49 protein-coding genes and 1 pseudogene (2 of these 50 only partly in view) are annotated in these 57,671 nt (G+C 46.2%); 25 read left to right on the forward strand and 25 right to left on the reverse strand.

Annotated elements, in window-relative coordinates; genetic code table 11:
• On the forward strand, window positions 1-936 hold the 3' portion of the coding sequence (locus tag VP504_RS03095) for an alanine/glycine:cation symporter family protein (protein ID WP_325892892.1). It extends 453 nt beyond the left edge of the window; the window shows 936 of its 1,389 coding nt (coding positions 454-1,389); its start codon lies off the left edge, out of view; the stop codon is at window positions 934-936.
• A gap of 58 nt (window positions 937-994) precedes the next feature.
• Here VP504_RS03095 and VP504_RS03100 read toward each other — a convergent pair whose 3' ends face one another.
• Both VP504_RS03100 and VP504_RS03105 read right to left on the reverse strand, forming a co-directional pair.
• Window positions 995-1,675 carry an HAD family hydrolase gene (locus tag VP504_RS03100; protein ID WP_325892893.1) on the reverse strand — a complete coding sequence of 227 codons (681 nt, stop codon included), beginning with the start codon at window positions 1,673-1,675 and terminating at the stop codon, window positions 995-997.
• Between the two features lie 270 nt (window positions 1,676-1,945).
• Window positions 1,946-2,203 (reverse strand): DUF6482 family protein, encoded by a 258-nt coding sequence (locus VP504_RS03105; protein ID WP_325892894.1) that lies wholly within the window; start codon window positions 2,201-2,203, stop codon window positions 1,946-1,948.
• Window positions 2,204-2,742: 539 nt separating this feature from the next.
• Between VP504_RS03105 and VP504_RS03110 the strand changes: the two genes are divergently transcribed.
• The 4 genes and pseudogenes from VP504_RS03110 to VP504_RS03125 all read left to right on the forward strand — a co-directional run bounded on the left by VP504_RS03110 (window position 2,743) and on the right by VP504_RS03125 (window position 6,813).
• On the forward strand, window positions 2,743-4,899 hold the full coding sequence (locus tag VP504_RS03110) for an adenosylcobalamin-dependent ribonucleoside-diphosphate reductase (protein WP_325892895.1): 2,157 nt from the start codon (window positions 2,743-2,745) through the stop codon (window positions 4,897-4,899).
• Between the two features lie 64 nt (window positions 4,900-4,963).
• Window positions 4,964-5,662, forward strand: coding sequence for a TSCPD domain-containing protein (locus tag VP504_RS03115; RefSeq protein ID WP_325892896.1), 699 nt, complete (start codon window positions 4,964-4,966; stop codon window positions 5,660-5,662).
• Between the two features lie 224 nt (window positions 5,663-5,886).
• A pseudogene (locus VP504_RS03120) lies at window positions 5,887-6,075 on the forward strand (NAD(P)H-dependent oxidoreductase); the annotation flags it as partial.
• A gap of 261 nt (window positions 6,076-6,336) precedes the next feature.
• Window positions 6,337-6,813 carry a hypothetical protein gene (locus VP504_RS03125; protein ID WP_325892897.1) on the forward strand — a complete coding sequence of 159 codons (477 nt, stop codon included), beginning with the start codon at window positions 6,337-6,339 and terminating at the stop codon, window positions 6,811-6,813.
• Window positions 6,814-6,916: 103 nt separating this feature from the next.
• On the opposite strand, the gene VP504_RS03130 is transcribed toward VP504_RS03125, so the two are convergent.
• Window positions 6,917-8,272: a MipA/OmpV family protein gene (locus VP504_RS03130; RefSeq protein ID WP_325892898.1), complete on the reverse strand. Its 1,356-nt coding sequence runs from the start codon at window positions 8,270-8,272 to the stop codon at window positions 6,917-6,919.
• 159 nt (window positions 8,273-8,431) lie between these two features.
• Window positions 8,432-9,067, reverse strand: coding sequence for a 2OG-Fe dioxygenase family protein (locus tag VP504_RS03135; RefSeq protein ID WP_062708840.1), 636 nt, complete (start codon window positions 9,065-9,067; stop codon window positions 8,432-8,434).
• Between the two features lie 337 nt (window positions 9,068-9,404).
• Here VP504_RS03135 and VP504_RS03140 point away from each other — a divergent pair, with 337 nt between their 5' ends.
• Complete coding sequence (locus tag VP504_RS03140) at window positions 9,405-10,163, forward strand: hypothetical protein (protein ID WP_325892899.1); 759 nt, start codon at window positions 9,405-9,407, stop codon at window positions 10,161-10,163.
• 30 nt (window positions 10,164-10,193) lie between these two features.
• Here VP504_RS03140 and VP504_RS03145 read toward each other — a convergent pair whose 3' ends face one another.
• The 8 genes from VP504_RS03145 to VP504_RS03180 form a co-directional block, all read right to left on the reverse strand.
• Window positions 10,194-10,964: a class II glutamine amidotransferase gene (locus VP504_RS03145; protein ID WP_062708848.1), complete on the reverse strand. Its 771-nt coding sequence runs from the start codon at window positions 10,962-10,964 to the stop codon at window positions 10,194-10,196.
• 92 nt (window positions 10,965-11,056) lie between these two features.
• Window positions 11,057-12,244, reverse strand: a complete 1,188-nt coding sequence (locus VP504_RS03150; protein WP_325893972.1) for an NnrS family protein — start codon at window positions 12,242-12,244, stop codon at window positions 11,057-11,059.
• Window positions 12,245-12,395: 151 nt separating this feature from the next.
• Window positions 12,396-13,337 carry an ABC transporter permease gene (locus VP504_RS03155; RefSeq protein ID WP_325892900.1) on the reverse strand — a complete coding sequence of 314 codons (942 nt, stop codon included), beginning with the start codon at window positions 13,335-13,337 and terminating at the stop codon, window positions 12,396-12,398.
• A gap of 2 nt (window positions 13,338-13,339) precedes the next feature.
• Entirely contained in the window at window positions 13,340-14,302 is a 963-nt protein-coding gene (locus tag VP504_RS03160; protein ID WP_325892901.1) for an ABC transporter permease, read from the reverse strand.
• Window positions 14,299-15,315: an ABC transporter ATP-binding protein gene (locus tag VP504_RS03165; protein ID WP_325892902.1), complete on the reverse strand. Its 1,017-nt coding sequence runs from the start codon at window positions 15,313-15,315 to the stop codon at window positions 14,299-14,301. The genes VP504_RS03160 and VP504_RS03165 overlap by 4 nt, the downstream gene beginning before the upstream one ends.
• A gap of 10 nt (window positions 15,316-15,325) precedes the next feature.
• Window positions 15,326-16,273, reverse strand: coding sequence for an ABC transporter ATP-binding protein (locus tag VP504_RS03170; RefSeq protein ID WP_062708857.1), 948 nt, complete (start codon window positions 16,271-16,273; stop codon window positions 15,326-15,328).
• An 8-nt stretch (window positions 16,274-16,281) separates the two neighbouring features.
• Window positions 16,282-17,940 (reverse strand): peptide ABC transporter substrate-binding protein, encoded by a 1,659-nt coding sequence (locus VP504_RS03175; RefSeq protein WP_325892903.1) that lies wholly within the window; start codon window positions 17,938-17,940, stop codon window positions 16,282-16,284.
• 795 nt (window positions 17,941-18,735) lie between these two features.
• Complete coding sequence (locus VP504_RS03180; RefSeq protein ID WP_325892905.1) at window positions 18,736-19,542, reverse strand: TauD/TfdA dioxygenase family protein; 807 nt, start codon at window positions 19,540-19,542, stop codon at window positions 18,736-18,738.
• A gap of 455 nt (window positions 19,543-19,997) precedes the next feature.
• On the opposite strand from VP504_RS03180, the gene VP504_RS03185 reads away from it, so the two are divergent.
• The 9 genes from VP504_RS03185 (at window position 19,998) to purT (ending at window position 30,052) form a co-directional block, all read left to right on the forward strand.
• Window positions 19,998-21,266 carry a GGDEF domain-containing protein gene (locus VP504_RS03185; RefSeq protein WP_325892907.1) on the forward strand — a complete coding sequence of 423 codons (1,269 nt, stop codon included), beginning with the start codon at window positions 19,998-20,000 and terminating at the stop codon, window positions 21,264-21,266.
• Between the two features lie 104 nt (window positions 21,267-21,370).
• Window positions 21,371-23,326: a sensor domain-containing phosphodiesterase gene (locus VP504_RS03190; protein WP_325892908.1), complete on the forward strand. Its 1,956-nt coding sequence runs from the start codon at window positions 21,371-21,373 to the stop codon at window positions 23,324-23,326.
• 108 nt (window positions 23,327-23,434) lie between these two features.
• Window positions 23,435-24,859, forward strand: coding sequence for an exodeoxyribonuclease I (gene sbcB / locus VP504_RS03195; RefSeq protein WP_325892909.1), 1,425 nt, complete (start codon window positions 23,435-23,437; stop codon window positions 24,857-24,859).
• Window positions 24,860-24,980: 121 nt separating this feature from the next.
• Window positions 24,981-25,490 (forward strand): hypothetical protein, encoded by a 510-nt coding sequence (locus VP504_RS03200; RefSeq protein ID WP_325892910.1) that lies wholly within the window; start codon window positions 24,981-24,983, stop codon window positions 25,488-25,490.
• Between the two features lie 136 nt (window positions 25,491-25,626).
• A complete protein-coding gene (locus VP504_RS03205) occupies window positions 25,627-25,971 on the forward strand; it encodes a CidA/LrgA family protein (RefSeq protein WP_062708875.1) in 345 nt (114 codons plus the stop codon).
• A gap of 3 nt (window positions 25,972-25,974) precedes the next feature.
• Window positions 25,975-26,664: an LrgB family protein gene (locus tag VP504_RS03210; RefSeq protein ID WP_325892911.1), complete on the forward strand. Its 690-nt coding sequence runs from the start codon at window positions 25,975-25,977 to the stop codon at window positions 26,662-26,664.
• 149 nt (window positions 26,665-26,813) lie between these two features.
• Window positions 26,814-27,701, forward strand: coding sequence for a cytidine deaminase (cdd, locus tag VP504_RS03215; RefSeq protein ID WP_325892912.1), 888 nt, complete (start codon window positions 26,814-26,816; stop codon window positions 27,699-27,701).
• A gap of 121 nt (window positions 27,702-27,822) precedes the next feature.
• Window positions 27,823-28,707: a DMT family transporter gene (locus tag VP504_RS03220; RefSeq protein ID WP_325892913.1), complete on the forward strand. Its 885-nt coding sequence runs from the start codon at window positions 27,823-27,825 to the stop codon at window positions 28,705-28,707.
• A 169-nt stretch (window positions 28,708-28,876) separates the two neighbouring features.
• Window positions 28,877-30,052, forward strand: coding sequence for a formate-dependent phosphoribosylglycinamide formyltransferase (gene purT / locus VP504_RS03225; RefSeq protein WP_325892914.1), 1,176 nt, complete (start codon window positions 28,877-28,879; stop codon window positions 30,050-30,052).
• Between the two features lie 62 nt (window positions 30,053-30,114).
• On the opposite strand, the gene VP504_RS03230 is transcribed toward purT, so the two are convergent.
• A complete protein-coding gene (locus VP504_RS03230; RefSeq protein WP_325893974.1) occupies window positions 30,115-30,756 on the reverse strand; it encodes a thiopurine S-methyltransferase in 642 nt (213 codons plus the stop codon).
• A gap of 195 nt (window positions 30,757-30,951) precedes the next feature.
• Between VP504_RS03230 and VP504_RS03235 the strand changes: the two genes are divergently transcribed.
• Together VP504_RS03235 and VP504_RS03240 are read left to right on the forward strand one after the other, a co-directional pair.
• Window positions 30,952-31,455, forward strand: a complete 504-nt coding sequence (locus VP504_RS03235) for a hypothetical protein (protein WP_325892915.1) — start codon at window positions 30,952-30,954, stop codon at window positions 31,453-31,455.
• A 472-nt stretch (window positions 31,456-31,927) separates the two neighbouring features.
• On the forward strand, window positions 31,928-33,337 hold the full coding sequence (locus tag VP504_RS03240; protein ID WP_325892917.1) for a basic amino acid/polyamine antiporter: 1,410 nt from the start codon (window positions 31,928-31,930) through the stop codon (window positions 33,335-33,337).
• A gap of 31 nt (window positions 33,338-33,368) precedes the next feature.
• Here the strand turns inward: VP504_RS03240 and VP504_RS03245 are convergent, their stop codons facing one another.
• Together VP504_RS03245 and VP504_RS03250 are read right to left on the reverse strand one after the other, a co-directional pair.
• Window positions 33,369-33,770: a hypothetical protein gene (locus tag VP504_RS03245; protein ID WP_325892918.1), complete on the reverse strand. Its 402-nt coding sequence runs from the start codon at window positions 33,768-33,770 to the stop codon at window positions 33,369-33,371.
• A gap of 355 nt (window positions 33,771-34,125) precedes the next feature.
• On the reverse strand, window positions 34,126-34,503 hold the full coding sequence (locus tag VP504_RS03250; RefSeq protein ID WP_325892919.1) for a MarR family transcriptional regulator: 378 nt from the start codon (window positions 34,501-34,503) through the stop codon (window positions 34,126-34,128).
• A gap of 392 nt (window positions 34,504-34,895) precedes the next feature.
• On the opposite strand from VP504_RS03250, the gene VP504_RS03255 reads away from it, so the two are divergent.
• On the forward strand, window positions 34,896-35,585 hold the full coding sequence (locus tag VP504_RS03255) for a DUF2982 domain-containing protein (protein WP_325892920.1): 690 nt from the start codon (window positions 34,896-34,898) through the stop codon (window positions 35,583-35,585).
• Window positions 35,586-35,603: 18 nt separating this feature from the next.
• Here VP504_RS03255 and VP504_RS03260 read toward each other — a convergent pair whose 3' ends face one another.
• On the reverse strand, window positions 35,604-36,257 hold the full coding sequence (locus tag VP504_RS03260) for an MBL fold metallo-hydrolase (protein ID WP_325892922.1): 654 nt from the start codon (window positions 36,255-36,257) through the stop codon (window positions 35,604-35,606).
• 279 nt (window positions 36,258-36,536) lie between these two features.
• On the opposite strand from VP504_RS03260, the gene VP504_RS03265 reads away from it, so the two are divergent.
• A complete protein-coding gene (locus VP504_RS03265; RefSeq protein WP_325892923.1) occupies window positions 36,537-37,361 on the forward strand; it encodes a UDP-2,3-diacylglucosamine diphosphatase in 825 nt (274 codons plus the stop codon).
• A 37-nt stretch (window positions 37,362-37,398) separates the two neighbouring features.
• Window positions 37,399-39,135, forward strand: coding sequence for a lysophospholipid acyltransferase family protein (locus tag VP504_RS03270; protein ID WP_325892924.1), 1,737 nt, complete (start codon window positions 37,399-37,401; stop codon window positions 39,133-39,135).
• Between the two features lie 69 nt (window positions 39,136-39,204).
• Here the strand turns inward: VP504_RS03270 and VP504_RS03275 are convergent, their stop codons facing one another.
• From VP504_RS03275 to VP504_RS03300, 6 genes are all read right to left on the reverse strand, one after another.
• A complete protein-coding gene (locus tag VP504_RS03275; protein ID WP_325892926.1) occupies window positions 39,205-39,759 on the reverse strand; it encodes a DUF882 domain-containing protein in 555 nt (184 codons plus the stop codon).
• 287 nt (window positions 39,760-40,046) lie between these two features.
• Complete coding sequence (locus VP504_RS03280; RefSeq protein ID WP_325892927.1) at window positions 40,047-41,684, reverse strand: L,D-transpeptidase family protein; 1,638 nt, start codon at window positions 41,682-41,684, stop codon at window positions 40,047-40,049.
• A gap of 101 nt (window positions 41,685-41,785) precedes the next feature.
• Window positions 41,786-42,874, reverse strand: a complete 1,089-nt coding sequence (locus tag VP504_RS03285; protein ID WP_325892928.1) for a DUF1513 domain-containing protein — start codon at window positions 42,872-42,874, stop codon at window positions 41,786-41,788.
• A 3-nt stretch (window positions 42,875-42,877) separates the two neighbouring features.
• Complete coding sequence (locus VP504_RS03290) at window positions 42,878-43,891, reverse strand: imelysin family protein (protein ID WP_325892929.1); 1,014 nt, start codon at window positions 43,889-43,891, stop codon at window positions 42,878-42,880.
• A gap of 11 nt (window positions 43,892-43,902) precedes the next feature.
• The gene (locus VP504_RS03295; RefSeq protein WP_325892930.1) at window positions 43,903-45,279 is read right to left on the reverse strand and encodes a di-heme oxidoreductase family protein; all 1,377 of its coding nucleotides are present in this window, start codon (window positions 45,277-45,279) and stop codon (window positions 43,903-43,905) included.
• Window positions 45,280-45,361: 82 nt separating this feature from the next.
• Window positions 45,362-46,618, reverse strand: coding sequence for an imelysin family protein (locus tag VP504_RS03300; protein ID WP_325892931.1), 1,257 nt, complete (start codon window positions 46,616-46,618; stop codon window positions 45,362-45,364).
• Window positions 46,619-47,076: 458 nt separating this feature from the next.
• On the opposite strand from VP504_RS03300, the gene VP504_RS03305 reads away from it, so the two are divergent.
• The gene (locus VP504_RS03305; RefSeq protein WP_062708925.1) at window positions 47,077-47,568 is read left to right on the forward strand and encodes a MarR family winged helix-turn-helix transcriptional regulator; all 492 of its coding nucleotides are present in this window, start codon (window positions 47,077-47,079) and stop codon (window positions 47,566-47,568) included.
• Between the two features lie 39 nt (window positions 47,569-47,607).
• Here VP504_RS03305 and VP504_RS03310 read toward each other — a convergent pair whose 3' ends face one another.
• Both VP504_RS03310 and VP504_RS03315 read right to left on the reverse strand, forming a co-directional pair.
• Window positions 47,608-47,961, reverse strand: coding sequence for a DMT family transporter (locus VP504_RS03310; protein WP_325892933.1), 354 nt, complete (start codon window positions 47,959-47,961; stop codon window positions 47,608-47,610).
• On the reverse strand, window positions 47,876-48,499 hold the full coding sequence (locus VP504_RS03315) for a DMT family transporter (protein ID WP_325892934.1): 624 nt from the start codon (window positions 48,497-48,499) through the stop codon (window positions 47,876-47,878). Before VP504_RS03315 ends, VP504_RS03310 begins: the two co-directional genes overlap by 86 nt.
• A gap of 303 nt (window positions 48,500-48,802) precedes the next feature.
• Between VP504_RS03315 and VP504_RS03320 the strand changes: the two genes are divergently transcribed.
• The 4 genes from VP504_RS03320 (at window position 48,803) to VP504_RS03335 (ending at window position 54,390) form a co-directional block, all read left to right on the forward strand.
• The gene (locus VP504_RS03320) at window positions 48,803-50,029 is read left to right on the forward strand and encodes an EAL domain-containing response regulator (protein ID WP_325892935.1); all 1,227 of its coding nucleotides are present in this window, start codon (window positions 48,803-48,805) and stop codon (window positions 50,027-50,029) included.
• A 504-nt stretch (window positions 50,030-50,533) separates the two neighbouring features.
• Window positions 50,534-51,229 (forward strand): aspartate/glutamate racemase family protein, encoded by a 696-nt coding sequence (locus VP504_RS03325; protein ID WP_325892936.1) that lies wholly within the window; start codon window positions 50,534-50,536, stop codon window positions 51,227-51,229.
• A gap of 9 nt (window positions 51,230-51,238) precedes the next feature.
• On the forward strand, window positions 51,239-51,736 hold the full coding sequence (locus VP504_RS03330) for a GNAT family N-acetyltransferase (protein ID WP_325892937.1): 498 nt from the start codon (window positions 51,239-51,241) through the stop codon (window positions 51,734-51,736).
• A 338-nt stretch (window positions 51,737-52,074) separates the two neighbouring features.
• Complete coding sequence (locus tag VP504_RS03335; protein ID WP_325892938.1) at window positions 52,075-54,390, forward strand: methyl-accepting chemotaxis protein; 2,316 nt, start codon at window positions 52,075-52,077, stop codon at window positions 54,388-54,390.
• Between the two features lie 59 nt (window positions 54,391-54,449).
• On the opposite strand, the gene mukB is transcribed toward VP504_RS03335, so the two are convergent.
• Window positions 54,450-57,671, reverse strand: partial view of a chromosome partition protein MukB gene (mukB, locus tag VP504_RS03340; RefSeq protein ID WP_325892939.1) — the 3' portion only. It continues 1,239 nt past the right edge of the window; only the last 3,222 of its 4,461 coding nucleotides appear in the window; its start codon lies beyond the right edge, outside the window; the stop codon is at window positions 54,450-54,452.

Below are 57,671 nucleotides of genomic sequence, written 5' to 3' on the forward strand. Positions count from 1 at the left end.
TTTGCCTTCTTCACTATTGGGGTGGCTTGCTTCGGTATTGGTACTTTCCCACAAGTGAATGCGATTGTGGATGCCAGCCATATCGCATTCAACGTTCCCAATGAAATCACCGCGATCGTGCTTACTCTATTGGTTGCTGCCGTGACTATTGGCGGTATCAAGTCCATTGCGGGGCTAGCTAGCAAGATCATTCCTACCATGACTGTGGTTTACGTCACCGCTTGTGTCGGCATTCTGGTCAACAATGCCGGCGCTATCCCTTCCGCGATTAGTCTGATTGTGGAGTCTGCGTTTACCGGTCAGGCTGCAACAGGTGGCTTTGTGGGCGCCTCTATCATGATTGCGATTCAGGCAGGTGTTGCCCGTGGTGTGTTTTCAAACGAATCAGGCTTGGGAAGTGCGCCAATGGCAGCCGCTTCTGCACAAACCAACTCTTGTGTCCGTCAGGGTTTGATCTCTATGGTTGGCACCTTTCTGGATACCATCGTCATCTGTTCAATGACAGGTTTGGCACTGGTGCTAACTGGTGTTTGGTCAATGGACATTGAAGGTGCAAGAATGACCACTGAGGCATTTTCGATAGGCCTGGATAAAGGTTTTGGCCCCATGGTTGTTGCTATAGGTCTGATGTTCTTCGCTTTCACTACAATTCTTGGTTGGAACTATTACGGTGAGCGTTGTGTGGTGTATTTGTTTGGCCAACGCGCGGTGCTGACTTATAAGATTGTTTTCGTGACGCTGATTTTGTCCGGTGCATTTATCAAACTGGATATGATTTGGCTGATTGCAGACATTGTTAATGGACTCATGGCTGTACCAAATCTGATCGGTTTGATCCTACTTCGCCATGTTGTCGCGGAAGAAACCAACATCTACTTTGAAGCGTTGAAAAATACTATCCGCTCGTCGGCTGACTCAAAAGTTACCAGCGCTTGAATCTGCCAGTTACTGAAAAAAACAGCGCCAATTGGCGCTGTTTTGTCTGGGTAGGTGATTATGCAGTTTTAGCACTTAGCATATCGCTTAGGCCCAGTTTGCCGAAGATCGCATCGTAATGGGCGAAATTTGGGATACGGGTATGGTGCTTAACCTTAGTGCCCACCGCGACGAACTCATAGCCCAAGGTGCTAGTTGCCATTTTGTCCCACTCTCCATCACCGAAGTAAACGCGGCGGGTAAACACTGCACCAGTGTCCTGCTTAGCACGAAACGCCGCTAATGCCATGATTTCGCTACGTGTCATCGCATCTGAGCACGAGGCAAAACTCACACCAGTCACATCAAAACCAGCTGCGCTCAGCTTCATTTTTGCGGAGTCTTCCCATCCACCAGTCGCAATCGCCAACACCACATTTGGGTGTGCTTTCATGTCATTCACAAACTCAATCGCCCCTGGAGTTGCAGTCAAATCATTTTGATTTGATGAGATATACTCACGGAGTTTCTGCAAAAAAAGTGCTTTCACTTCTCGTAGAATACGCATTCTGTCCTGGCGTAATCCTTGTTTTTCAATTAATTCTTCCAGGATGCCGACATCCGTCACGTTGGTAAACGCGCCCCAATCAGCGGTAAGTTCAATTCCCACTACTTCCTCTACTGCAGAGCGAAAACAATCGGAATCAAAATCGTAGCTGTCGATCAACGTCCCATCGACATCCAACATAAACAGGTTCATTAACACCATTCCTCAAATCTAGGATACAGACACAACCCTCAAGGCTGATTTGAAACTGTGCTTGGCGGTTAGCCCCGCGCAAACCGAATATTGTATTTACAAATGCAACGTATGAGCAACATTCTTTACTCATATTTACAGATAGTAGACCCACATCAAGATTGACGCATACGCTAGAAAAGAAATGTGACAAAGTGATGGCTACTAACATTTTGTAGCCATCACTTTCAAAGATTGTGTGATGTGTGCGACGCTGAAGTTTAGCCGGACCTATAGCGAAATAACGTGACTACTGGTTTCGCTCGCTTCTTCGCCAATCATTTCATCGTAGGGGTTGTCCATTATCAGTGTTGCTGATGTGAACCCCTGCTGTGTGAGAGCTTCTTTGGCAGTGTTAAGGCATTCGAAGAACATCAGGTCTCCATCCCTGCCCCGCTTGTACGTCACTGTTCCTTTTCCCGCGCTGGTTCCGATGAGGTATTTGCTTGTATCGCCACAGCTCACAATGATTGCTTCCGCGTTAGACATTGGTATCCCCTCTTGTTGTCGTTACAGAAAGTTACGCAAAGAAAAGCCACTGCGATCAAAAAGCGCTGTTTCAGACAGTGTGAAGAGTGAATACAGGAAGATTCTAGGGGAAGCAAATGGATGTGCGTCCCAGAGTCGAACCGAGGTCCACGGATTTGCAATCCGCTGCATAGCCACTCTGCAAACGCGCCTTTTGAGTATCAGAGAGTGTCTCTACTGACTACGGGACAGAAATATAGAACGCCGAACGTGCAACGCAACGGTTTTTCACCTTTCATCTGAGTGTTTCTCATTTGATCACTTTCGGTAAATATGCTGCTTGGCAACCTTCATCACTCTCAACATGAGAGCCTTTAGATCCATAACACACTATCCTTTATGTAGAATTGAAAATTATGCCGAAAAGAGTGTTTGTCAAGACTTGAAGATCACAGGATATAGTGGTTTGATCTGCGCCCTTGTCGATCAGGGGCACAATATAGTGTTTCTGGCCAAGCTTCGCTCAACAAGACGGCATTACTTTCGAGGTGCAATTCATAATGGCTAAAACCAAGTCAGCTTCTGATATCGAATCCACTGGCGTACTCGCTATTCCTTACCAAGATACGTCGATGGAAATTTGGGACAGCAAATACCGCCTGAAAAGCAAACACGGTGACGCAATCGACGCGACACTGGATGACACTTTCAAGCGTGTTGCCCGTGCACTTGCCGATCTCGAAGAAAAATCAGTACGCGAAAAATGGTACAACGAATTTCTGTGGGCACTTCGTCACGGTGCTATCCCAGCAGGCCGTATTACGTCTAACGCTGGCGCTTTCGAGCACAAGCCTGCTACCTCAACCATCAACTGTACAGTGAGTGGCACCATTGAAGATTCAATGGACGACATTCTGGGTAAAGTGCACGAAGCTGGCCTGACCCTGAAAGCGGGCTGTGGTATTGGCTACGACTTCTCTACCCTGCGTCCACGCGGTGCGTTTGTTTCTGGCGCCGGTGCCTACACCTCTGGCCCACTGTCGTTCATGGATATCTACGACAAGATGTGCTTCACCGTTTCTTCAGCAGGTGGTCGTCGCGGTGCGCAAATGGGCACCATGGATATCCGCCATCCAGACGTGATGGAGTTCATCCGTGCGAAGCGTGAAGATGGCCGTCTGCGTCAGTTCAACCTGTCTCTGCTGATCACCGAAGAGTTTATCGAAGCCGTTAAGAACGATGGCGAATGGCAACTGATCTTCCCGGTGACCGCCAAAGAAGCGCGTCAAGACGGCACCGATCTGCAGAATGATGAAACCATCGTATGGGCAGACTGGCCGAGCAAAGATGGACTGGTTGAAGATGATAAAGGCCGTGTGGCGTGCAAAATCTACCGCACCATGCCGGCGCGTAACCTGTGGAACGTGATCATGTCGTCGACTTACGATTACGCGGAACCAGGCTTTATCCTGATCGACAAAGTTAACCAAATGAACAACAACTGGTTCTGCGAAGACATTCGTGCAACCAACCCATGTGGTGAACAGCCGCTGCCCCCTTATGGCGCGTGTCTGCTGGGTTCAGTGAACCTGACCAAATTCGTTCGCGATCCATTCACTGAAAATGCCTACTTCGACTGGGATATGTACCGTAAGGTTGTGGCTATTTTCACCCGTATGCTGGACAACGTGGTTGAGATCAACCAACTGCCGCTTGAGAAGCAACGTGAAGAAATCGAAACCAAACGCCGTCATGGCATGGGCTTCCTTGGCTTGGGTTCTACCCTGACGATGCTTCGCCACAAATACGGCAGCGCGGCATCTATCGCTTTCACTGAACAAGTTTCTCAGGAAATGGCGATCACCGGTTGGGAACAAGCTATCGAGCTTGCTGCAGAGAAAGGCGCAGCACCCGTGATGGACAAAGAATTCGACGTTACTCCTAAAATGATGCGTCTGCGCCCTGAAATGGCGAAAGACGGCATCAAAGTGGGCGACAAAGTGAAGGGTAAAGTCCTGCACGCGAAATACAGCCGTTACATGCAGCAGATTGGCGAAGTGCGTCCAGACCTGATTGAGAAACTGGCGGCGAACGGTGGTCGTTTCACTCACCACACTTCTATTGCTCCGACCGGTACGATTTCTCTGTCACTGGCAAACAACGCAAGTAATGGTATCGAACCAAGCTTTGCTCACCACTACACCCGTAACGTGATTAAGCCAGGTAAGAAATCGAAAGAAAGCGTCGATGTGTTCAGCTTTGAGTTGTTGGCATACCGCGAACTGATCAACCAGAAAGCAATGCCATACAGCACGAAGGAAGACGAGCAACTGCCAGAGTACTTCATCACTGCGGATGACATTACACCAAGCCAGCACGTTGAAGTTCAGGCTGCTGCTCAGCGTTGGATTGACTCGTCAATCTCGAAGACAGCGAACGTACCCACTGACTTCCCGTTTGAGAGCTTTAAAGACATTTACATGGATGCGTATGACAAGGGTCTGAAAGGTTGTACCACCTTCCGCTTCAACCCAGAAGTGTTCCAGGGTGTTCTGGTGAAAGAAGAAGATCTGGAAAACACCACTTACGTATTCACGTTGGAAGATGGCACCACGTTTGAAGCCAAAGGCAACGAGAAGATTGAGTATGACGGTGAAGAACACACCGCAGCTAACCTCTACGACGCCCTGAAAGAAGGCTACTACGGTAAGTTCTAACCGCAGACAGATAAATAAAGGGGTGGCGATTTCGCTGCCCTTTGTGAGAAAGAAGTAATTCGTTATGACACGTAAAATCGAAAGCAAAATTGTTGGCTACAAAGTAAAAAGTAAAGACGCGGTTCAGGAAGCGCCTGTTGCTCCTGTTGTTGAAGTACCAGCATTTGAAACCATGCATGAAGAAATGCCACGTCCAGAAAAACTGCTGGGCTCGACGTATAAACTGAAGACGCCAGAACACGTTTCTGAGCATTCTCTGTTTATTACCATCAACGATGTTGTGTTGAACGAAGGTACTGACCACGAAGCGCGTCGTCCTTTTGAAATCTTCATTAACAGCAAGAGCCTTGAGCACTACCAGTGGATCGTTGCGCTGACTCGCATCATCTCTGCGGTATTCCGAAAAGGCGGCGATGTCACTTTTCTGGTGGAAGAACTGCGTTCCGTTTTTGACCCTAAAGGCGGTTACTGGAACAAAGGTAAATATGTGCCTTCTCTGATTGCTGAAATCGGCAATGTGATTGAACAGCACCTGATGGAAATCGGCATGCTGAAAAACCCAGAGATGGACGAACACCAGAAGGCATTTCTGGAAGCAAAACGTGCTGAGAATGCGTCAAAAGCAGAAGTGAAAGAGGAAGAACCGGTAAACACGGGTTTCCCGCCTAGCGCAACACTTTGCTACAAGTGCCACAACAAAGCCGTTATCGTGAAAGACGGTTGTCAAACTTGTCTGAACTGTGGCGACTCTAAGTGCGGTTAATGTGCTGAATTTGATTATTGAATAGGCTTCCATCAGGAAGCCTTTTTATTGGCTCTCACCTTCAAATTATTCGAAAGACAAATACAATTTTTCAACTTTTTACTTATAAAACAAAACCCATACATTTCTGACACGAAAGAAACCCGTAAAGACAATACTTAAAGAGGAAAATGGCGGCTAATTTACTGGCTCTTAAATCAAGTATTCTCGGTGAATACCCTTCTTCAAATAAGCTGGTTGACGAAATTAGAGCGAGTGACACACTGCGTATCTCCGCTCCAATGTGAAATTTCAGCATCCCTACCCGGTTGAAAAACTGGATTGATTTTATCGCCCGCGCAGGCGTGACCTTCTCTTTCACTGAAAACGGTCCCAAAGGCCTACTAACCGACAAGAAAGCCGTTGTCGTCACCAAATACAACTTCAACAAAGCTTAAACGCTTAGAGTACGGGACGCGCAGTCGAACCCTTCGGGCAGCTAACGGTCTGTTGGCACTGGTTTCCTAATTCAGATTTCCATTTACTGCTAACTTAAACTTCTTTTTCATTTTGGGTGTCTGTGTGGACGCCCCTTTTTTTGTTCGATCATTGTCTCACCATTGCCTTCCCGGCATTTCCATATGATACATAATCCGTTCTTATGTGGCCTTTGATTTGCAATGCTGGAGCCTTAAGTGATTAAAGCAAATCCATTTTTAGGAAATGATGAAGACCGCACAGAGATCTGGGATATGCTGGTCGCAAAAGATATTCGCGCCTATACCCAAGCTGATTGGTCGATGGTAGAAAATGATTTCCTTGAGGACGAATTCTTTGCCGTCAACGCGGGTTTCGACAATGACCCAGGTAAATGGAATCTCGCCTTCTCGCGCTTTGAAAACTACCGCGATTCTTGGCTGGAAGCAGCTCGCGCAAGTTTGAAGACCGAGTATGCGGAGCCGTTAGAAGATGCTGTTCATAAGCTCACCACTCTCGAGCAGATTGAAGTGAAAGAGGGCAAAGCCATTGCGAGAAAACAATTTAATGGCACGATTCAAGTTGTCGGGAAAGAGCCCGAAGTGTTGAACTGGCAAACACTTTACTATCTGAAGAAAACGCCTGCAGGTTGGAAAATTGTCGGTTTCACTGGCTACCTTCCTTACACGCCATAACCCAATTAGAGCGCCGGGAAATTGAAAGTATCATATCCTTTCTCTCCAAATATCCCAGCGCTCGCTTGCTCCACAGCACTATTCGCTTTTCAACAAAATACCGCTAGAAATCGATCTGCAAATAGATCGTGTTGTAGTTACTGCCACCTTTGATACGGCCAAACTGGCTAGCTTTTTCGAAGATTGCTGAGCGGTGGTGAATCGAGTAGCCCAACCACATATTTTTCAGACTCTTCTTATTCACAAGGTCCCCAATATTGACATCCAAAGATATATCGAGGTAGTTCAGTAAATGGCTTGGCTCATAGCCTTTACGTTCCATTTCAGAACGCTCAATATGAGTAATGTTATTGATGTACGATAAACCTTCGGCTATTCCCAATCTCCATGTGGTAGGCCATTCGACCGTGTAATATGCCTTAATCGCCATAATATATTCTGGTGATGATGCCTGAACGTCAGATTTCCAATGCCATACGACACCTGGTGTCAGGTAGATATCCATTGGAATACCAAATAAGTCGTCAGAAAGAGGATGACCGTAAAACAGAGAAGTGAGTTTATTATCGTGAGGGTCTTTTTCTGTACTTCCTGTCAATATGTCACCAATGTTGGAAGGCGTGGCCCAGCCAAAAGCCACACGCCAATATGGTCGCGTTGACAGTTCACGTTCGCCAAACCGTCGGTTGTCATTGAAGAAGCCAAAACCTGCATAGACCTCACCCTGCCACTCACTATTTATCGTTGGGGAGTGACGAACATTTTCGTCAAAGTATGTCGCATAGGCAGCACCGACAAGGTATAAGTTGGAATAAACATGGTAATGCCCTTTCACCCCAGCTTTGAAATCAATACCCGCACCAAGATCTGTGCCCCGCTCAGTGAACTCTGACAAACCGTAGTAATAGCTGTTGAAATTAGCATCTTTATAGCGTGCCGAAATGCTCGCATTCAGGTCGAAGCTTTCCCCTTCAATCTGCTTTCCTAACGTGGCGACGCCATGAAAACGCCCGCTTTTGTCAGAGAGAACATCCAGATTGGTATACCAACTTTCATCCCATTGACGCTTGAGTTGTAAGCCGAAATCCCCGGTGTCTCCACCAATGTCATTTTGCACTGCGGTAGGTAGGTCGATAAAACGCATGCGAAGAATGGTATTCAACCGCCACTCATCTTCTTCCCAAAGCCTTAATCCGCCTTCCGTGCCATCAATGAAAAAAGCTTCATCTTCATAGAACATCATAGGTACAAAGCTCGAGACGATATCGCTACCGCTGTCTGCATAAGGAATACCCGCGGAGCGAATGGTCGCCGCCAAACCCCAGTTCTCACTTCTTTTAAGGCGCAGCTTCTCAACACTCTCTGGTTTTTCAGTTGCTTCCGGTTTGCTTGCTGCGTTTGAGGAGGCTATAAAACAGAGCGATGTAGCAGCAATGATTAAGGGGAAATGATATTTCATTCATCTTCTATGCATTAATCCAAGTGAGGCAATTGTAACGCATTCAAAGAAAAGTGTTTCTGGTTAATTCATGAAATCAGTCAGTTAAGATTGCATTAGAAAGGACTGGCGACCAATCTGGCCGCCAGTGTCTATAATTTTAGCGCTTTGCTTTTGGTCTTAATGCTCTCTTGCAGTCAAAACAAAAAGATCCATATGACCATGTTCAGTGGGGTTAAGCGCCCTGATCGGGTTCGCATTGTGCCAAACTGCATGGTCATCCAATAATGCTACATCACCGTTATTCATGGCCAAAGAGAAGAACGGCTGTTCACTTCTGTCTTTGTAAACCAGGATTTCACCACCCTGAACGTTTTTCCTGTCTATTGCGGCGATGGCAATGTGGTCAAAGCCGTCCTGATGAATCCCTTCTGGAGAAACCGGCGTGATGTCATTGAGTGTTATCACTCTCATCTGGTGAATTTCAATATCCTGCTCGTCGTCCAGTTCATTGTTATCCTTGAATAAGCGACACAGTTCGAACAAACCTTCCGAGTGGAGCACTGCCGATGTCAGTTCTTCAAAATTTCGTACTACGCCACCCTGATGCTGGTTGATAGCTTCTGATTGGACAAAAGTGTGATGTTCCATTTGCCGGAGCGCACCGTCATGGCAGTGCACAATTGAGTAGCGTCTTAACCGATATTGACCATCTGCATAAGGGGTAGTTGGCAGATCATCAAACATAGGTTCAAGTTCTTTGACAGCCTGGTCGCTGATATGACAAAGCTGCATAAGGTAATCTGGATGGTACATGTTACGTCCTCCATATTGATCCTCAATCGGGCACTCTGGGTAAGAGTTTCCCGACCACAGTTATCGCTTAAAGTTAACGACACTGCATCATTTTTGACAATCTTTTATAGATTATAAAATCACCCTAAACACCAAATACGCTCATATAATTGGAATATATTAAAATTTAAAGGATTTTATTTTGCATTATTTGATCTGTACCAAATTGGCCAAACACACTTTGAGAGCTCGAGCGCGAACCTGAATCTTCCATTCAGCTAACATTCATGTTCCACAGGTAAGATATCAATGTGGATGCAATAGGGTCTGTTGACCCTAGAAACCAAGAGGTAAGTAAATGGGAAGAATGATTAAGGCGCTGATTATCGTACCGATTCTGGTAATTCGTGTTCCAGCCTATGCCAATCAACCAGACATAAAATCCCTCCCTGAACACCCTATCCAAGCGTATAAGCAAATTCAGCCTCAACAAGCGCTGTCTGATTTACTCGCTATTCCTTCATTTCGCGCTCATCAAGTTAACCAACCCGTTAACGACTTGGATACCCTCTACAAGCTCGCCCCTGACGCGCAACAAGAGTTGGAAACACTTGCAGCAGGCATTGCCGATTCTGTAAGCGCAAAAGTGGTGAGTGCTGGTTTGAAGGGGCAGCATCGTGCTGCGGTAAAAGTGGATAAAGAACTGAATGGTGATGTGTCTAAGCTCACTGATATCGTGCGAATCACTATTGAATCTGACTCGATTAATTCTCTGAATCAGGCCTACGAAAAACTCGCAACCCAAACCCAGACGCTTGAAGTGATTAACCGTTTTCAGGCCCCTCGCCCATCAGGATATCGCGATCTGAAAGTGCTAGTGACACTGCCAGAAAGTCAGTTGGTAGCCGAAGTACAACTGCACCTGAATGCCATCTCTAAAATCAAAAATGGCCCTGAGCACAGTATCTACGAGCAAATTCAGCGCATTGAACGAGATGCAGTAGACCGTGATTTAACCGAGTTTGAAGTGACTAAGATAGGCCAGCTCCGCCAACAATCCCGAAAGATGTACCAAATGGCTTGGGCGCAATATCAGCCATACAGCATGGCGGTATAACCAAGCAAAATTGTAGGGCGGTTCTCCGCCCTATCTCATCTCGAATTGCGTAATTTCCACCTGCTCGCCTTCAAGCGCAATGAAGCTCTGTGCAGGCACACTCTTCCAACCTTCTCTGTCTGTGTCATATGGCTCTGACGCCAGTACCACGCCACTGTCTAGATGCTTGTAGAACAACGTCGGAGGCACACCATGAGTGGCATATCTTAATCCCCAAAATTGTTTACCGTTACTGACGCAAATCGATGCTTTAAACGGCTCCGCTACCTCTTTGGCACGCATTTCAGCTTCCACTCTAGCAATGACTTTTTTGAGTGCTTCTTTCGGCGATGACTCCATGTTGTATTGCAGCAAAAGAAGGAAGATGAGTTCACTATCTGTTGAACCTTTCCGTTTCAGGTAGAAAGGCTCATCCAAATGCCGTTCAAGGTTGTAGCGCGTTTGGTCAAATTCAGGAATTTGACCGTTATGCATAAACAGCCAGTTCTCAACATTGAAGGGATGACAATTCTCTCGGGAAGTATTGGCACCAGTAGAAGCGCGAACGTGTGCCATAAATCGGTGGGATCGTGTGTGTTCAGCAAGTGATTTTAGATTGGCATCAGACCACGCCGGAAGCACTTCACGATAAAGCGCTGGCGTTGGTTTTTCGCCATACCACGCAATACCAAAGCCGTCAGCATTGACCGCTGTCACCGCTTTTGTGGCATCCATACTTTGCGACACCAGCGAATGGTTTGGCTGATGAAGCATTTCATCTAGATAGCAGGGCTTTCCTTGATACGCTAACCACCTACACACAGCAACCTCCTATTACTTCAGACTTTTTAAGTATGAATGAGTTATGGGAAATTGCCGTGCCAGACAGCGCATTTTTATGTTGGACAGTTAAATCAACCGGGGTGGCCGTCCGTTCTTGCTTTAGTCAGCATTGGGCCGAAAATAACAGCAAACGCCACAAAAGATAGCGACCATCCCACCGCTGCAATCACTATCCATGTACTCAAATACTCAGGCCAAATCGCAGGCCCAATTACTCGGATAAGGGTAGCGAATGCGAGGGAAAGAAAGGCAAAAGCAAACTTCGGACCTTGATAAATTGCACGCCCGGTGTGCCCCATTGTCACCCTAGCAATCATCGCGAGAATAACGCCTGCTAAAGTACCCATAGCCAGTAGGTGGATCAAAGTATGAGATACCCAAGGGCTGCTGATTGCCATTGCTTTGGCAAACAGTCCCAACGGCAAAGCAAGATAAAACAGGTGCAATGACCAAACCAGAGGCTCACTCTTTGACTTAACACCACCCCAACGGTAAAGGCGAATCAGTTGTGCACTACCCGCCACCAGCAGCAAAGTCAGAGTGACTGTCGAGCCCACAAAAGGAAAGAAACTCAGAATCGCCAGTAAGATCAGCGGGAGATTCGCAGCGACATCAAGCCACAGTAAGGCTTTTGGTGCTTCAAACTGAAAACGTTTTGCGGTGAAAAATGGAATCACTCTGCCGCCCATGATGGATATAAGCAGCATGAACCACCAAATCATCGCCTGCCAAAGTACATTAGAGGAAAATGGCGGCATTCCCTTCACCGTGGCATAGCTGGCGAAATTGGCGATAAGTGCAACGGTGAGCATTGGAATAAAAAACAAATTCCGCCAACGTTTCGTTTTCACCACCCGCATCCCCACTTCCCAGCCAACAGTCAGCAAAAATGCACCATCAATCAGAGCAATCACCGCCAGTGGTGTGTCAGTCCAGAATAGAGCCCGCGGTAATAACCAAAGCATCACAATGATTGCAAGTTTCCAACCGGATGTTCCCTTCACACCTGTCCATGTCTGAACAGCAGTCAAAAGGAAACCTGCCACCACCGCTATTGCAAAACCAAACAACATTTCGTGAGCATGCCACCAGAGTGGTGGGACACTGAGTGACGTCGACGCGCCAGTGGAGAAAATCCAGCTCCAGACGGTCACGGTAAATACGGCATAGACAGAGGCCAGCAGGAAAAATGGCCTAAAGCCTAATCGTAGAACCGGTGGAATACGTTCTTCCTTTGCCTTATCGACAATGTTGATCATCATGGAAACGTCTCTTCAAAACTTAAAGATGCATTTATTATACACTTTAAGTACTCATAAGAAAGTCAGCAAATTTTGTATCAACAAATCAGTATCTTGAGGAAAAGATAAAGCCGGCGATTGCCGGCTTTGAGAAGGTTATTAGGTTAAATCAGCTTCCCGATTTCGGGTCTAACGCATCTTGCAGTGCATCACCAAGGAAGTTAAACGCCATAACGGTGATCAAGATGGCAACACCCGGATAGATAGCCAGACCTGGCGACTGCCAAATCACTTCCTGCGCATTCTGCAGCATGTTACCCCATGATGGCATTGGCGGTTGAATCCCCAAGCCAAGGAATGACAGCGCACTTTCCAGCAGGATAACGCCACCCAGTGCCATGGTAGTCGCAATGATAACCGGCGAAAGCACATTCGGCAGTACGTGACGGCGAATGATGCGCCAAGGTGAAGCGCCGTAGCCAATCGCGGCTTTTACGTAGTCACGCTCACGCACAGACAAGGTACCTGAACGCACCAGACGTGCAGTGGTTGGCCAACCAAACAGCGCAACGATCACAATGATGCGGATGAAGCTTGCATTCTCACCTTGCGCCCAGCTATCAGGCAGTCCCAGTTTGCTCAGGTCTAACGCAGCCAAAACGATCATCAGTGGCAGTGTTGGCAGGGACAAAGTGAAATCTGCAATACGCATCAGTATTGAGTCCAATTTGCCGCCAAAATACCCAGCAAATACCCCAATCAAGGTGCCAAGTATCGCCGTCGCCAGCGCAGCGACTGCACCGACTGCCAGCGAAACCTGACCGCCATAAAGCAAGCGCAGGAATACGTCACGGCCCAGTTCATCAGCACCTAACCAGTGTGTGCTGCTGGCCGGTTCAAAGCGGGCAAAGAAGTCCACTTCAAACGGATCATGCCCAAACCACTCCGCCAGTAATGGCGCACTGAAACATAAGATGGTCAGCAGAACGATGAATACCGCGCTCACCAGTCCCGCTTTATGCTGGCAGAATCGTTGCCATACAAGAACCCACGGCGATGATGCCTTGCGTTTTGGTGCTGCAGGAGCAGCGTTAGTCACTTGTTGTGTCATGCTTATGCTCCTTTCGTCAGACTTATACGTGGGTCGAGCTTGGCGTAGGCAATATCTGCTAACAGGTTGCCGAACAGCGCTGTGAAGGTAATCACCATCAAACCGAGCAAAGCGAGGTTATAGTCGTTCCCCATGATGGCGTCGAAAATCAATTTACCCATGCCTGGCCATGCAAATACAGTTTCCGTAATCAGGGCCCCTGAGAGCAAAAAGCCGATATCCAAAGCAATGATGGTGACCAAAGGAATCATCGCGTTACGTAAAGCATGCTTCCAGATAACGCGGGTTTTCGATGCGCCTTTGGCAATCGCTGTACGGATATAATCCTGACGCATGACTTCCAGCATGGTACCCCGAACATAGCGGGAATGGCTGGCAACGTTCAGTACAGTTAGAGAGATCACCGGTAGAATCAAGTGCTTCACCTGAACCCAGAAACCACCACCTTCAGCCTCACCAGTGCCACCAGCAGGTAACCAACCCAAGGTGACAGAGAACACCAGAATCAGCATCAATGCCAACCAGAATGCTGGTGTTGAGAAACCCACAAAAGCACCGAAGCTAATCACATAGTCAGCCCAAGAACGGTGTTTCAGCGCGGCAATGACACCAACTGGAATCGCAATCAGCAATGACAACAGAGTAGCGATACCCACCAGTTTAACGGTGTTCCAAACCGCAGGAATCAACACATCTTCCGCGGGCTTGTAGTAAAGGCGTGAGTAACCAAAGTCACCCTGTAACGCTGCAATCAACCAGTTGCCATAACGCTCTATAAGCGGTTTATCTAACCCCTGTAGGGCTTTCAGACGAGCAATGTCTTCAGCTGTCATATTAGGATCAGATGTCGCCATCAAATCGATAGGGTCACCCGGCATCAAACCGATCAATGCATAGGAAACGAACGAAACGAGGAGCAGAACGAAGAGACTCTGCAGCACCCGGCTTATCAGAAATTGCGTCATACCGTGACCTCCTTACGTTCCGCCTTTTTTACTTCGATAACTTCTCCCGGATAGTGACAGGCTACAATGTGTTTGCTGTCGTTTTCATAGACAGAAGCCAAAGGTATTTCCTGCTTACACTTATCAGTAGCTTTGGCGCAACGTGGATGGAAAGCACATCCACTAGGAGGATCGATAGGACTAGGCACATCGCCTTGAAGTGCCAGACCACGTTTTCGTTTTCCCTTCCCGACTTCTGGAACAGCAGCAAGCAACGCTTGGCTGTATGGGTGAGCAGGTTTTGAGAAGAATGCTTCACGCGGTGCTTGTTCAACCACTTGGCCGAGATACATGACCACTATGGTATCTGCCAGATAGTCGACCACCGCCATATCATGACTAATGAAAAAGAAAGAAAGGTTTCGTTCGCGTTGAAGTTCCGCAAACAAGTTCAACACTTGGCTTTGCACAGAAACATCCAACGCAGACAGAGGTTCATCCGCAATAATGAGCTGTGGTTCAAGTACTAATGCACGGGCAATACAAATACGCTGACGCTGACCACCTGAAAATTCGTGCGGATAGCGATCAAGTGCGTCTTCACTGAGGCCAACGGCCTTTAGAGCATCAATGACTTTGGCTTTACGCGAGGGTTTGTCACCTACGTTATAGACTTCGAGCGGTTCACCCACCAACTCCGAAATGGGTAACCTTGGGTTGAGTGCAGAATACGGGTCCTGAAAAACCAGTCCCAGTTTTCTACGAAGATCTTTTAACGTCTGCCCTTTAAGTCCAGCAGTTTGGATGCCATCGATTTCAACCTTACCTTCAACAGGTGATTCGAGCAGAGCGACCATTCTGCCAAGTGTTGACTTTCCGCATCCAGACTCACCAACAATAGCTAGCGTCTCTCCTTTATCCAGGCAAAGTGAAATTTTGTTAACCGCTCGCAATTCTTGCGCTGGCTTCCCAAACCACCCTTTCTGGCCGATGGGATAGCGCTGACAGACGTTGTCTAGTTTTAATAATGTCATGAGTCCGTCCTTAGATATGGTGGCAGGCCACGGTGTGTAACGCGTTAAGCTCCACCTCTTCAGGCATGGTTGCCACACAGGTTGGCGTTGCTTTTCCACAACGATCCGCAAAAGGACAACCCTTTCCACGTTGTTCAAGTGGTGGCACGGCACCGGGAATAGCAGGTAATACATCACGTGCACCACCAATACGGGGCAGTGTCGCCAATAAACCTTGGGTATACGGGTGTTGTGGATTAGCAAAAAGTTCTTCTGCGGTCGCCTGTTCCACAATACGTCCGGCGTACATCACGATAACGCGCTCAGCAAGTTGTGAAACGACGCCAAGGTTATGACTGATAAATTGTACCGCTGTACCTGTGGTATCCCTCAGTTCCTCAAGTAGATCCAGAACCTGCGCTTGCACAGTTACATCAAGCGCGGTGGTTGGTTCATCGGCGATAATCAGTTCTGGTTCACATGCCAATGCCATAGCAATCATTACACGCTGTCGCATCCCGCCGGAGAGTTCATGAGGGTAGGCTTTAGCGCGTCTAACTGAGTCAGGAATATGCACTTTTTCCAGCATTTCAATAGCGCGTTCCTGCGCTTCAACTTTGTTACTACCGCGATGAAGTTCAAACATCTCAGCGATTTGATCACCAACCGTCACCACGGGGTTTAATGCAGTCATTGGCTCTTGGAAGATCATGGCAATGCCTTCACCACGCACTTTCTGCCAGTCTGAGTCTTTGTTTTCTAACAAGTTTTCGCCGTTGAATATCACTTCCCCACTGGCTTTCATCACCTTCGGTTGAAGGCCCATCAGGGTGAGCGCAGCAAGACTTTTACCGCACCCTGATTCACCGACGACACCAAGTATCTCGCCTTTTTTAATGTGGAAGCTGATATCGTTTACTGCTGGGTAATCTTTAAAGGCTACCTGCAGGTGACGAACATCCAGTATCGCCTGGTCCATAAAAGCTCCTACTTCTTGGCGCTATACCATTCTTCAACCCAGTTAGTGGACGGGAACATATGTCCAGTTGGGGTCACACCTTCCAGCCATTTTGGCATCACAAAACTGTCCGAGCGGAAGTAAAGTGGCAGTGCCGGAAGGTCTTCAGCATAGATATTCTGGATGTCACGGAAGATAGCTTCGCGCTTATCGTCATCCAACTCTGCTTCAACTTTATCCAGCAGCGCATCCATTTCGGGATTTTTGTAACCAATATAGTTCTGACCAGACCAGTTGTTCGCTTCAGTTGGAGTGCTGTTTGAGTGGAGCGTAGTGCGTGGTGGATTCTCTGGTGCAGAGTACCAAGCAAACATCGCCAAACCTTTGTGCTTGCGCTGAGTCAAGGTTTCGCCGAAGTAAACACGTGCAGGCTGGTTCACGATTGACACCTTCACGCCAATCTGCTTCCACTGAGACTGCAACACCTGCTGAACCAGCTCACGGGTTTTATTACCTGCAGTGGTCATAAGCTCTAAATGCAGTTCATTTCCTTCGCCATCAACCATCACACCATTTTTCAGTGTGTAGCCAGCTTGCTTTAGGAGCTCTTTTGCTTTCTTAGGGTCGTATTCATACTGCTTGACCTCTTCGCTATAGCCGAAGTCACGTGGACTAGTGTTTGTGTGAGCAATAGGTTGTTTGCTCATGAAGAGTTTATCTACCAGTTGCTGGCGGTTCGCGCCATACATTAGTGCTTGGCGGACCTCTTTCTTGGCAAGGTGAGGGTTATCTATGTTGGTATCCAAGTGCTCATATAGCAGACCAGGTTCGAAGTGGAACTTGAACTTATCACCTTGACGCTTTTGGAGTTGCAGTGCCTGATCCAGTGTTAGACCAAGTTCACCTGGAATGTAGTCAGCGGAGCCAGACAGCAGGTGCGCTTCTAGTGCCGCCGTATTTTCTACAGTCTTAAAGATAATCTCTCCAAACGCTGGAGATTTACCTTTCCAATATGGGTTGCGTTCTGCGGTAATAAAGCTGCCGGCACTGACTTTGCTCAGTACGTATGGACCGTAGAACAAGCCCGGGTTGGTTGGCTCTGTGGAGTATTTAGTTGTTTTTATGTAGCTAGAAGGATCGGCGCGATAGATTTCACCTTCAATATGCTCAGGCATTGGATCAGGGAAATAGTCTGTACGATATTTGAATGAAATCTTGTTAAGGTAAACTTCGAAGGTCTTATCATCCAACGCGACAAACCTTTCCATCGTTTGCGCTTCTTGTAACCCAGGATTACCAACACGCTCGTCACGTTCGATTTCCCAACCCAACTGCAGGTCTTTAGAAGTAACAGGTGTGCCATCGCCCCAATAGAGATCATCTTTGATAGAAACGGTTAGTTTGATGCCTTCAGAACCATCTTCACGCGAGTATCGCTCAGCAAGTCCATTTTCAAACGTTGGGATTTCAACACACACGTTACAGTGCGGCTCCCATTCTTTGCCATAAATGACACTATGTCGCCAAGCTGTAGACAGAATATAAGATGCAGCAGAGTTTGATACTAAAACTGGGTGCAAACCTTCAGGGTACTGAGACATACCAATTTTCAGTGTTTCGGCGTTTGCTGATACTGCAGATAAAACCATTGGCGCTGCCATCGCCATAGCGAGGATTGTTTTTTTCATATTATCGGTTCCTTCATGAACAAGAGGGGAAAATCCGTTACCCAAAACTTGTGCGCAAAGCAGTTGTTCTTAACAGACACAAAACTAAGTACAGAGAAAAATTGCGCATATACCCCACAATGTTAAACATATGTTTCATATGATGTCGATAGCATAATGCCTGCAATCAATACAAAAGAAACTCGTCACTGCTATAAATATGAACATTGGTCACATTTTACTAAATTTAACATTTTAAAATTATTTAAATCAGGCAGTTAGTACAGAGTAGCTAACAGTCATTGTGAATAGGTTTGCGAAAATAGTGATTTAAAATCCAGTCTTAATAGTAAGCCGAAGTACAAAATCACTTCAAAGCACACTATAAGCATTTAAAACTACTCTTCTATTAGAGAGTCCTATGCCATAAGTGGTTTGACGAAAAACTTAGGGGAGGAATAATTACGCTAAATAAATTTATTCAGCAGGAGCTTCGATTTCTCATTAAGTTCTTCCAGAAACCTGTTCGGCCAAAGATCTGACTATAGTATGTAACGGCAACCACCAGTCGTATTGACTGCAATGGTAATGCTCTCGATCCATCAATGCGTTTAATTCGAGGCAAATTTCGCGAGGAATAGTCGTTACTATTTCCGTGGAATTTAACGATGAAGTGGGCGCATTGAAAGCCTCCCTTCGTGCGAGTTGACTGACATCGTGCTCTTTATTGTTCCTTTTTGATGGAGGTGATTACACCTGCAAAGGAACGCCGCGATCACAACGCCAGTCAAACTCGCTGGATCCTGCATCTTCAGATTATTTGGGTATATAGGCTTGCGGCTCTGAACCTTTGACCACCACCCGGTGTAACTTCCTTGGTTTATCACCATAATCTGTCACTGCGAAATGTTGAGTGCAGCGATTGTCCCAAATGGCAACACTTCCTGTTTCCCATCGAAAACGCACCTGAAACGCTTCATTGTGGCTGTAGATAAAGAGGTTAGCTAATGTCACTCCTTCCTCTTCCAATCCTTTATCATCAACCTGCTGGGTAAACTGCTCATTTAAATAGAGAGTGGGATTTCCGGTTTCCGGATGTTTAACAACAATTGGGTGATGAACTGCTTGTATGTCTCTGGAAATGTTGTCGACACGACTCTCTCCTTTATTGTCCAGTTCATCAAATCGGCTGCCGGTGAACCCATGAACAGCATGAGTCGCAGTTTTTCCGTCCAATTGTCGCTTAAGTTTCTCAGGCAACGACGCATAGACATCTTCCATGGAAACCCAAATGGTGTCCCCTCCTTCATCGGGTAGATGCTGTGCACAAAGTACCGAACATTTGGGGGGAGCAGACTGCCATGTCATATCAGTGTGCCAATAGCTCTTCCCTGGAGGGTTGCCCGGCGTGGTTTCAATTTCGCTGACTTGTGGTTGCGTGGAAACGTGAGGAAAGAAGGGATGCGGTGCTTCCAGTTCACCAAATCTTGCAGCGAGCTTAAGTTGCGATTCAGGAGAAAGAAATTGATCCCGGAAGAAAATCACTTTGTATTTTAAAAACGCTTGGTAGATCTGAGTAAACTCGCTGTCATCAAAACTGGCAAGATCAATACCTGAAATCATAGCGCCTATTGTCTTATTACAAGGTTTTATTATCACGCAGTCCTCTCTAAACCATCATTGTTTCCACTACGCTATCCACCATGTAGCTCAAGGATGAAAAGCAACTGAATTATATGCCCAAACAACCTGGAGATGCTTGTATTCAGATTGTTGGGTATAGCTAGCTGTGTGTCTCCACCTACTCCATATTTTCGTCAAGAGCTAAGACTAAGACCCGATAATCATCATTTACATTCACCCATAACATACTGCTCATTTTTTAGACCAGCTTGACCAAATGTCTTTCATTCAAGTCATTTACTAACACGATAAAAATTCCTCGTTGACCAAACGGTTAAAAAGATTACACTCGCCGAAAAAATATAATCCAGATCACATTCCAGAAACGTTAAGGCAACGTAGTCAGGCATAAATTGAAGATGAATTTCCGTAATCAGGTTAGGTACTTACATCTAATGTCTTTTGTAAAACTATTTACATTTACATTGGTGCTCGTTTCCATCGGTTATCAAGCCTACAACATGATGCACTCCAAACAACTCATTAAAAAGCTCGGTGAGGATTATGGACATCTCTATTCAACCATCCGACGATTTGGCTATTTTTACAACAATTCATCTTCGGAAACGATGGAGGCAGGGGTACATAAACATGGTGATATCAGTATCATTGTGCTTGAAAAACCAACAAAGGTTAAAAACCTGGCCCCCGGCTTGGATAAGTTGAATGATAGATTAGAGCAATTTGCGCCAGAGGCAATTTGGTCTATTTCTATTTTAGAAAACGCCAGTAACTACGGCCTTTTTATGCCTCTACACCCAGGCTACGAGGAGCTTTTCAGCAAGAATAAGAAGACGAAAAACTTCGAAAGGCTCATGACCCGCGAAAAACTCAACAATACATATCAAGAGTTTTACGGATGTAACACTCGCATGACAGAAGTCTATGTTGAATCGATAACCAATGCGCAAATCCGTACTATCTATTTTCCGATTCACAATCGAGAATCGTTGGACGCTATTGTTGCCGTTGACATCAAAGCGTCTTTTACAGACACCCTAGTGGATAAGTATAACGATCAGAACAAAACGGTTTTAAGCCTGGATGATGCATCAAACATCTTTAAATCCGAGGGAAGACTCCCCTGTACGACTGATAAAAAAATCGAGATTGGCTCTAACTTTACGAGTGTATTAAAAGCCTCCTTATGGCCATCTTTCATACTTTCCATTTTAACGCACATTATTTACTGCTTTGTACATCGTCATGGTCAATTCATTAAAAAAGATGAAATGACAGGCCTTTATCGGCGGGATTACTATGAACCTAAATTTAAACGTGTAAATAAATTTTCATTACTGGTTATCGACATAGACCATTTTAAAAAAATCAATGACACATATGGACATACAAAAGGAGATGAAGTGATAAAGATATGTGCGCAGATAATAATGTCTCAAATTCGATCAGAGGATATAGCTGTTCGCTGGGGTGGTGAAGAGTTTATCGTAATGTTTAAAGATATGAAGCGCAATAGTCTATTTGATAAGGCAGAGCAGATCAGAGAATCTATTGCTCTTGATGATATTGCCGATTTATCCGTAACCATATCTATTGGTGGATATACTGCGAACAATATTAGTTTTTCAGAAGCTTATAAGGCTGCAGATGGTGCACTTTACCAATCAAAGCATCGTGGTCGTAACAAAGTGACAATCGCGTGACATACTTTCAATCAATCCCTCGATATACATCTGAGACAAAGGGGCGTTATGTTTTTTTGTCCTTTTTGTTTGTGATACTAAGTACACAGCTTTCTTGGTATCCAATGGAAAGCATAGTACGGGCGCAATTGTTCTCGATCACTGCTGGCGCTATGGTCGCTTCGGCTTACATGTATGGAAAAAGTGGAGTATTGGGTCAGTGTCTTGGTCTCCTGGCTTTCTATACGTTTATCAATCAAATACCAAGTGGTGTGGGATATTTATATACACTTGTTATGACGATAACGCTTTACCTCGCAGTAGAGGTTCTTACTTACATTCGGAAAACCAAATATTCTCTTCGTGTAGCATTTTGTGTATTTATCTTTGTCGTACCTAGTGTTGGGTCCTTGTCTCTCGCAATAATGGCACCGAATCAATACTGCCTCGACGCCGCATTAAATGTATACCTAACAGATGCAATTGGTATATTAATTACCGCGCCTGTTATCGTCACTATTTTCTATTATATTAGTAACCCTTCAAGAATAAAGGTAATGTTTAGAAATCTACTTTCACTACCTAAATCGGAATGGATATACAAGGCTATTTTAGTGACCAGTATTTTACTTGTGTTATATTTTACTGACACTAATTTCCATTCTGCATCAGTAACTTATATGATTTTAGCTCCTTTAGTCACCTTGGCGGTATTCAACTTCTCAGAGCTGACACAAATTCTACTGATGATTATCGGTTATGGACAAATTTTCCACCCAAATGCATATGATAATTTGCACACTTTGAATACACGATTATCTCTATTTTTCATGTTTTCACTGATAATATATATTATGCTTGAATATAAAAGATCTTTACGCAATGAAATTGAAGGAAATTTACATCGTCTTTATTTTGACAAGCAGAGCAATTTTGGCACTTTCCAGAAGTTGGATGCCAACACTTTAGAGAAAGAGAACTTTATAGTTTCTGCAATAGATTTACGGCCTATTTTTAAGTATCCACTCGAGAAAAGAGATAACATCCTACGCCACATATCTCGTTTTTTCGAGAATAATACCTCACTCTATAATAGTTGCTACATTCTTTATGATGTCTCAGCACTAATTATTCTAAGTGATAGTGAGAAACTTGCTATTCAACAAATGCATGACTTACCATCTAAGCTTGAAAAGTATTTAGACCTTCGGCAAGAAAGCTTTTATCCTGAAAAAATTTATTACTGTCACTGCCGTAAAGGAATTCGTATAAATCAGGCTGTTAATCGGCTAAATGTACATATGCGATTAGGTTACAAATCGTCATTAAACACAATGGTCGATTGCGACAAGTCAGATCTTGATGACTACATTGGTATGCTAGAAGAGTTTAACCCTTCTAACTTCCAGATATTACGTCAAAATTATCTAGATCTGGCTAATCCAGAAAAAGTAACTTTCGAGTTACTAAGCCGATTTCATTTTGAAGGAAAGGTCCTTAATACCGGCATTGTTTTTCAATGCGCCCAAAAGCTAGGTTATTTAGAGTCTTTAGAACATGTAATTGTTCATGCACAGTTAAAATATTTAAGTGGGTTACATAAAAATAGCTTTGAATATGGTTCCATCAATTTGACACCCGAATATTTAAGTGACGGCCGAGCAGTCTGCCAACTACTCGATTGGGTAGATAATCTCGAACTCGACATAAGTAAAGTCAATATTGAAATCGTAGAATCAGGGAACATCGATAACCCGGAGATATTGTTGCAAAGTCTGACCTATCTTAAGCAACGAGGATTTAAGCTTGCGCTTGATGACTTCGGTGCAGGTCATGCAACTTATAACCAGTTGCTCACTATGCCGGTTGACTCCGTAAAAATTGACGGTTCATTAGTGCGCAACTGTCTAACCGACCCAATTAAGCAAGCTATCATTCAGGATCTCCGTTCCATAGCGACGACGTTAAAGATTCAAGTTGTCGCGGAATGTGTCGAAACGGAGGAAGAAGCAACCTACCTGAAGATGCTGGGTATCGACTACCTACAAGGCTATCTTGTTCACAAACCGACCCCGGTATAAAGAGTTTGAGCCAGGCCTCTATCGAGGCCTGTTTTTCTTATCCTTGGCAAGATTTCTCATCTAAATTACGGTAACATCCTCCTGCCTATCAAACCCTTGGATAACACCGTGAAACAAGCCAACGAACCTACCTTTTTCTTCTTTGATTACGAAACCTTTGGAACCAGCCCTGCTCTTGATCGCCCCTGCCAGTTTGCAGGCGTCAGAACAGACAAAGACTTCAACATCATTGGTGAGCCGTTGGTGATTTACTGTCAGCCGCCAAATGATTATCTGCCTCAGCCAGAGGCTTGTCTAATCACAGGTATTACGCCACAAACAGCCGTCAGTCGCGGCTTACCCGAGCCGGAATTTATTGCCAAAATCCACGAACAGCTTTCAGTACCGGGCACCTGCGCAGTGGGTTATAACAATATCCGCTTTGATGATGAAGTGACTCGCTACACCCTCTACCGCAACTTCTTCGACCCATATAGCTGGAGCTGGCAGAACGGTAACTCACGCTGGGATTTGCTTGATACCATGCGTGCAGCTTATGCGCTTCGCCCAAATGGCATTGAATGGCCGGAAAACAGTGAGGGCAATATCAGTTTTAAACTCGAACACCTTTCCGTTGCCAATGGGATTGAACATAGCAATGCACACGATGCCATGGCGGATGTCCACGCCACCATCGAAATGGCGAAGAAATTAAAAACTGCGCAACCCCGTTTGTTTGATTACCTCTACACGTACCGTAATAAAACCAAACTCACGCCTTTAATTGATGTGGTTTCTATGAAGCCACTGGTACATGTGTCAGGCATGTTTGGTACTGAACGTGGCAATACCAGTTGGATTGTTCCTGTCGCTTGGCATCCTGACAACAAAAATGCGGTGATTACCATTGATTTAGGGCGGGATCCCTCACCTTTGTTTGATTTAGGCACAGATGCCCTTCGTGAGCGTTTATACACCAAGCATTCCGATCTGGCACCGGATGAACTTCCAGCCCCCATTAAGCTCATCCACATAAACAAGTGCCCGGTATTGGCTGAAGCTAAAACCCTTCGCCCAGAAGATGCTGCTAGGTTAGGTATCGATCGCCAACAATGCTTAGATAACTTGAAAGAGCTTCAGGCGCATCCGGAAATTCGTGAAAAACTTGTCGCGCTGTATGCTGAAAAGTCTGAATATCAGTCTTCCGATAACGTCGACGCCGCACTCTATGACGGCTTCTTCTCACCATCTGACCGCTCAACCATGGACATCGTTCGCCAAACCAAGCCGGAAAACCTGGCAGCATTGGATATCCAAGTCTCAGATGAACGTATCAAACCTCTGCTGTTCCGCTACCGTGCACGTAATTACCCATCTACATTGAGTGACAGTGAGCAAAAAAAATGGCATATGCATCGTCGTGATTACTTTGAGTCAGAACTACCCGCTTACATGGCAAATCTAGAAGCATTAGCCGAAGCCAACCAAGGTGATGACAAAAAATTTAATATTCTCAAATCGGTTTACCTTTACGTTGAATCACTGGTGTCATAGGGTTTCAACGTAGATCAAGTGTTTACCGTGTGACATTCTCTTTACGCACCTGCATTTTCAGGTGCGTTTCATTTGATATTTTGTGATTTGAGTCCACACTTTTCTTATAAGAGATTGCCATGTGGGAAATGAGATGGTCACAAAGGTCAACAGTCGCTGCTACCGATTTTCAGATGTGGATTTCGAACCCGAAAGCCGTTCCCTACGTTGGCGTGACAGCACCGTCACAACGCTGACCTTTGAAGAGTGTCGACTGCTGGAAATGCTTTGCTATCACGCGGGGGAAGTGCTGTCGGCAAGAGTGCTTTATGCCGCAACCTCTCTACCCGATTCTACATTTACCCAGTACCAAAACAGCATTTGCTCTTTGTTGGCCAAGTCATATCGTCAAGGCGATAAAGTTCTTCCTTTGGATGTGGTGGGCGACCATGGTTATCGAATCGCTTTGCCTCAGAAAACCTATCAGAAACAGGAAGAATTGCCCCCCGATCCTTCGCTGCCCGATGAACTCGACATCAACATAGAAGAAGTGATTACCAATACTCGGTCGACGCCTAGGAAGGCACACATCTTTATCGGCACTGTCACTGCTCTGGTTGCTGTTGCAGCGAGTGTTGTTTACTTAATTTAAGCCGAAATACTCAACGGTAAACGGTAGCTAACGCTACCGTTTTTTGTTTTTCACATCACCTTCAACGAATTGAACAAGGTTTCATATCCAAACTCGTATTAGAATGTCGACATGTCTAACCATGCGAGCCTAAATCTTGAAATACCTGATCGGATTCCTGCTGATCGCTCTCTATTACGCGGTTGGTAGCATCATCACTACTCTTTTACATCTTCCTTTTCCAAGCAGTATCGTTAGTATGTTGCTGCTTTTCGTCAGTCTGACCACGGGTATCGTACCGGGACGCTGGGTAAAAGATGCCTGTACCTTGCTCATTATGGTAATGCCACTTTTCTTTATCCCGGCCAGTATGGGCCTGATGGATCACTTTACGCTGTTGATTTCTGACTCTCTGCCTTTATTAGGCGCAACGATAGTAAGCTCGCTGATCGTATTAGTGGTGATGGCGAAGCTCTTGGATAAAGAGAAGGAAGAAAACTGAACCATGTGGATTATCGCTACACTTATCGTTTATGCCATAACCAGACAGATCGCACTGAAACTTCGTCATCCTGTTTTTAACCCACTACTAATGAGCCTGATTGTGCTGATGCCAATGGTGATTTATAGCGGTGATACTTACCAAACTTACTTTGATCAAAACAAAGCTATCAATTTTATGTTGGGCCCCGCAGTGATAGCACTGGCCTATCCGCTTTACGAGCAGATGCACGTGATTCATCGACACTGGCGTACCATTCTAATCGCGTGCACCTGCGCTAGTATCGCCTCAATGATCCTGGGGTCACTGATTGCCGTTTTGGTAGGTGGCGATCTTCAAATTGCTGCCTCTGTTTTACCAAAATCTATTTCAACACCCTTTGCGTTAAGCACAGCCAGTCATATTGGTGGTATTCCTGCCGTCACCGCCGCGCTTGTCGTCGTAGCCGGATTGTTTGGCGCATTAATTGGCTATCCATTGTTGAATGCACTAAAAGTAAAGTCCCCTCTGGCCAGAGGGCTTTCAATTGGTGCGGTCTCACATGCTATTGGCACCGCAAAGGCGGCAGAGAGCAATTATCAGGAAGGTGCGATGAGCTCGTTGGCCTTAGTGATTTGCGGCATCATTACAACGATTCTAGCTCCCTTTGTTTTTCCAGTTATTGCTTTTATTGTCAGTTACACAACAACATGACTGGCTTCAAATGAAATCGAATTCATGTGAGTTCACCCTAATTAATGCAATGAAAGAAACAGTTGCAATTTTTAAGTGATATAAATCACGTTAATTGGACCCGGATTCGCTTTAAAATACTCTCCCATAACACGAGCATTGGAGCGAAAATGCGAGCTAGCGTTCAGGAAGCAATTGCTGCTTTACCTACTCCGTTCAAAGAAGCAGTGACTAAAATTGTCTCTGCACCAAAATTTGATGCCACGATCAGCGCTCAGGACTATGCTGAGCTGCTTGAAAAAGCCGGCCTTTCAGATGCCGAAGCGCGCGTTGCCTTACTACCGATTGCTGCCGCCTACTCTGTCGCCCCTATTTCAAAATTCTATGTTGGCGCGATTGCACGTGGTGAATCAGGTCGACTATATCTTGGCGCAAACATGGAATATGAAGGTGTTCAGCTGAACCAGTCTGTGCATGCTGAACAATCTGCAATCAGTCACGCTTGGCTGAAAGGTGAATCCCAGCTCAAAGACATCACCATAAACTACAGCCCTTGTGGACACTGCCGTCAGTTCATGAATGAATTAAAAGGTGCAGAATCACTGCAAGTTCAGTTGCCTGATCGCGAAGCTAAACTCCTGCACACCTATCTGCCAGAAGCTTTCGGACCTTCAGATTTGGGCATCGACCAACCGCTTTTGGCACCAGTGAACCATGGCCTCACTGTGCAAGAAGACGATGAGTTAATCAAAGCCGCAGTTGAAGCAACAAATCGAAGCCATGCGCCATATACCCGAAATCTTAGCGGTGTTGCGGTTCGCGACAACCAAGGCAATGTCCACATGGGAATGTATGCTGAAAACGCAGCATTTAACCCGAGTATGCCTCCACTTCAGGTTGCCCTGAACTTGATGAATCTCGCTGACGTATCGCTTGCTGAAATTCAGGAAGTGGTTCTGGTTGAAACAGCCAATGCCAACAACAGCCATCTTCAAGACACGCAGGCAATGCTGGAAGCCTTGAATCCAGATATTCCTTTGAGCTACTTGGCAATCTGAGATTCGTTTGCCACTAAATAACGACAAAACGCCGGAAAATCCCGGCGTTTTTGCGGTTTTCCCTTCCCAAGCACAAATTTTTCGCTAGTATCGGAACACTTTTTCTCTTTCCTACATGCACATGAGCCAACAACATAATCCTATTCTTGGTGCCACTTGGATGCTGACCGCCGGGGTCTGCTTCGCGATGGTGAACAGCCTCGCGCAGTACGTAAGCTTTAAAATGCAGCTACCTTCTACCACGGTTGCATTCATTCAATACTTCATTGCGTTGATTGCCATGCTTCCTTGGCTGAAAAGTATAGGGATCCGACAGGCACTGAAAACCGAACATCTAGGCATGCACTGTCTACGCGTCTTCTTCTCAGTGATTGGTATTCAACTTTGGCTTTGGGCTTTAGCTTACCCGGTACCGATTTGGCAGGGCATCGCGCTGCTGATGACATCACCGCTATTTGCCACCATTGGTTCAGGCCTTTTCCTTGGCGAAAGAGTTGACCCTGCACGTTGGTTTGCAACCTTGAGCGGCTTTATTGGTGCCATGATTATTTTGGAACCTTGGTCCGATGATTTTAGCTGGGCAACCCTCCTACCTATCGGTGCTGCCTTCTTCTGGGCCACTTACTCGCTGATGGTTAAGAAGTTGTCGCACCATGATTCACCAACCACAATGGTCGTTTATCTTCTACTACTGATTACTCCGTTTAACATTTTATTGGCTGCGCCAGAGTGGACGATGCCTAGCGGTCAGACAGTTTGGCTGATGTTGTTTGGAGCAGGCCTATTGACTGCATTGGCTCAGTGGGCGATTGCCAAAGCCTATGCAGTAGCGGATGCCTCCTTCGTCCAGCCTTTCGACCACGCAAAGCTGCCTTTGAATGTCTTGTTCGGCTTCTTAGTATTTGGCTGGGCGCCACCAGGCCGATTGTGGCTGGGGGCGGCCATCATTATCGCAGCTGTATTCTTCATTACCCACTGGGAAACGCGAAAGCCCACGAGCAAGTAGCCCCCTAGTTTTAAGCCGTACAATTTGAACGGCTTTTTAGTCTCAACCTCTATCTTTTCGCCAGCAGAATATCTGTTTTTCAGCTGCCTCACAAAAGAAAGAAACGTTTGCGCAAACGATTGCCTAAGGTAGAATTACAGCTAGAAATTTGAGTGAATGGAAGAAAATCATGATTGGTACTGCTACCCGTTCTGGCGCAACCCGCGTCCTGCTTTTAGGCGCTGGTGAACTTGGTAAAGAAGTGGCGATTGAATGCCAACGACTTGGTATCGAAGTCATCGCCTGTGATCGTTATGCCGATGCGCCAGCGATGCAAGTTGCCCATCGGAGTCACGTTGTTGACATGCTCGATGGTGACGCTCTCTCCGCCGTGATCGCTCAGGAACAGCCTGACTACGTTGTACCGGAAATTGAAGCCATTGCTACAGATCGTCTGGTGGAACTGGAAAAATCTGGCCTCAACGTTGTGCCTACTGCTCGAGCTACACAGCTGACAATGAACCGAGAAGGTATCCGTCGCCTAGCTGCAGAAGAACTTCAGGTTCCTACTTCCCCGTACGCATTTGCTGACACTCAGGAAGCGTTTGAGCAAGCAATTAAACATGTGGGCTTTCCATGCGTTGTGAAGCCAGTGATGAGCTCATCCGGCAAAGGACAGAGCGTGGTGAAATCTGGTAGTGACATCCAGTATGCATGGGACTACGCACAAGAAGGTGGACGTGCTGGCCGTGGTAAAGTCATTGTCGAAGGCTTTGTAGAGTTTGACTACGAAATTACCCTTCTCACCGTTAGCGCGATCGATGGTATTCATTTTTGTTCTCCAATCGGCCACCGTCAGGAAGACGGCGATTATCGTGAATCGTGGCAGCCTCAAGCTATGAGTGAGAAAGCGCTCAAAGCCGCTGAAGAAGTTGCGCGTAAAGTGGTAACCGCTCTGGGTGGTTACGGCTTGTTTGGTGTTGAGCTCTTTATCAAAGGCGATGAAGTCATGTTCAGCGAAGTGTCCCCTCGTCCACATGACACCGGCATGGTGACATTAATCTCTCAGGACCTCTCTGAATTCGCTCTTCATGTACGCGCTTTTCTGGGCTTGCCTATCAACGCGATTCGCCAGTTTGGACCATCAGCTTCCGCCGTTATCCTTGCAGAAGGTACGTCGGAAAACATTAGCTTTCAGGGACTCACTGAGGCACTGCGTTATAGCGATACCCAAGTGCACCTTTTCGGCAAACCTGATATCAATGGACGACGCCGTTTAGGCGTTGCTCTGGCAAAAGATGACAATACCGACTCAGCCGTCAGTAAAGCAGTCAATGTTGCTGCTACTGTTCAAGTAGACTTGTAGGTCTGATTCTGAAATAAAACACGCCACCGATTTGGGTGGCGTGTTTATCCATAAAGACAGAACTATTCTGATTCTATCAACCAAACCTCTTCGGCAAAGAAGTCTGCAGCCTTGCCTTTTGGTGGTCTATCACTGTCCTCATCCCTATTCAAATGCGTGATCTTGTACCCATCAAACAATCGACGGACTTCATCTCCATCCACACTGAAAGGAGGCCCATCCATTTGCTCCTGAGGATAATGAAGCGTCACCAGCAAGATTTTCCCGCCAGGTTTTAGAAGCGATAACAGCCTTTCGACATATTTCTGGCGCATAGAATCCGGCATCGCAATTAATGCAGCGCGATCATAAATCAACGAATAGGTGTCCAACGGGACAGTGAAGTAATCGCCAGCATAGATAGAAAGCTCATCAAACTGATACAGCTTCATCGTTGGGCTCATTGAAGTCACAGTCGGCGTATATAGATGCTCCGAGAAAAACGCACGGACGGCAATCTCACTGAGCTCCACCCCTACCACCTCATTGTGCTTGCTTGCCAACCAACTCAAGTCAATCGACTTCCCACACATAGGAATGAATACCGCATCCTCACGCTTTGGATTGAGCAAGGGCCAGTATTTCACTAGCAGCGGGTTGGTATCTGAGAGATGGAAACCGATGCGGTTTTCTGCCCAGCGGCTATGCCAGAATTCCTGATCCATAGTGTTGTTCTCGTTATCACTTTTCCACATAAGGGCGATATCTTAACAGTGTCATTCCGGAAAAAACCACTTCTCCAAGGCGAGAAGGATCATATTCGTGATCAACTTCGCGATGTTTTCCACTTTTCTATTGTTTTTTGACCGATTTATAACTACTGTATACGTATACAGTATTGGATATTCGTACAGGAAACCATGATGAAACAGTCGTTTGCGATCAACCAATCCGTTCACCATACACACATGACCCGTTCTGCCGTCCGTGATCATTACGCCCGTCTTGCAGCTGGTGCTCGCAGCTTTCACCAAGCGCATCGTTATCAAAATAATGATGCCATGGTTTCCAGCAATTTAGTCTCAGTGAATATCTACCAGAACAACATGAGTGAGCTGGCTTACCTATTGCGATTGGTAAAAAGTCTTGCAGAGAGTCATAAGTGGATCACTCTGGTCGCGCCACCATCCAATTTTTCTCTCTCGCTTTTTACAAAGGCTGGTATTAAACAATCACAAATCCGTATTGCTCGTCCAACAGCAACCCACGATGCTAAGGCGCTAATGAATAAAGCACTGGCATCTGACACATCAGCCGCTGTTATTGGCTTCGGTGAACTCAGTCAATTTGCAGAATCTGTGTCAGGGTCGGAAATCCACACACCGGGTTTCGTGATTTCAGGTGTACCAGAGCAACTCCATTAAGCTCCACCTCAAAACAATATCGAACACTGCCTCGCGGCGCTTGGAGTCATCATCATTTCAAGTGCCGCGAAACCTTTTTAGAGCCAAAGGCCTTTTGACCTTTGGTGATGATTTTTGCAGTAGTTTGGGGGGACTATATACAAGGTAGACGCTTTGATGTTTAGTTTGTCTACATAGAGAAGCCGATAACGCAGTAGAAAAACCCCTCAAACGCTACCCAAAGGCTTCTTCACAAAGCGTCTTATGCTTTGTTTCGGTGTATTTGCTCAATGCTAGACGGCACATACCTTGCCTCGCCTAAAGCGCTTTTTGCTAGAACAAAATGGAACCACCAAAGGTCAAGAGGCCCTGTATAAACATCGCTGTTTCAATAGCATCACTAAGCTGTAATTTCCCAATTCTGAAAAAATTGTCACGCTAAGTCCTTATCTATACTCAGCCTTCACGCAGTTAGAACTTGGAAAGCTTGGTTTTGAGCAATAAATTGGATTTAAAAGCACTGACCGCACTGGTCATCGGCTCAATGATCGGCGCTGGAGTGTTCAGCCTTCCCCAGAACATGGCTGCTGTTGCCAGCCCCGCAGCAGTATCCCTTGGCTGGTTGATTACCGGATTTGGCATGATATGTCTGGCTCTGACCTTTCAAGAACTCACTTTAAGCAAACCTGAAGTTCAAGGTGGAGTATTTGGCTACGCGCAGGCTGGTTTTGGGGACTTATGCGGTTTCTTCTCATCATGGGGATATTGGCTTAGTGCCGCTGTAGCGAACGTTTCTTATCTGGTGATTGTCTTCAGCACTCTCGGACTGTTCTTTGACACGCCAACCTTTAAACTCTTTGGTGATGGCAACACACTCCTCTCTGTCGTATTGTCATCGATTCTGATTTGGCTGGTCCACACCTTGGTTTTACGTGGCGTCCAGACAGCCGCTATCGTTAACTACGTCACCACCATCGCTAAATTAATTCCGATTTGCGTCTTTATCATTGCTACGTTTATCGCCTTCAAGTGGAATACGTTCACGTTTGATTTCACAGGTGTGAGCATAGCGGGTGAGCCAAGCCTATTCGATCAAATAAAACAAACCATGCTGATCACTGTTTGGGTGTTTATTGGTGTGGAAGGTGCCGTTGTTGTCTCGAGCCGAGCTAAAAACACAAAAGATGTTGGCCGTGCAACCATCCTTGGCTTGCTGATTTGCCTGTTCCTGTATGTCTCTGTCACCCTGCTCTCTATGGGCGTAATTTCTACTCCAGAACTTGCCAAGTTACAAAACCCATCGGCAGCAAAGATCCTTGAAACACTGATTGGAGAAGTCGGCTCAGCTATCATAGGTATAGGACTGATAATTTCAGTCTCTGGTGCTTACTTAAGTTGGACCTTACTGGCAACAGAAACGCCTTACACTGCTGCAAAGATCGGCATGTTTCCCAAAGTCTTTGCGGAAACCAACCAAAACGGCACACCAATCTATTCACTTTGGTTAACAAGTTGCGCCGTTCAGCTATGCCTGATTCTAATGTTTATTATCGGCGGCGGATATGATGACTTACTTACCATCGCTTCTGAAATGATCCTCGTTCCCTATCTGCTTGTCGCGGCTTACCTGATGAAGTTGTCTTTCTCTGAGCTTGATACGTTCAAAGTCAAAACCATCTCATTTCTCGCTACCGTGTACGGCATCTGGCTCCTTTATGCGTCAGGTATTCACCATCTGTTGTTAGCAACGCTTCTCTACCTACCAGGGTTGGCTTTTTATATTCATACAATGCGGGAATCCGGTAAACCAGGCTTTAACGGGAGAAACAAGATCCTGCTTGGTGCAATTGTACTTGCCAGTGTCTATGGCATCTATTTGGTCGCTGAAGGGGTCAAACTTTAGTTTGGTTCTGTTGCGAGTAATGCCACCAGGCTTATAGGTTGACTTGCAGAAAGTCCCGCTCACCTTCATGTTGGATGATCATGGCACCGGTTTTCCGTCGAATGTTATCAAGCTCTACGTCATCCAATGCATAAGGAAGGAACACATTCAGAGCTTCAATGTGCTGTTTTTTAGCTTCTTCCACTAGCGTGACAAGGTTAGACACATCGCTGTAGAGAGATGATAGTGAGTGTGACACTGAAAGCGTAAACGCTTCGCTTGGAAGAAAACCTTGGTAGCTTTCGACCTGACGTCGCCTGAACCGGCTGAGCTGTGAAGTTATTGCCTCCAAAAACGTCCAGTGTTGACGGCTGGATTCACACAGAAACTGGGTGTAATCGAAACTCACGACGTGCGAATTGTGCTTTTCTGTACTGTCTAAATATCCCGTCATAGCAAATCCCGTTGCTTCTTATCATTATAGAGATATTCCAGGCGGCTTTCTCTGGTTCAACCCTTCGCGTTTTGGCTCCAGTATTGGCAAGCAAGGAATAAAGTTAATAGCCAGATGCGTTTTAGAAAGCCTGCTTGGTTAATGTTTAATTTATCACCCACTATATGCGTTTTTCGCGATTAATCTCGCAAATAAACAAGAACTTTGGGGTTGATCGGCGAATAGTTTTTCTTGCCAAGAAAATCCACCAATCTTCTCTACAGCCCTTTAACACCAAGTTAAAGAACGCCGAAAAAAGGCTACAAAAAAACCAGCCCTTGGGCTGGTCCTTTAAACATATTGTCTTTAGTCGTAATTAAAGTGCTTTGTACAGAACTTTATTCCCAGATTGGATACGCTCTACAACACCTTCTTCAGCCAATTTCTTCAGCGCACCTGTCGCCCAAGAAGCCGCTTTAGATTCTTCCTGACCCGCAGCCAGACCGATACCTTTAGGGTTGATACCTTCAGCGTTCTGACGAACGATATCCAGTACTTGCTGCTGTTTAGGGGTCAGTGAAACCTCTGCTACCACTTTTGCGGTTGCTTCAGGTTTTTGCTCAACTGCCGGCTTTTCAGCTTTAACCGCTTTTACTGGCGCTTCTTTCTTCGCAACAACTGCTGATGCAGATTTTGCTGCTTTAATGTGTTTCTGAAGCTTAAGTTGAACTTTACGCTTGTGAGAGATCTTCATTAAATCGTCCTACTCCGACGTACTGCATTGAATATTACCGACAGTTTTCGAAAGCGAATACTCGTTCCAAAATCCCGTTTGGGAAGGCAAAAGCGTTGTTTTACTTCCCTAAACCAGCATTTTATAACCACTTCGGTATCAAGCAGAGTTAAAAACAAAGCGCGTTTTATATCAAAATTCACCCGCATTTTGTAGCACTAACAACGATTGAGAACGAAAGTTGAGCCAAGTGTCGGAAACTACACTTTATTTTGTTTAGAATTCGACCGATAGTATTTATACCCAAACAACCTGAAGTTGCAGGATTCAGGTTGTTTGGGTTTGTCATGCAACGAAGCTTTGGTGATCGAACTAGGCTTTATTTTAGTAATGAATAAAAAGTATCAGACCAAGTGAATAGACGATTGCTGATTTACCCTCCCCACCAACAGGTAGGCAAATACTTCCGCATTGCGGTGTTAATACTGGCGATGGTGGTGGTGACCTTTATTTTGCTCAACCCTCAGGTAAAACCTGTACCCGCACTCATAGGGTTATGCCTACTGGGTTCGTTAGGTGCGTACATTGGCTATATCATCGACCAACAACGTATTTCTTTCTCTCTTACTGACATGCATATCCAGCACCACACACCCAAAGGTGGTTGGAGTCTAAAATGGCGTAACATCTATCAAATCGGCGTCCCTTCAGTTTCTCAGGAAGGCTGGCATCAATCCCTTCCCTGGTTTGGTGTCAAACTGAAAGATTACGAACCTTTCCTTGAAGGCATCAGCTATCGTCTTGCTGGCCATATCATTATGGAACAACGTGGGTTGTTGCTCAGCGCGTACAGACGCGCAGAAGAGCCTGTGAGCAGCAAGCTGGAAGACATGATGTTCGACGATACGCCTTATATATCAGAAAGTGGCAGAGTCTATAAAGGGCTGGTTGCCATGCTGGCAAACAGGATGAAGTATACTCGGGAGTTACTTGGCTATGACGTGTTCGTCAGTGAAGACTTATTGGATAGGCCGCTAGAAGATTTTGTGGGATTAACAAGACAGTATTTGGCTTCTGCAGGCGGAACACCCGCAGAAAAATAAGGTCTTTTTACTCGGCCATTACCAGATTGGCATGTTATCCGCGACATATGGATTTTGCTGACGCTCAATACCAAAAGTTGACGTTGGGCCATGGCCAGGCACAAACGTGATGTCGTTACCTAGCGGGAACAGTTTCTCTTTGATAGAGCTGATCAGCGTCTCATGGTCTCCTTTCGGGAAGTCTGTACGGCCTATACTGCCGTTGAACAGCACATCGCCCACCCACGCCATACGATCTTCTTCACTGAAAAGCACAACATGGCCCGGAGTATGGCCTGGCGTGTGGATCACTTTCAAAACGCTTTCACCCAGTGTGACTTCATCACCGTCTTCCAGCCATTGGTCAGGGTCAAATGCCTCAGTACGCGCAAAACCAAACATTTCGCTTTGTGCTGGCAGTGCCTGTAACCAGAATGCGTCCTGCTTTTCAGGGCCAATAACTGGCACATTGTAGGCATCTCGGATTTCTTCGGTACCGCCGACATGGTCCAAATGGCCGTGAGTCAGAAGCACTTTAACTACGTTCACGCCAAGCTCATTCACTTTCGCGACAAGCTTCGATACATCACCACCAGGATCGACCAAGGCCGCTTCATTGGTTTTATCACACCAGATGATGGAACAGTTTTGCTGAAACCCTGTTACAGGAACGATTTCGTACTTCAAAGCCATAAGAAAATCCGTATAAATGCAAAAATCAGCGAAAGCATACCATGCCCGCGTTCTCATTTTAACGAGAACCGTTCCATTAAAACTTCGCCGTTGTATTCCATATCAACAAATTCATGAAATTTAATATGATCAAAGGATTGGAGTAATAATTGTTGATTTTGTCATCAGTTTGAAAACTGTCTGACACCACTATGTCACCCATCTGACAACTCCCCTTCATCTAAGCGCATTAACTTTATCTTCGAAGGTTGATTTGTTTTTATCATCAGATGGATGCCTATGAACAAAATCTCAGTGCGTACCGTGTGGATTTCAGATCTACATTTGGGAAACAAGGATTGTAAAGCGCAATACCTGCTCGATTTTTTAAACCGACATACCGCAGAAACTATCGTTCTTGTTGGTGATATCGTCGACTTCTACTCTATGAAATCAAGCCATCACTGGCCTGAATCGCACAGTCAGGTGCTTTCGCTCCTGCTCAAGCATGCTCATGATGGCACTCGCCTTATTTACATACCCGGAAACCATGACGCTGCCGTGCGTGATTACCTCAAGTTTGATTTTGGGCGTATTGAAGTGCGCTCCCGCTTCGAACACGAGACCGTCAACGGAAAGCGTATTGTCGCCGTTCATGGGGACGAATTCGACAACGCAGTTTGCCACAGCCGCCTGACTGAAATTGCGGGTTACATCGGTTATGACTTCCTACTGTTCCTCAACAGATGGTGGGCGAGAATTCGTCGTAAAGCAGGGTTCCAGTATTGGTCCCTCGCGTCTTACATCAAATCCAAGGTGAACTCTGCGAATGTGGCCATTCAGCGATTCGAAAATGCGGCAGTGCAGTTCGCGCGTCGCCGCGGTGCTGATGCCGTCGTGTGTGGGCACATTCACCATCCAGACATCAAGCAGTTGGAAGGTACTTTTTACTTCAATGATGGAGATTGGATTGAAAACTGTACCGCGCTGATTGAGCAGCATGACGGAACAATCCAACTCATAAGGTGGACAGAAAAAACCACATTATTAGCTGAAACCGAAGCCTTTATTGATCCAGAAATGATCAAACTGCGCGAAGAAAAAGAATGTATTGAAGCCGCATGATTTCCAAATTTAGGATATCAAAGGCACAAGGACAGACATGTTTAACATTGAAGATGTAATCGCCCAAAATTACCCAAATATTGCTGAAAAACGCTGGATTTCTCGCCCTGTCAGCTCTACACTCCGCCGCTTATTTCATGAAGAAGCTTTCCAGGATTTTGCTGAAAAATACCCTTATCTAAAAGGCTTCGAGTTTGTTGAACAGGTACTGGACTATTTTCGCTTCAGTTATGCCACCAGCGATCGTGAACGAGAGCGTATTCCCTCGACTGGCCGAGTTGTCATTATCGCCAACCATCCGATTGGTTCACTGGATGGGCTCGCGCTATTGAAGCTGGTTCGCGAAATTCGACCCGACGCCAAAGCTGTTGCCAACAATCTGTTGATGCAATTGGAGCCTATGCACAACTGCCTGCTGCCAGTGAACAATATGTCTGGCAAAACACCGAAAGAAAACCTGCGTAAAATCGATGAATGGCTCCAAAACGAAGGTGCACTTATCATCTTCCCTGCAGGTGAAGTGTCGCGTTTAGGTCCTACAGGTGTGAAAGACGGCGCCTGGCACCACGGCTTCTTGAAAATGGCGACTAAAGCCAAAGCACCTATTTTGCCTATTCACGTTGATGGCAGAAATTCCGCCGTTTTCTATGGCGCATCCATAGTTTACAAACCCCTTTCTACCCTGCTTCTGGTTAATGAAATGTTTGGGCAGGAGAATAACACTATCAATCTCACCATTGGCGAAGCCATTCCTTTCACCAGTTATCACGCCAGTGCCAACTTGCCTTCCAAAACCCGCGTCAAGCTCTTCAAGAAGCACCTCTACAGCATTGCAAAAGGTAAGCACGGAGAGTTCCCTACCGAATCAGCCATAGCGTCTCCAGAGCCACGGCTAAAACTTGCGAAAGAGTTGGAACAGAGCGAATTGCTAGGCGAAACGCCAGACGGGAAAGCCATCTACCTCTATCGTTACAAAGACGAATCTCATGTGATGCGAGAAATTGGCCGATTACGAGAAGTGGCATTTCGCGCGGTAGGTGAAGGCACAGGACAGCGTCGTGACATCGACAAATACGATCAGCACTATTTTCATTTGGTGCTTTGGGATCCGGAAGTCATGGACATCGTCGGTGCTTATCGCTTCTGTGATACACAGGCCGTTATTGCAAAGCATGGCCTGAAAGCTGTGTATACCCATACTTTGTTCGATTATGGCGATGGCATGTCCAATGTGCTTGATAAGGGTTTGGAGCTTGGCAGAAGCTTTGTACAACCAAAGTACTGGGGTAAACGTAGTCTGGATTATCTTTGGTTAGGAATAGGTGCATTTCTGGCGAAGCACCCTCACTACCGTTATCTGTTTGGTCCAGTCACGATTAGCAATGCCCTGCCTCAGGCAGCCAAAGAATTGCTAATTTTCTTCTATCGAACATACTTTGGCGCTCACGAGACTATCGCGCGTTCTAAACGTCCTTTCAATCTCGATAGCCAAAAAGAACACGAACTACTCGCTCACTTCCGTGGTGATGACTACCAGAAAGATATCAAGACGCTCAAGGTGCTGCTTGATAATCTCGGAACAAGTATTCCAACGCTCTACAAGCAATACAGCGAACTGTGCGAACCAGGTGGTGTGAAGTTTCTTGATTTCAGTATCGACCCCGACTTTGCCGACTGCATCGATGGATTGGTGATGGTCGATATCAACAAACTGAAAGAGAAAAAGCGATGCCGCTATATTTATCCACATATAAAAGAAGTCGAATTTGGATAAATAAAAGGAAGAGTAGAAGTAGAAGTAGAAGTAGAAAGGCGCCGAAGCGCCTTTTTTCTTAATCTGACACTATGACCAGCTCCGGATCGGGCCAGTATCAATATGGATAAAGCCACTGCGTGGATAATAACCCACTCCACCTGCTTTTAGTTCCAGCGCCGCATTACGTAGCTTCGACAATGGTACATCTTCAATAAAGAAGTCGATGGCTTGCCCTGTCATATGGTAACTCTTTTTAGCCTGACCACCGCCGTTTTTACGCAGCATTTCATTAGTGGCTGGCGAGCGATAGCCCGATACCATAGTGATCGGGTTTCTTGCATCTACTAAGTCGAAGATAGCGGCAAGTTGATCATAAAGCTTCGGATCCATATCGGTAGAAACATTGCGTCTGTGATCACGGCATAGCTGGTTCAACACAGCCAATTCTTTATCTACATACTGCTTACCGTTGAAATAACAAACATCTGCATGTTCGCCGGTATTAATGCTTAGCATATCCAAATTTCGTGGTTTTCCGACTGCCAACGGCAGAGCGAGCGCCGTTTGAGGTAAGGCTGCCGCCACTAAACACGCCGCACCACCCAAGACTAAGCGACGACGTTGGGTATCCAAACCGTCCATAACAACTAACTATTCCCCACAAAGTACTAAAAACAAAATCAGACTTGCTAACTGCGCTGAATGTCGCGCTTTTCCTGTAGCAACTCTTAAAAACAATTGGAATCTATCGATAATGAAAACGTATATCAAACCCTCGGTTGTCTCAAAAACAAGCAAAAAGGTGTAAAACTCAGCGTTTCCTGATGATTTTTAGTTGGTTTTTGAGATTGTCAGAGAAATGTAAAAGTATGTAATTGTGGTGAGGGTCACGATGCCCCCACCAACAAGTACGCAGATAAGGAAGAGTATTACTGGTTTTGAGCGGTCAGGGATAACGAGGAAGAATTACGCTTTGGACGCGTATCATAATGGTAAACATCCTCACGAAATTGCACTTCACCTTCATCATTCACCCAAACAGTTTGATAGATGGTATGTACTGGGATTTTCTTGCGCAACGATACCCATTTGGTTTCTGGAATTCGTTGGTAGTATTCGTAATCACCAAACTTAAGGCCAGACCGCTTCAACAGAATTTGCGCCAATACTTCGGCTTTTTGAACACGGATACAACCTGAACTGTAAGCTCGGCGCGATTTGTTAAACAGCCCTTTTGCTGGCGTATCGTGCAGGTAAATCGCATTGCCGTTTGGTGTATTGAATTTATATCGACCCAGCGCATTAAAATTACCTGGTGACTGCTGAAGACGGTAAGGGAAGTTGTTCGGACTTACCGCTTCCCAATCAATCTCTTCAGAAGAAATCACAGAGCCATTTACCCAACTACTCAGTACCGTATAGGAGTGCTTGTCCAGATACTCGCTATCCTGCTGCACTTTGGGCAGAATGTCCTCGCGCATGATTTTCACAGGCACATTCCAGCTTGGGTTGAAAACGACAGAATCAAGACGTGATTCAAAAAGAGGCGTTCTTCGGCTTGGGCGACCTACAACGACTTTACTGTCCAGAATAAGCTGGCTGTCCATCCACAATTCCATTTCATAATTTGGAATGTTTACCAGAATAATTTTCTCACGCTCAGTCGGCCAAAGGCGAAGCCGCTCCATGTTTAAGGCAAGGAGCTGGATGCGGGTATTTACCGACATATTAAGCCAGCGGCGTGTTTTATTCCCAATCACTCCATCACGCTTAAGACCATGTTGCTCTTGAAAACGCTTTATGGCCTCAACCAAAACAGCATTATAGAAGCCCACCCGTTCTATTTTCAGGCGCTGAGCATCGTAAGTGCTCAAAACTCCCTGACGTTCAAGATTAGTGATCAGGTTGTCAGCATTCTTCAACTTGTCGCCATGGCGAATAAGACCGGTCTGGAGCACTTTTGGCCAGTAAGTCGACTCCTGATCCTGCAGCGCCACGATGGCTTTCGCCATTTCACGATATTGTTGTGTATCAGGACGGAGATTGAATACATAGTCATACAGGTCATTTCTGCCCGCTGACACCGTCAGCTTATTGATTTGCGTTTGTGTTGGGCGAGGCAAAGCAGTATCAATATCAGTACCAAAATACCAGCTCTTACCAAATTCAAGCACTGACTCTGTGTAGCTGATAAGCGAAAGTAAACTGTCTGTCGCAAACACATCATAGGCTCGCCAATCTGCACTAGCCCTCAACTCGCGAAGGATCACTGCACGCCATTCGAAATCCTGACTGATTCCCGCAAGAGAAATGATGTTGATTTGGGTTTCAAGTTCGTCTTTAGCTCTGTAATCGTGCCAGATGGGTGCGAAAGAGAAATACTCATAAATGTTAGCGAGGTCTTGAGAATACGTGACTAAACCGGGTTCTGGCTCCGCCTGCTGCACCCAGAGCACTGCTTCTTGAGAAGCAGTTTTGGGTGATTCCACTGTTTCCAATGCGTTAGCCGCCAAAGGCATGGCAACACATACAAACAGTGTCTTGATTAGCGTACGATCAGAAAACATGCGCTACCTCCAGTTAGAGATCATAGTATGGCAAATGGCGCAATTTTCGTTGGCGGAATTTTTATGAATATTGGAAAACAATGGGTTAGAAAAGTACCAATTTAAAGCATGATCCAATGATTATCCCAAATCACATTAGATGATTGAAAGATCGTGCTTTTTTTATAATCTTGAATAACTACTCTTCCACTACCTGCACTGAGAGCAAAGTGATCCTTCGCCGCAGCAGCTCCGGAGGCATCAACCAGTGAGCCCATCTCGATGAGTACGCCCGAAGCTAAGTCCCAAATTCCAAAACAATTTCCGCGTGGAGAGGTCGCAATGATCTGCGATTCTGTACACGCAACGCTACCAATATATTGCTGAAAACGCGTCCACTCTTCTTTACTGGCCTTCAAGGGCGTAATGTCACGTCCTTGTTGTTTTATTGCCAATAATGGAAGGATGTTCTCAGCATCTCCCTGATATTGTTGCGCAAGAACCACAACTCCCTCTGGACCTGTCGCCAGGTGACGAATACTCAGTTTTGGGTCTTCTAAGGTATATCTCTCAGTCACTAGTCCTGATTCAATGTCAATCATCACTAATGAAGGCTGCATCGAATCCAGATTCAGTTTCTTCCTGCCTTCAGTGCGAATCCCACCAACGGCTACCGCCATCGTGTTGCCATTAATCACCTTCATTTCATGGGGACCGACACCAAAGCCGGAAATTTCGCGTATTCGTGTTAGTGAGCCGTCCCGATTGGTGTGATAAACACCAATACTCCCCTCACTACTTGCTATATCTCCCTCCACCACAAAGAGTTGATTGCCAAGCACATCACCATGTCCGTAATAGAATTTTTCAGAAGGCGGATGAGTGATATTGCGCACGCCTCCTGTTTTCAGGTCAATGGTTTGAATGAAGTCACCAGGGCGCCGGGCAAACACATAGGCAAGTTGTTTGTTGTTACTGATTGCAATGCCGTGACCACGGCCAGGCAATGGTGTCTGAAAGCAAACCCCGCCGCTTGTATTTACTGCCGTTACCGCGAAACTCCCGTCTGATGTTTTGGCACAACCAAGAAACGCTGGCCTGGCCTTATTGGCTTCATTCTGATAAACGCGCCAACCATCCGCTAAAGCCCCTGTGGTCAGCAGACCCAATGAAGACAACAACAAGCGGCGGCGCTTTTGGCTCACACTCACGCTTTAGTCTCCATCCGTTGAATTAAACCCAACGACTAAACCCAACGTTGGCCCTACTTCGTCACTCAGTGCGGTTTGCAGGTAATCAATGTTGTTAGCAACGATCATCAATGACTGATAACCCGACTTGTCCGCCAGCAGTGGTGCCATTGACTTGCTTTCCGGCACACTTTTCACCGCTGACTTGAAATGGGATTCCAAACGGTTTGCAAGCTCGGTATGCCCTTTTTCAACCAACAGCGGCTGGAGTATGAATTCGTACCGTTGTTGTAAAGACAGCAGTCCATCTCTCAAAAACGTATTCGATTGACCAGAGCGCCAAGCCTGTGACTGATAAGGTTTAGGGAAAGCCGGCTTGCCCATCGGTAAGGATAAAGTCTTTGAAATTGCATCAAGTTGGGAGGTCACGCTGCGAAGCGTCTCTGCTTCCAGTTGCTTCCCAGTCACGTCATTCCAAGGATTAACCTGCCACGCGCTGTCTAGCGCCTTTGCTGATTGCACAGTACGACCGACTACCGACAGCGTAAGAGGACAACGCATTTCCATGGACTCCACACCTGCCCCGTCAAACAGTAGCCATTCAATCGCGCCTAGCCCCTGCACAGCAACACTTTGCTGAGCCAGTTCATCAGCAGTTGGAACCGCACTTTTCTTCAAAAGCTGGGTCAACTGGCGACCCGTGGTGTTTTTCTTGTCAGGATAAAACTGGATGTTCCAACTGATCGACATCGCTGCTTCGTTGCCAGAATTTCCCCCCACAAAAGGCTGCCAAGCCCTCATGGTTTCGATCCACTTGCTCTGGGCTTGGTTAAGTTTTTCTTCAGAAGGTGCTGCGCAGAGTCCACTAACACTCCGCTCCAACGCTCGTGCTGCGTCAAGAAATCGCTGAGTGGATTGCTTTTGCAACTCCCACATTACCAGCTCACTCTCTTTCACTGCTGCTTCACTGAAACAACCTGACAATAGTGACAGCGTCACACATAGCGTGAGTGTTTTAATTGGTGATTGAATAAACATGGCTACCACTCCTACAACGAATTCAGGAACGCAATCAGGGCTTCGCGCTGGGTTTTATCAAAGCCCAACACATTTTGTTTGCTGCTCTCGGCTTCTCCGCCATGCCACAGAACCGCTTCCATTACGTTTCTTGCTCGCCCATCATGCAGGTATTCGGTATGTCCATTCACTTCTTCGGTATAGCCCAAACCCCACAATGGCGCGGTTCGCCATTCCTGTCCGTTTGCAATGAATTCACCATGGTTGTCTGCCAATCCTTCGCCCATGTCATGAAGCAGCAAATCCGTGTAGGGATGAATGATTTGATTACTCAGGGCTGGCCTATCAGTGCGCTCTCCCGTTTGCAGCGTTGATTGATGGCAACTTTCACAGCCTGCATCTGTGAAGAGCTTCTCCCCCAGTTGCACTTGGGGATCGTCGAGTTTTCGACGCATAGGTACTGCCAGATGCTGGGAATAGAACTCAACGAAATTAAGCACCTTTTCTGTGACCTCAGGGCTACCGCCATTTGGCAGTCGTTCACAGAGTGTTTGGGCTGTAGTGCAGTTCTCCGCTGGGAACAAAGCAGTGGTTAAGCCAAGATCGCCATTAAATGCAGCCGCATTTTGCTGCATCAAGGTGGGCTGGCCAGCTTTCCACCCAAATCGGCCAACGACGGTTTTTTCCTGCAGAACATCCCACACTTCATTTGGACGCCCTGATATGCCTTTGCCCTCTTTGACTTGCGCTTCAGCAATACCCCTCATCGTTTGCTCAGTGACAGACTCAAGCAAACCAAGACCAATCATAGGTGGCGCGATACGAACAGACTTCTCTATCTGAGGGTGCATGTCTCCGTAACTAAGATCTTCGATAGTAACGACAGGTTTTCGAAGCTCTACCGAATATCCGTCTTTGAACGTTTCATTGTGTTTCTCGAAACGCAGGGCAATCCGGCCTTCCGGCTTCTCCCCGGGGAGTGCGAAGTCCTGGAGTTGGCCGCCATAAACCGGGTCAGGAATGTTACCTGACATGATCAGCGCTTTTTTCTGGGCATCTGTCATTGCCGGAATACTAAGACGGATAAGCATAGATACGGCGTTGTCATCGCCTGGTTTAGGTAGATGACCGCGCCCATCTTTGATATGGCAGTTCTGGCAACCATTGGTGTTGAAAAGTGGGCCCAGTCCATCCCTTGCATCCGTCGAAGCAGGCGCACTTACCCAAGGGTTTCTGAAAAAGCTGTTACCGACGCTGAAGTCGATGCGCTCAATCATAGGAAGGTTGGTGGCAGGTTGTGAGAAGGCATTGACACCCTGCTTGTTGGTCGTGGTATCTCCACCGGATTTGATAGCAGAGGCGTTAGCAGAACAGGCTATAACAGCAAAAGCGAAAGGAATATATTTCATAACGACATTGAAACCAGCTAAACGACAGAAGCCTCCCTAAGGCCCAGACCTCGGGAGGCTTAATAAAACATAAGAATCAAACTCAGAACTGATGATCAGCGCTATCAGGGTTCAGGTTGGAAATCCCTAACTCCGCTGCGACCGTTTCAATGCTACGGGTTTGTTGAACCAGTGCCGAAATGGCGTTGTTCACCAGTTTGTTACCATCAGCGTTGTCAGACGCAATAAGCTGATCAAAATGCACATTATCTTTCTCAGCAGATTCTACGAGTTGGTATACAGCAGTGCGGGCAGAATCGAAATCTGCTTTGATTTGTGCAGCCGCTTTATCATTATTCTTCTTCACCATATCCAGAAGTGATGGGCCAGTCAGTTCAGAACCATCAATACGCTGATAAGAGCCAGTCAGCACGTTGTAGATACCTTGCTCGTTATAGTAGTGGGAGTTGTGCGTATTATCAGAAAAACAGTCATGCTCATCCTCCGTCGAGTTCGCCTCTAACGCCACTTTCATGCGCTCGCCAGCCAACTCACCGAGCGAAAGAGATCCCATGCCAAACAGCATCTTGCGCAGACCGTTTGTGGTGTCTTCTTTCAAAAGGGTTTCGCGATAGTTGCCTGACTCGCTCGCAGACCATTGCTTTTCCATCCAAGTTAAATCTTCGATGAGCAAATCAGAAGCGGCTTTCAGGTACTCACGTCGGCGGTCACAATTGTTGTTGGTACATTCCTCGCCGTATGCGAAATCAGTGTAAGGACGCTCACCCGCGCCAGATTGAGTGCCATTCAGATCCTGGCCCCAGAGCAAGAATTCAATAGCATGATAACCTGTAGCAACGTTCGCTTCAGACCCACCAACTTCATTCAAAGAAGCCAATAGCTCAGGAGTAATGGCGGTGACATTCAACTTCTCGCTACCCACCTGAATGCTAGTGTTAGAAACAATATTCGCTAATGCACCACCATTACCCAGTTCGTATTGGTAATCCGTTGCCACATAGTCAATCAGGCCTTCATCCAGTGGCCAAGCATTAAGCTGACCTTCCCAGTCGTCCACAATAGCGTTACCAAAACGGAATACTTCAGATTGTTGATATGGTACGCGTGCGGCAACCCAAGCCACTTTCGCAGCATCAAGGTTGGCTTGAGATGGAGATTCGATGAGGGCTTCAATCGCGGAATCCAACTTCACCGCAGATTGTTGCGCATCACTGTAAACAGCATGAGCTAGATTTGCGTAGTGGTTAACGACTTCGTCCGGCGTTGCCGCCATCGCAGTGGTTGAAACAGAAGAAAGAACCCAAATAGAGCAGGCAATAGCCAAAGTGGAGCGCTTCATAATCATTCCTTGAATACGTGTGGTTGTAACAAATTATTGCGATCGACAACAATTATTACATTCACATTCGAGTAAATTCAAATGATATTGATAGTTTTTATCATTTAGATTAATCAAACATGATCGTCTGTTGAAGTTTTGGGACTTTCATTTAATTTCAAGGATGAATGAGAGGTTCGAGAGACGGTTCATGTCACACCGCTTGAGACAGATTGAGCCTTGGGTGTAAGGTTGACCTAAAGTTAAAGTGATAAATATAAGTTAATATCCGATAATCGCTGGGATTTTTCCTTCAACAACGGCGCACATTCTGCTGTGAATCAGTGATGAAAGTCTCCGTCTTTCACGCTTATTGCCCTATCAGCAATATTCCTGTGTAAAAGGTCTTTAAATCTTGATCTTTTATACCGATAATTCCCGCGATTTTTAACATCCTGCTGTCTAAAGGAGAGGCTTCTATGGAGAAGCACGAAGAGGTTCTGGTTGCACTGCGACAAATCATCCGCGCTATCGATCTGCATTCTAGAAAACTAAACAAAGAAGCAGGTTTGACGGGGCCCCAATTGGTTCTGATGCGTGCAATCCAGGAACTGGGCGAAGTCACCATTCGTCAGCTTTCCAACCACACGAACATGAGTCAGGCAACAGCGACTACAATTCTTGATCGCCTGGCAAATCGCAACCTGATTGTGCGTGTGCGAAGTAATCTGGATAAGCGCAAAGTTCATGCCCACCTGACAACTGAGGGCGTGAAGGCGTTGGAGCAAGCACCAAAGCCTTTGCAGGAAAGTTTCATTTCCCGGTTCCAGTCTCTTGAAGAATGGGAACAATCTCTGCTTATCTCTTCTGTTCAGCGCATTTCTTCGATGATGAACGCTGACAATATTGACGCGGCACCACTCTTGGAAGTTACACCTCTTACATCAGCAGAGCCTGTGCGTTCTGAGTGATTAAAAGCAGGATCGAAAAGAGCCCATTTGGGCTCTTTTTTATGCACGCTTTTCCCTTCGTCCAAAACTCACTATTCCCGTCGTTAGAGCTGTACCAGCAAAGATCGTTAAGCCCCCCGCCAACATTCTTGGCGTAATAATTTCCCCAAGAAAGATCCCCCCCCACATCACAGCAAAAAGTGGAATGAGAAAGGTAACCGCAGTGGTATTCGTTGGCCCAACCCTGCTTATTAACCGGAAAAATAAGATGTAAGCAAAGCCCGTAGCTGCAATACCCAAAATGGCTGCGGCGATCCAGGCTGCAGAACTAGGTGGCGTATCTGGCCAAAAGAGAATGCCCAAAGGCAGCAGAATCATTGTTGAACCAACCTGACTGCCCGTTGCAGTTACCAAAGGCCGAACACCTGTAAGGAATCGCTTTAGTGTAGCTGGCGGATATTCCATACATCAGGGTTGCCCCCAATACAGCTATCACTGGCCACCCCAGCCCTTGGTCACCAAAATTGAGCTTACCCCAAACTAGAACAATTACGCCTAGCACACCTAACAACAGGCCAAAGATCCTGTTGCGATTGAGGGATTCGCCGAGCCAGAGGTAGGCAATAATCGCCCCCCAAATTGGCGTCCCTGCGTTGACAATAGAGGCAAAACTTCCGGTGACATCGACCATGGCATAAGCAAACAAAAGGAACGGAACCGCTGAACTGAAAAGCCCAACAGCGCAGGCATGGAACCAGTGCTTCCTGAAAGCTGTGGTTTGACCTTTCAACTGCAATAACGGAATAAGGAGCAAAGCACCAAGCCCAACCCGAACAAGAATAAGTGCGAAAGGGCCAAAGTCCGGTACCGCATAACGGATCAAAATGAAGGAACCACCCCAAAGCGCAGCGAGCAGCATCAACTCCATGACATCAAGTTTTCTCATTTCCATTCTTATTCTCTGTACTTCTCATTCGCCTAGAAATCTGTGCGAGATCACGCTATTGAACATTAGTGCATAATATATCTCGGCTGCCCGTAGCCACTAGCCAAATGTGGCACTCTCTTCGAAACACTCCTAAGAGCATAATTTTTATATGTATTTAACTGACAGGAGTAACAATAACCTTATTATTTTTCAGGGAATCTGCTCTACTACTGAAATATCCGCCAAACAATACAACAAAGCGCATTTTATTTTTTCAAATTAAGCATCTAGTTTTATATCTGAGACACACACTTGGAGAGCAGATAGATGCCAGTGACAAGAAGGATTCTCGTCGTCGACGATTCTGACGCCATATTATTGATGATGAAGTCTATTTTATCGGATATCGGCATCAATAAGGTGAAGACCTTCAACAACCCCAAAGCAGCACTAGAAGAACTGCATCACTCGCCAACTAAATACGATATTGTGTTCACAGATCTGAACATGCCCGGCATTGACGGTATGGGCGTCATTCGGAAGCTAGGCAATATGAAATTTGGCGGGGGTGTTTGCATAATTTCAGACCTAGATGTCAGAGTCATCGAACTGGCGGCAGAAGTTGCACGACAACAGCAGGTATGTTTGTTAGGGAATATCGCCAAGCCACTGACCATAGAGACCCTACAACTTATTCTGGATAGAATGGACCAGTTTGAAGAGCGCAGGTTTCTGAAATTCACGAAAATGACCAAAAAGGAGCTCATCACCAGCATCGTCCATCACCAGATAGTGCCCTACTACCAACCAAAAATGAACCCTGACAATAATCGTGTGGACAGCCTAGAGGTACTGGCACGTATTCAAAAACCTGGTGAGACCGATGCTATCCTCCCAGGCCGCTTCATCCCTACAGCGATACAGTATGACTTAATGGATTTGCTCACCATACAGTTGGCTGAAGCAACAGCCTTAAATATGGATATACTATCGCAAATATTTGGGGATAAAGTAAAAATAAGCATCAACCTCTCTCCACAGCAGTTAGCAGATTTGGAAATTCCAAATCGTTTAGAAGAGCTCTTCAAATCCCATGACATCGATAAATCCCGAGTGGTCCTCGAGATCACTGAAGAATACGCACTAAAATCGGCTGAGCAAATGGAGTCACTTAATCGATTAAGAATCCGTGGCTTTGGCCTATCTCTAGATGATTTCGGTACCGGATTCACCAACTTGCAGCAGTTGCGAAGCTTGCCATTTACTGAAGTCAAAATTGATCGCACGCTAATAAGCCAGATTCATCAAGACCAATTTAGCCAAGTGATCGTGCAATCTCTATCGGACATAACCAGTAAATTTAACGTAGATCTAGTTGCAGAAGGTATCGAAAATTTTGAAGAGCTGGATTACCTTTCAAGACAATATCCCGGTATTTTGCTTCAAGGTTTTCTGATTTGCCGCCCACGCCCGATTGAAGCCTTACAAAGCTGGTATACTAATTGGCTGAAAAGCGTTGGTGCCAACGCCAGTGCCGACGTAACCAATCGCTGACACATTCCTGAAAACACAATAGCCCCTATCGAACACCTGGGCCTTTACTGAAAGCCCAAATGCGATATCACTGTTCCCTACTCATCTCAACTGACATGGCCTGAGCTAGAGATACCAAACGTTTAAACTTGCCAGAAGCTACTATTGGCAAGGGTTTACTTGCATGGCAGGTAACAAAGGCATAAATCAGTTGTTCCATAATTACGCCCAACTCTTCCGCAATCTCACTCAGTCAAGGTCGCTCTCAAACAATTAGCTTTTTCTTACCTTGATGAGATGATTACCCTACCTCCAGAACAAAACGAGACAATATTATTGGGCGAATTTACAGTCACCCAACTTACTCCTACTCATGGAGATGATTACACCTGCAAAGGAACACCAGGATCACAACGCCAATCAATCTGGCTAAATCCTGCATCTTCATGTTGTTGGGGTATATTTCCGTAGGTTATTCAATATATATTCAGGGGAGGTACCTCAACATCGTTCAGGGATACGAACATGAAAACAATTGGCTTGATTGGCGGCATGAGCTGGGAGTCGACAGAGATTTACTATCGACTGCTGAACCAATATATTCGTAAGGCTGTTGGCGGCCACCACTCTGCCAAGATTCTGATGAGCAGTGTTGACTTTGCGGAAATTGAAGCACAGCAACGTGCCGGAGCCTGGGACCAATCGGCTGCGCAGTTAGCTGGCGAAGCCAAAAAGTTGGAAAGTGCAGGTGCGGACTTTATGTTGATTGGCACTAATACCATGCACAAGGTTGCCATCGAGGTTCAGGATGCAATTTCCGTTCCTCTGATTCATATCGCGGATGCAACTGCACAAAAACTCAAAGGAGACGGTATCAAACATGTTGGCTTGCTGGGCACGCGCTTTACCATGTCGCAGCCATTCTATAAGGAACGGTTGGAGTCGCATGGTATTGAAGTGAGTGTGCCAGAGGATTGGCATCAGGACATTGTCCACGAAATTATTTATCAGGAGCTGGTAAAGGGTGAGGTCAATGCTCACTCCCGGAGACAATACCTTTCAGTTATCGACACACTCAAAGCACGTGGAGTTGAGGGCGTTATCCTAGGTTGCACTGAGATTGGACTCCTCATAAAACAACAACACACCTCGATCCCACTCTACGACACCACTGAATTACACGCTGAAGCAGCGGTTAGACTAGCGCTATCTGTTCAGTAAGGAAACAGTATGACAATTCGAGCAGCACAGGCCGGAGATCTTCCAGCTATTAATACCATTTACAACCACTATGTCCGCGAAACTTCGATTACTTTCGACTACGAACCATGGACAATTGAGCGACGTCAGGCTTGGTTGGAAAAGCTAGTTAATAGTGATGGATACTATCATGTGTTAGTAAAAGAAAATGAAAACGGTGAAGTGATTGGTTTTGCATACAACAGTGAGTTTCGCGAAAAGCGAGCTTATAAGGTCAGTTCTGAAATCACCATCTACCTGCATCATGAGCTTCGAACTAAAGGGTTGGGAACTGAATTGCTTCAAACGCTACTCGACAAAATGTCAGTTTCACCCGTATCCCGTGCGTACTCAGTGATCACTTTACCGAACCCCGCGTCTATGAGGTTGCATGAAAAACTTGGCTTTCAACAGGTTGGCTTACTGACAGATGTTGGATACAAATTTGATAAATACCATTCTGTAGCAATCTTGGAAAGACCCATTTAATACCATGATATTATTCAACGATTACTATTTTTCTTTAAATTTCAACACGCAGAAAGACCCTCGCTCTGCCCCACATCTTTTCCTATCCCAAAAACACCAATCAGTCTAAAAACACCTACAAACCCTCCGGAGAATAAGTTAATTTCTCTCTGTATTTATGCAACTTACCTCCTATCACTCTGACTTGATTGAATAAAATTTTATTTATCAAGATTTCATGACCTTAGCAGCAATAAGAAAAGAAATAAGTGTAAATTCCCCATTTAAAGAAAAAGATTCTCTACACTTTTAATAATTTGTATTTGCAACATATGTTTCTATTGTGGAGCACGGGAAGCATGAAGATTTCAACAAAAATAAAAATGGCGTTCGTCGCAATCAGCGCCATAGCAGTCATTGCAACGGCCAGCTTACTTACCGTAACAGCAATAACAACTTCAACGCTCGCTCTGGAGCACCAGATTGAAAACCAGCTACTTTCAATGAGGGAAGTTAAAAAAGCTGAAGTCGAAGATTACTTCATTAATATCCGCAAGCAATTAATAAACCTTGCAAACTCCACCATGACAGAAGATGCCATGGCACAATTTTCGAATAGTTTTAGTAGCGTATCGACCGAAACCTTTCCCAGAGCCAATCAGGCGGACATTCTCAAAAGCTACTACATCAATGAGTTCGGTGCGACTTATCAGGAAACCAACAATAAAAGCGCTAACGCAGATACCAACCTCGATAGCATCGGTTTAAATGGTTTGCTGCTGCAACAGGCTTACATCGGCCTAAACGAGAACCCTCTGGGTAACAAGCATTTGTTAGACAAAGCTGATGACGGCACAATCTATAGCGAGGTGCACGAGGTCTATCACAATAACTACCGTACTTTCCTCGAGTCATTTGGTTACTACGACATTTTTCTCGTAGATAATGCAGGAAACGTTGTGTATTCGGTTTTCAAGGAGTTGGATTACGGTACCAATCTAGTCACAGGCCCCTACCGAGACAGTGGACTTGCTGAAGCTTTCGTTGGAGCCAAAGACCTCGCCAATGGCGATTTTGCATTTATTGATTTTGCACCTTATTACCCCTCTTATGATAGTCCGGCTTCCTTTATCGGCTCCCCTGTGGTGAAAGATGGCCAAAACATCGGCGTGTTGATCTTTCAAATGCCGATTGACACCATTAACGGGATAATGACCTATCATGGGAAATGGCGTGAAGATGGGTTGGGCGAATCCGGCGAAACATTTCTAGTTGGTACTGATGGGCTCATGCGATCACAAGCTAGAATGTTGGTTGAAAACAAAGATGAGTACCTCAAACTCCTCACAGAGAGCAGTGTCGCACCAGAGATCATTAATCGTATTGCCATCACAGATTCTTCTGCAGGCCAGCAACCGATAAATTCAAGCCATACCAAGAATGCACTAAACGGCGAAAAAGGATTTGTTACGACCAATAATCACATGGGCAATACTGTCTTTGCCGCATACACTCCTATCAATATTCTTGACACACAATGGGCCTTGGTTTCCGAAATAAACAAACTGGAAGCACTGGCAAAGGTAGTGGCACTCAAGTCGGAACTATATCAGACCGCGGGTATTACAGGTACCGTGGTGGTCGTTGTGGCGATTCTTCTAGCTTGGCTGATAGCTTCCAGCATCAGTAAACCCATCGTTAATCTCACTAGCATAATTACTAGTATCGCGCAAAATCATGACTTGACCTCACGTCTGGAAGTGAAAGGCAAAGATGAAATCACTCAACTTTCAACTTCCATGAACGTCATGTTAGATGATTTCATGAATCTAATTAAAGGAGCTGATACCACCGTTAGAGCCCTTGGAGAAACATCTTCGGAGATCCAGAAAAACATCAGTTCAATGCGAGGACAGGTAGACCAGCAGGCAACCAATTCCGGTCAAGTGGCTACTGCCGCGACCGAAATGAATACGTCTATTTCCGAAGTGGCAAACTTTGCCCATACGGCCTCTGAATCTTCAGAGAATGTGGTGAAATCAGTGCGCCAAAGCGCCGATGTCGGAAAGCAGCTGGTTAACGAAATCTCTTCTCTTTCTGACAAAATGAATGAGGCGACTCAATCAATGGAGCAACTCTCCTCAGAAAGTCACTCCATTGGCTCTGTGCTTGACGTAATTCAGGGAATCGCAGAACAGACCAATCTGCTCGCTCTAAATGCCGCCATTGAGGCAGCACGTGCAGGTGAACAAGGCCGTGGCTTTGCGGTTGTTGCCGATGAAGTGCGTTCTTTGGCGATCCGAACTCAAACCTCTACGGAAGAAATCCGCGCCAAGGTGGAATCACTTCAGGCAGAGACAGACAAAGTGGTCAATGGAATCAGAGGGGCTAACCAGTTTGTGGCAAGCAGTGTAGAGAACTGCAATCGAAACAATGAAATGCTGGCAAAAATTGAAGGCATGATGGTAGACATCAATGACATGAATACCCAGATTGCCACTGCTGCAACACAGCAATCTTCAGTCACTGAAAATATCTCCATGAACGTTAATGCCATTGCCAGTTCATCTGAACACGTTTCAGAGATGACGGTGAACACTGACGGCAAGGCAGTCAGCATCAATGAGCAAACGAGAAAGCTAACGCAACAAATCGGTACTTTCAAAATAGCCTGACAGCTCTGTCATACAATCAAAGGCCAGCATTTGCTGGCCTTCCTATTTTTATCTTCCAATTACTCAGCAATTTCAAGCGCTTCCTGAATCGGGTGAGTGGTTTTTGCCACATCACCGAAACCGCGCAGGCCCACCACATGTACGTGTTCTTTATCATTAAATATCTTACGTACCAGTTTGTAGGTGGTTCCCTGCTCTGGGCTGATGTTTTCTGGTGCTGCAATCAAAAGCTGCATATCCAGACGGTGACAAAGCTCAAACAGGGTTGAGATTGACTTCGCATCCAGACGTGCTGCCTCATCGAGAAACAACAGACGACAAGGAATCACATCTTTACCACGCAGACGGCGGGATTCTTCTTCCCAGCTCTGCACCACCATCAACAGGATTGCTTGGCCGGTACCAATTGCTTCACCCGTCGACAATGCACCAGATTCCGCTTGCAGCCAACCGTCTGTACCACGATTAACTTCGATACCCAATTCCAGATAGTTACGATAATCTAGCAGTTCTTCGCCCAGAATCTGAGGAGAACGTTGACCCAGGTCGATATGTGGGTTCAAGCGTTGGAACAGTTTTGCCATCGCTTCAGAGAAGGTCAGACGGTTGTTACCAAACAAGTCCTGATGCTGCTCGGCGTTTTCTGCTAGGCCAGCCAGCAGTTGCGCGTGGGTGTCACGAATCGACACATTCAGGCGCACACCTTTCACCTGACCAAAGGCGATGTTAGACAAGCCTTGGTTCAACAGGCGAATACGGTTTTGTTCGCGCTGAATGGTTTTGCGGATAATGTTCGCCACGGACTCTGAGCTGATAGCCAGACGCTTCTCACGCTGAGTCAGTTCTTCCGTCAAACGTGCCAGTTCCACTTCCATTTCTTCAATCGCTTCGACCGGATCATCGGTTCGAATGATGTCGTGGCGAATACGCTCGCGTAGGTGTTGATAAACCGCCACATAGAACAGAACCTTACGCTCAGGACGCGCCATGTCTTCCGACGCTCGCAGTGCATCGCGAAGCGTTTCGTTATCAGCGACAGCCAGACGCAACGCACCCAAGGATTTATCCGACAATGAACGCAGTTCGTCAGCAGACATGTACGCCATTTCACGACGGTTAAGTTGTTTCTCTACGTTACTGCTGCGAGCAATTTTAAGTACATCCATCCAGCCTGCTTTCGCATTCACGACGAAAGTGCGCAGTTCAGTGTATTCTTTGCCTGCTTTCTTCAATGTTTTCACCAGAGACTTCATCTCCAGCTCAATCGACGTCAGGCCTTTTTCCAGCTCACTCTTACGGCTGCGTGATTGTGAAAGCTGCGCATTTAGCTCGTCACGACGAATACGTGCGCGCTCTTCTGCTTCCACATCGGCGCGAACACCTAGCTCCACCAATTCACGTTTGAACTCAGTCACCGTTTCTTGTTTCGCTTGGTGTGAACTCTTCAGAGACGCCAGAAGCTGGTTGTATTGATTCACCTGATCGCGAACCTGCTTAACATGTTCACGTGAGCGGGCACGGGCGCGATCTGCATCCACCAGCTTAGCTTTTAGCTGTTCATTGAGCTCGCTGCTCTTATCAAGAAGCTCAACCGCGTCGGCATAACCAAAGTGGTGACGACGCTCTACCAAATCAGACAACGCGAACAGTGTTTTCTTCAGCGATTGCAGCGCTTCGTCCGCTTGCAGATAACCAGCGTTCAATGCATCAAACTGTTCTGGGTCGGCATCCAGCGTTGAAACCAGATTCTCCAGCTCAGCCAGCGCTTTGCCGTGTTCGCGGGTAAAGTGACGAGCTTCATCTGCTTGTGACAGACGGCTTTCCACTTCTTCCAGACGCGCTTCCAGTGTTTCATCTTCCAACGCGTTAACGACATGCTGAAGTTTGTTCAGAAGTGCAATCGCTTCTTTCGAGCCGGTCAGTTGGCTACGCACCTGCTGCTCGCTCTCGCGAAGCTGAACCAGTTGACGCTGAACACTGCCACGTTTTTCACGCAGGTCTTTCAGTGCCGCTTCTGGATCTTCATTAAACGCCACGTTCATGTGGTTCGACACGAACTGGTTGAAACTCTGGGTCAGACGTTGAAGCTTCTGCGCATCAAATGAGGCTTTGGCGTAGTTTTCGACTAATTCTTCACGCTTTTCACGTAAGATTTCTAAACGGTGCTCACGCGCCGCACGGCCAAATAACGGAATTTTAGGGAAGCGAGAGTAACGGAGCTGACGGTCGTTCAGGTGAACACAAACTGCATCTTCCAACTCTTCAACATCGAATACACTGTCGTCAAAACCGTCTGCATCACCTTCGATGATATAGAGGTCTTCCGGACAATCATCCAGATCCAGAAGCTTCTCTTTAATGCCTTTCAGATCAGGCACCACAATCGCGTGACGTGCTGGGCCATAGAGCGCCGAGAAATACGGCGCATCGTCAATGGTGATGTCATCGTAGATTTCAGAAAGCAGCGTGCCGCCCAGTGTGTCAGCCAGAGATTGCAGACGCGCATCATCGCTGCCGCCCGGTTGCGCCAGACGTTCGATTTCTGCTTCCAGCGCTTGTTTCTCAGCTTGCAGCTTATCGCGGGTCGAGATGGTTTCGCGCTCATCCGCCATCACGCGCTGCATGGTATCCAACACCGCCTGATTGTCATATAGTTCGGCGTCAGTCTGCTCTGCTAATTTCTCCAGCGCTTCTTGTGCGGCAATCCAGGCTGGCGCGACTTTTTCGAACTCAACCGCTTTAGTATTGATTTCGTTTTCGCTGCGCTTCAGTTCACGGACTTTCTCCGCTTGTTCGCCAACCGCTTCTTCTGCGGTTTCCAGACGTTCTTGTTGACGAGCCATTTCCAACTCAACCGCTTCTTCCGAAGCCACGGTTTCGTTGAACTGACGTTGATACTGCTCAGACAGAGTTTTCGCCTGCTGGAAATTGCGCATCTGACGCTCAAGGTCGCGATGCTGTGAAGTCAGCTGTTCTGCGTTTGCCGCAAGGTTCGCGAATTCTCGGCCTTTTACGATCACTTCGCGGGCTTTCGCGCCTGCATCAGAACGTTCGACTTCGCCAGCGATGCTGCACACTAATTCGAGGCCACGCTCGAACTGTTTAGCTGCGGCAGAAGACAGATCCAGCTTGTGTTTCAGGCTTAAAAGCTCAGAGGTTTGTGCCTCTTCCTGCGCTTTCAGTGAACCCAAATATTCGGTTGCGTTTTCTTGTGAAAGCTCGTTATTACCGGTTAGTTCACGGGCTTTTTCCAGCGCTTTCACCGCTTGCTGATATTGCAG

The organism is Grimontia sp. NTOU-MAR1, from assembly GCF_035758505.1.
Taxonomy (GTDB): domain Bacteria; phylum Pseudomonadota; class Gammaproteobacteria; order Enterobacterales; family Vibrionaceae; genus Enterovibrio; species Enterovibrio marinus.

Coding starts and splice junctions, on each gene's coding strand:
- VP504_RS03100 (WP_325892893.1), bottom strand. CDS start 1,675: ATGAACCTGTTTATGTTGGATGTCGATGGGACGTTGATCGACAGCTAC.
- VP504_RS03305 (WP_062708925.1), top strand. CDS start 47,077: ATGGAGAAGCACGAAGAGGTTCTGGTTGCACTGCGACAAATCATCCGC.
- VP504_RS03180 (WP_325892905.1), bottom strand. CDS start 19,542: ATGATTTCAGGTATTGATCTTGCCAGTTTTGATGACAGCGAGTTTACT.
- VP504_RS03235 (WP_325892915.1), top strand. CDS start 30,952: ATGATGAAACAGTCGTTTGCGATCAACCAATCCGTTCACCATACACAC.
- VP504_RS03325 (WP_325892936.1), top strand. CDS start 50,534: ATGAAAACAATTGGCTTGATTGGCGGCATGAGCTGGGAGTCGACAGAG.
- VP504_RS03245 (WP_325892918.1), bottom strand. CDS start 33,770: ATGACGGGATATTTAGACAGTACAGAAAAGCACAATTCGCACGTCGTG.
- VP504_RS03155 (WP_325892900.1), bottom strand. CDS start 13,337: ATGACACAACAAGTGACTAACGCTGCTCCTGCAGCACCAAAACGCAAG.
- VP504_RS03320 (WP_325892935.1), top strand. CDS start 48,803: ATGCCAGTGACAAGAAGGATTCTCGTCGTCGACGATTCTGACGCCATA.
- VP504_RS03250 (WP_325892919.1), bottom strand. CDS start 34,503: ATGAAGATCTCTCACAAGCGTAAAGTTCAACTTAAGCTTCAGAAACAC.
- VP504_RS03280 (WP_325892927.1), bottom strand. CDS start 41,684: ATGTTTTCTGATCGTACGCTAATCAAGACACTGTTTGTATGTGTTGCC.
- VP504_RS03275 (WP_325892926.1), bottom strand. CDS start 39,759: ATGGACGGTTTGGATACCCAACGTCGTCGCTTAGTCTTGGGTGGTGCG.
- cdd (WP_325892912.1), top strand. CDS start 26,814: ATGCGAGCTAGCGTTCAGGAAGCAATTGCTGCTTTACCTACTCCGTTC.
- VP504_RS03185 (WP_325892907.1), top strand. CDS start 19,998: ATGTCTTTTGTAAAACTATTTACATTTACATTGGTGCTCGTTTCCATC.
- VP504_RS03260 (WP_325892922.1), bottom strand. CDS start 36,257: ATGGCTTTGAAGTACGAAATCGTTCCTGTAACAGGGTTTCAGCAAAAC.
- VP504_RS03335 (WP_325892938.1), top strand. CDS start 52,075: ATGAAGATTTCAACAAAAATAAAAATGGCGTTCGTCGCAATCAGCGCC.
- VP504_RS03330 (WP_325892937.1), top strand. CDS start 51,239: ATGACAATTCGAGCAGCACAGGCCGGAGATCTTCCAGCTATTAATACC.
- VP504_RS03150 (WP_325893972.1), bottom strand. CDS start 12,244: ATGATCAACATTGTCGATAAGGCAAAGGAAGAACGTATTCCACCGGTT.
- VP504_RS03315 (WP_325892934.1), bottom strand. CDS start 48,499: ATGGAAATGAGAAAACTTGATGTCATGGAGTTGATGCTGCTCGCTGCG.
- VP504_RS03130 (WP_325892898.1), bottom strand. CDS start 8,272: ATGAAATATCATTTCCCCTTAATCATTGCTGCTACATCGCTCTGTTTT.
- VP504_RS03265 (WP_325892923.1), top strand. CDS start 36,537: ATGAACAAAATCTCAGTGCGTACCGTGTGGATTTCAGATCTACATTTG.
- VP504_RS03210 (WP_325892911.1), top strand. CDS start 25,975: ATGTGGATTATCGCTACACTTATCGTTTATGCCATAACCAGACAGATC.
- VP504_RS03170 (WP_062708857.1), bottom strand. CDS start 16,273: ATGGACCAGGCGATACTGGATGTTCGTCACCTGCAGGTAGCCTTTAAA.
- VP504_RS03230 (WP_325893974.1), bottom strand. CDS start 30,756: ATGGATCAGGAATTCTGGCATAGCCGCTGGGCAGAAAACCGCATCGGT.
- VP504_RS03270 (WP_325892924.1), top strand. CDS start 37,399: ATGTTTAACATTGAAGATGTAATCGCCCAAAATTACCCAAATATTGCT.
- VP504_RS03160 (WP_325892901.1), bottom strand. CDS start 14,302: ATGACGCAATTTCTGATAAGCCGGGTGCTGCAGAGTCTCTTCGTTCTG.
- VP504_RS03295 (WP_325892930.1), bottom strand. CDS start 45,279: ATGAAATATATTCCTTTCGCTTTTGCTGTTATAGCCTGTTCTGCTAAC.
- VP504_RS03300 (WP_325892931.1), bottom strand. CDS start 46,618: ATGAAGCGCTCCACTTTGGCTATTGCCTGCTCTATTTGGGTTCTTTCT.
- VP504_RS03110 (WP_325892895.1), top strand. CDS start 2,743: ATGGCTAAAACCAAGTCAGCTTCTGATATCGAATCCACTGGCGTACTC.
- VP504_RS03290 (WP_325892929.1), bottom strand. CDS start 43,891: ATGTTTATTCAATCACCAATTAAAACACTCACGCTATGTGTGACGCTG.
- VP504_RS03135 (WP_062708840.1), bottom strand. CDS start 9,067: ATGTACCATCCAGATTACCTTATGCAGCTTTGTCATATCAGCGACCAG.
- purT (WP_325892914.1), top strand. CDS start 28,877: ATGATTGGTACTGCTACCCGTTCTGGCGCAACCCGCGTCCTGCTTTTA.
- VP504_RS03105 (WP_325892894.1), bottom strand. CDS start 2,203: ATGTCTAACGCGGAAGCAATCATTGTGAGCTGTGGCGATACAAGCAAA.
- VP504_RS03140 (WP_325892899.1), top strand. CDS start 9,405: ATGGGAAGAATGATTAAGGCGCTGATTATCGTACCGATTCTGGTAATT.
- VP504_RS03165 (WP_325892902.1), bottom strand. CDS start 15,315: ATGACATTATTAAAACTAGACAACGTCTGTCAGCGCTATCCCATCGGC.
- VP504_RS03115 (WP_325892896.1), top strand. CDS start 4,964: ATGACACGTAAAATCGAAAGCAAAATTGTTGGCTACAAAGTAAAAAGT.
- VP504_RS03220 (WP_325892913.1), top strand. CDS start 27,823: ATGAGCCAACAACATAATCCTATTCTTGGTGCCACTTGGATGCTGACC.
- VP504_RS03175 (WP_325892903.1), bottom strand. CDS start 17,940: ATGAAAAAAACAATCCTCGCTATGGCGATGGCAGCGCCAATGGTTTTA.
- VP504_RS03190 (WP_325892908.1), top strand. CDS start 21,371: ATGGAAAGCATAGTACGGGCGCAATTGTTCTCGATCACTGCTGGCGCT.